Genomic DNA, 56,388 nt, shown 5'->3' on the forward strand with positions numbered 1-56,388 from the left:
CCTCCGCGAGGTGGACCTGCAGATCGAGGAGGGCGAACTCTGCCTGGTCGTCGGCCGTACCGGGGCGGGCAAGTCCACCCTGCTGGGCGCCGTCAACGGGCTGGTCCCGCACTTCACCGGAGGCACCCTGGCCGGTCGGGTGACCGTCGCGGGCCTGGACACCGCACACCACCCGCCGCGTGAACTCGCCGAGGTGGTCGGGGTGGTCGGCCAGGACCCGTCGGCCGGCTTTGTCACCGACACCGTCGAGGAGGAACTGGCCTACGGCATGGAGCAGTTGGCGGTCCCGGCCGAGGTGATGCGCAAGCGGGTCGAGGAGACCCTGGACCTGCTCGGACTCGCCGACCTGCGGTACCGCGCCCTGCATGAGCTCTCCGGCGGCCAGCAGCAGCGCGTCGCCATCGGCTCGGTGCTCACCTCCCACCCCCGGGTCCTGGTGCTGGACGAGCCCACCTCCGCGCTCGACCCGACGGCGGCCGAAGAGGTGCTGGCCGCCGTCACCCGGCTGGTACACGACCTCGGGGTCACCGTGGTGCTCGCCGAACACCGGCTGGAGCGCGTGGTGCAGTACGCCGACCGGGTGGTGCACCTCGGCGGCGACGGCACCGTCTCCGCCGGACCGCCCGCCGAGATGTTCGAGACGGCCACGGTGGCGCCGCCGGTGGTCGAGCTGGGCCGCCTGGCGGGCTGGCGCCCGCTGCCGCTCTCGGTCCGCGACGCCCGGCGTGCGGCCGGACCGCTGCGCCAACGGCTCGCCGCACAGCCGGTGCCGCCGCCCCGGCAGGCCGTCGGCCGTACCGAAACCGGCGAAGTCGCCCTCACCGCCCGCAGCGTCGTGGTGCGCCACGGCGAGGTCGTCGCCGTCCGCGAGGTCAGCCTGGACCTCCGGCGCGGCCAGGTCACGGCGCTGATGGGGCGCAATGGCTCCGGGAAGTCCTCCCTGCTCTGGGCGCTCCAGGGCTCGGGACCCCGGCAGTCCGGCACGGTCGGCGTCGCGGAACCCCGTCCGGACGGCGGAGCCCGGCCCGCCGGACGCGGCCCCGACCCCAGAAAGCTCTCAGCGGCGGCTGCCCGGCGGCTGGTGGGCCTGGTCCCGCAGACCCCCACCGACCTGCTCTACCTGGAGACCGTCGCCGCCGAACTCGCCCAGGCCGACCGGGAGTCCGCCGCCTCCGCCGCACTCCCGGCCCGGCAGATCCTCGACCGGCTGGCCCCGGGGATCGACGACGCCACCCACCCCCGCGACCTGTCGGAGGGCCAGAAGCTCTCCCTGGTGCTCGCCATCCAACTGACCGCCACCCCGCAGGTGGTGCTGCTGGACGAACCCACCCGGGGGCTCGACTACCAGGCCAAGCAGGCCCTGACCCGGATCGTGGACGAGTTGGCGGCCGAAGGGCGCAGCGTCGTCGTCTCCACCCATGACGTGGAGTTCGTGGCCGCCGCGGCGGACCGGGTGGTGGTGCTGGCGGAGGGCGAGATCGTCGCCGACGGGCCCACCGCCGAGGTCGTCGTCGCCTCCCCCGCCTTCGCCCCGCAGACCGCCAAGATCCTCGCCCCACTGGAGTATCTGACGGTCAATCAGGCAGCGGCGGCGCTCAGCACCCCGGCGGACCGGCGGTGAGCTCCACCCGGGCCGCCGTCCGGCTCCGCACCCGCGCGCTGGTCGCGGTGGTCCTCGCGGCCTTCGTCGGCCTGGTCGCCTTCCTCTGGCCGTTCGCGGTCGCGCCGGGCAGGTTCGGCACCTCCTACGCCCCGCCGCTGATCTTCGGCGTGCTGCTGGTGCTGGTCCTCGCCGTGGTCTTCGCCGAGATCGCCGACGGCGGCATCGACTCCAAGGCGCTGGCGATGCTCGGCGTGCTCTCCGCCCTCAATGCGGCACTGCGCCCGCTGGGCGCCGGCACCGCCGGGGTGGAGACGGTCTTCTTCGTCCTGGTGCTGGCGGGACGGGTCTTCGGCCCCGGATTCGGCTTCACCCTCGGCTGCACCTCGCTCTTCGCCTCCGCCCTCATCACCGGCGGCGTCGGACCGTGGATGCCGTACCAGATGTTCGGCTGCGCCTTTGTCGGCATGCTCGCCGGACTGCTGCCCCGGGCCCGGGGACGGAGCGAGATCCTGCTGCTCGCCGGGTACGGGGCGCTCTCCGGCTACCTCTTCGGATTCCTGCTCAACCTGTCCTTCTGGCCGTTCTCCCTCGACCCCGGCAGCTCGATCGCGTACCTGCCCGGACTGCCCTTCACCGAGCAGTGGCACCGCTACCTGGCCTTCGACGTGGCCACCTCGCTGGGCTGGGACACCGGCCGGGCCGTCACCAACTTCGTCTGCATCACCCTGGCCGGCCCGGCGGTGCTCACCGCGTTCCGCCGCGCCGCCCGCCGGGCCAGGTTCGACGCCGCCGTCCGCTTCGACCCCCGGACCACCGGGCCCGGGCAGGACGCCCCGCACTCCTGAGACGCCGCCGCCTAGGGTCCGCCCGGCGGCCGGAACGCCTCCAGCAGGTGCTCCGCCGCCAGGGTGGCGGTCAGCGTCCCGTCGCGGACCTGCTGCTCCAGACCGGGGGCGAGCCGGCGGACCTCGGGGTGGTCCCGCATCGCGGTCAGCAGCCGGTCGTGGACCATCGCCCAGGCCCAGTCGACCTGCTGGTCCCGCCGCTTGGCGGCGAGGCTGCCGGCGGACTCAAGGTGCCGCCGGTGCTGCTCCAGCTTCTCCCAGACCGTGTCCAGCCCGGTGTTCTCCCGGGCGCTGCACGTCAGGACCGGCGGCGTCCAGGCCGCGTCAGCGCCCTGGAGCAGCCGCAGGGCGCCGGCCAGCTCACGGGCGGCCGAACGGGCCTCGCGCTCATGCGGCCCGTCCGCCTTGTTGACGGCGACGACGTCGGCCAGCTCCAGGACGCCCTTCTTGATGCCCTGCAACTGGTCGCCGGTCCGGGCGAGGCTGAGCAGCAGGAAGGAGTCGACCATATTGGCCACCGCCGTCTCCGACTGGCCGACGCCCACCGTCTCCACCAGGACCACGTCATAGCCCGCCGCCTCCATGACGATGATGCTCTCCCGGGTCGCCTTGGCCACCCCGCCCAGCGTCCCCGCGCTGGGGGAGGGGCGGATGAACGCCGCCGGATCGGCGGCCAGCCGCTCCATCCGGGTCTTGTCCCCCAGGATGGAGCCTCCGGTCCGGGTGGAGGACGGGTCCACGGCGAGCACCGCCACCCGGTGGCCGAACGAGGTGAGCAGCGAGCCCAGCGCGTCGATAAAGGTCGACTTGCCCACGCCCGGCACCCCGCTGACACCGATCCGCCGGGCCCGCCCCGAGTGCGGCAGCAGCTCGATCAGCAACTGCTGGGCGAGCCGCCGGTGGTCCTCCCGGGTGGACTCCACCAGGGTCACGGCACGGGCGATATACGCCCGGGAGCCGTCCAGGACGCCCTTGGCGTAGTCATTGAGGTCGATGGAGGGGCGCATGGGTCACAGCTCGTGGCCGAGGGCCTCGGCGAGGGTCCTCAGCAGGTCGTGGGCGGCATCCGGGATCACCGTACCCGGCGGGAAGACGGCGGCGGCGCCCGCCTGGTGCAGCGCCTCCACGTCCTGCGGCGGGATGACCCCGCCGACGACGATGGTGATGTCCTCCCGGCCCGCCTCCGCCAACTGCTCACGCAGCGCCGGAACCAGCGTCAGATGCCCGGCGGCCAGCGAGGAGACGCCGACGATGTGCACATCGGCCTCCACCGCCTGCCGCGCCACCTCGGCCGGGGTCTGGAACAGCGGGCCCACGTCCACGTCGAAGCCCAGGTCGGCAAAGGCGGAGGCGATCACCTTCTGGCCCCGGTCATGGCCGTCCTGCCCCATCTTGGCGACCAGGATCCGGGGGCGCCGCCCCTCGGCCTTCTCGAAGGCCTCCACCAGCGCCCGGGTGCGCTCCACCGCCGGCGACGAGCCGGCCTCCTCACGGTACACACCGGAGATGGTACGGATCTGCCCGGAGTGGCGTCCGTACACCCGCTCCAGGGCGTCGGAGATCTCACCGACCGTCGCCATCGCCCGCGCCGCGTCCACCGCCAGCGCCAGCAGGTTGCCCTCCAGCCCGCCGCCGCGCTGCGGACCGGCCTCGGCGGCGGCGCTCAGCGCCCGCAGCGCGTCCTGGCAGACGGCCTCGTCGCGCTCCGCGCGCAGCCGCCGCAGCTTGGCGATCTGCTGGGTGCGCACCGAGGAGTTGTCGACCTTGAGCACGTCGATCTGCTCGTCGCTCTCCACCCGGTACTTGTTGACGCCGATCACCGGCTGCCGCCCGGAGTCGATCCGCGCCTGGGTGCGGGCCGCCGCCTCCTCCACCCGCAGCTTGGGGATGCCCGCGTCGATGGCCTTGGCCATCCCGCCGGCCGCCTCGACCTCCTGGATGTGCTGCCAGGCCCGCCGGGCCAGGTCGTGGGTCAGCCGCTCCACATAGGCGCTGCCGCCCCATGGGTCGATCACCCGGCAGGTGCCCGACTCCTGCTGGAGCAGCAGCTGGGTGTTGCGGGCGATCCGGGCGGAGAAGTCGGTGGGCAGCGCCAGCGCCTCGTCCAGCGCATTGGTGTGCAGCGACTGGGTGTGCCCCTGGGTGGCGGCCATCGCCTCCACACAGGTGCGGGTCACATTGTTGAAGACGTCCTGGGCGGTGAGCGACCACCCCGAGGTCTGCGAATGGGTGCGCAGCGAGAGCGACTTGGCGTTCTTCGGGGCGAAGCCGTTGACCAGCTTGGCCCAGAGCAGCCGCGCCGCGCGCAGCTTGGCGACCTCCATGAAGAAGTTCATGCCGATCGCCCAGAAGAAGGAGAGCCGGGGCGCGAAGGCGTCCACATCCAGCCCGGCGTCCAGCCCGGCCCGAAGGTACTCCACACCGTCCGCGAGGGTGTACGCCAGCTCCAGGTCGGCCGTCGCCCCGGCCTCCTGGATGTGGTAGCCGGAGATGGAGATGGAGTTGTACCGGGGCATCCGCTGCGAGGTGTACGCGAAGATGTCGGAGATGATCCGCATCGACGGCTGCGGCGGATAGATGTAGGTGTTGCGGACCATGAACTCCTTGAGGATGTCGTTCTGGATGGTCCCGGCCAGCTTCTCCGGCGGTACGCCCTGCTCCTCGGCGGCGACGATGTACAGCGCGAGGACCGGCAGCACGGCGCCGTTCATCGTCATCGACACGGTCATCCGGTCCAGCGGGATGCCGTCGAAGAGCTGCCGCATGTCGTAGATCGAGTCGATCGCCACGCCCGCCATGCCGACATCGCCGGTGACCCGGGGGTGGTCGCTGTCGTAGCCCCGGTGGGTGGGCAGGTCGAAGGCGACCGACAGGCCCTTCTGACCGGCCGCCAGATTGCGCCGGTAGAAGGCGTTGGACTCCTCGGCGGTGGAGAACCCGGCGTACTGGCGGATGGTCCACGGCTGGTTGACGTACATCGTCGGATAGGGCCCCCGCAGATACGGGGCGACACCGGGATAGGTGGCCAGGAAGTCCAGCCCGGCCAGGTCGTCGGCGGTGTACAGCGGCTTGACGCTGATCCCCTCGGGGGTCTCCCACACCAGGTCGTCGGCGCTCTTGCCGGTGGTCTCCGCGACCGAGTCCCGCCACTGCTCGGCGGTCACCCGGGGGGCGTCGTCCGGCTCCAGGCCGATGCCCGTGAAGTCCGGGATCGGGCCCGGCCGGTCCGTTCTGCCCTGCATCACGCCACTCCCATGCCATCGAGAACGGAGGAGAGGACGGCGACCGCGTCGCCGCCCGCGTAGACGAACGTGTCGACCCCGGCGGCCAGCCAGGCGTCGCGCTGCTCCCCGGGCCGGCCCGCGAGCAGTACGGCCCCGGCGCCCGCGGCCTTCAGCGCCGCCGCGACCCCCTCGGCCTGCTCGGCGTAGAGCCGGTCGCTGGAGCAGAGGCAGGCCACCGTGCAGCCGGAGCGGGCGAACGCCTCGCCGACCGAGTCCGCGTCGACCGACTCCGGGTCGTGGACCGGCTCGATCCCCCCGGCCTGGAGCAGATTGGCCGCGAAGGTCGCCCGCGCGGTGTGCGCCGCCGCCGGGCCCAGGGCGGCCAGGAAGACCCGGGGCCGGGCGCCGGTCGCGGCCAGCTGCGCGTCCGAGCGGGCCCGCAGCGCCTCGAATGCCTCGTCCCGGCGGACCACCGGCAGGCCGCCGCCCGGCCGGACCGGCGCCGGCTCGCGGACCACCGGGGGCTCCGCCAGGTTCGGGAACTCGCTGACCCCGGTGATCGGCTCGCGCCGGTGCGCAAGGTCCTCCGACCGCTGCCGCCACGCCGCCGACACCCGCTCCGCCACCAGGCCGGACCCCAGCGCCGCCGCCTGCCCGCCGACGCCCTCGATCTCCTGGAACCACGCCCAGGCCGCATGGGCGACCTCGTCGGTCAGCCGCTCCACGTACCAGGAGCCCCCGGCGGGGTCGACCACCCGCGCCAGATGGGACTCCTCCAGCAGGATCGCGGAGGTGTTGCGGGCGATCCGCCGCGCGAACGCGTCCGGCAGCCCCAGCGCCTCGTCGAAGGGCAGCACCGTGACCGCGTCGGCGCCGCCCACCCCGGCGCCCAGACAGGCCACGGTGGTGCGCAGCATGTTCACCCACGGGTCCCGACGGGTCATCATCACCGCCGAGGTCACCGCGTGCTGACGCTGCGCCCCGGCGGCCGGCGAGGCCCCGCACACCTGCGCCACCCGGGACCAGAGCCGCCGCGCCGCGCGCAGCTTGGCGATGGTGAGGAACTGGTCGGCGGTGGCGGCGTAGCGGAACTCCAGCTGGCCGCAGGCGGCGTCGACGGAGAGCCCGGCAGCGGTCAGCTCACGCAGATAGGCGACGGCGGTGGCCAGCGAGCAGCCCAGCTCCTGAGCGGCCGAGGCCCCGGCCTCGTGGTACGGCAGCGCGTCCACCGTGAGGGCCCGCACCCCGGGGTAGGACCGGTGGCACCGGTCGGCCAGGCCGACCGCAGCCGCCGTCTGCCCGGCGAGGTCCGGGGCGCGGCCGGTACGGGCGAGCTGCCCCAGCGGGTCCGCGCCGAGGTTGCCCAGCGCCGCATGGGGCGGTACCCCGCGTGCGTCATAGAGCCCCAGCAGCGCCTCGGCCGCCGCCTCCGTGGCGGAGCCCGCGTCCAGTACCACCGGCGCCAGATCGAGGTAGACGCCGTCCAGCGCCGTCGCCAGCCCCTCCGCCGGCAGACCCGCCTCCCCGACGGTCAGCCAGAGCGAGGTGACCCCGTTCTCCAGGTCGGCCAGCACCGCGTCATTGGCCCGGGCCGGGTCGGGGTGGGCGTGCCGCTGGCGCACATCCCACCCGGAGACCGCGCTTCCCGTGGCCCGGCCGCCGCGTACGAAGGGCGCGTGGCCCGGATAGCCCGGGTCGGCGACGCCGTCCTCCGAGGTGTACAGCGGACGGACGACCAGGCCGTCCTGGAGTCGGGTGGACAGCTTGCCCTCGGCCGCCGCGCCGGAGAAGTCTCCGACGCCCCCCTTGCGCAGCACCCCGGCCACCAGGTGCTGCCACTCTGCACGGGTCGCCTCGGGGAATTCGGCACCCAGCGAGAGCTCATCGTCACGCAGGACTGTCATAGGGCAAGGCTAGAAGAAAGGTGTCAAGTCGCAGCAGTGCGAGGCGCTGTGACCTTGCCCTCGTTGACCTGTCCGCACCACAACGCTAGCGGGCCCGCCGCCCGCTGGTGAGGCAGAATCGGGCCGTGCGGAAGATCCTGGTCATCGGCATCGGCGCGGGCGACCCCGACCACCTGACCCTCCAGGCGGTCAAGGCACTCAACCGGGCCGAGGTGTTCTTCATCCTGGACAAGGGCGAGCAGAAGGCGGACCTCGCCCGGCTCCGCCATGACATCCTCGAACGGCATGTCGAGCGCCCCTACCGGCTGGTGGCGGCGCGTGACCCGGACCGGGAGCGCGCCGAGCCCGACTACACCCCCGCCGTGGCCCGCTGGCGCAGCCGCCGCGCCGACCTCTATGAGCGCCTCATCGCGGAGCAGGTCCCGGACGACGGATGCGGCGCCTTCCTCGTCTGGGGCGACCCCGCCCTGTACGACTCCACCCTCGGCATCCTGGAGGAGATCCGCCGCCACGGCCGGGTGGAGTTCGACCACGAGGTGGTGCCGGGCATCAGCAGCGTGTCCGCGCTGGCCGCCCGGCACCGGATCGGGCTCAACCGGGTCGGGCGGCCGGTGCAGATCACCACCGGCCGCCGCCTGGCCGAGGGGCTGCCCGACGGCGTCGACGACATCGTCGTCATGCTGGACGCGCACCAGGCCTTCGCCCGCTACGCCGACGACCCGGACCTGCACCTCTACTGGGGCGCCTACCTGGGGACACCCGACGAGATCCTGGTCGCCGGGAAGGCGGCCGACGTCGCCGACCGCATCCTGGCGCTGCGCGCCGAGGCCCGCGCCCGCAAGGGCTGGATCATGGACACCTATCTGCTGCGCCGGGGCGACCCCGCCGAGGACCCGCCGGGCGACTGACCCCCGGGCGTCCCGCGCCGGCCGCGCATGGTCGGGCACCGCCTAGGATCCCCGGCAGCCGCCGCCGCTCCGGCGCGCGGGCCGGAGCGGGGAGGGCATGGATGGATACGACGGTGTTCGACGAGGCCGAGCGGCGCACCTGGGCGGGCCGCGCCGAGGCGTACGCGGCCGGTTTCGCCAAGCTCTGCGCCCACCCCGTACCGCTGCTGCTCGACGCGGCCGGAGTGCGGCAGGGAACGCGCGTCCTCGACGTCGGGACCGGCACCGGCACCGCCGCCGCAGCGGCCTGCGCACGGGGAGCGGCAGTGGCCGCCGTGGACGCCGAACCCGGCATGGTCACGCTCGCCGCCCGGACCGCCCCCGACGCCGAGGTGCGGCTCGCGGCCCTGCCCGGCCTGCCCTTCCCCGACGACGCGTTCGACGCGGTGGTGGGGAACTTCGTCCTCAACCACGTCGGGCGGCCCCGCGCGGCCCTGGCCGAACTCCACCGGGTCACCCGCCCGGGCGGACGGATCGCGCTGACCGTCTGGGCCGCCCCCGCCGCAGCCGGACAGGCCCTGCTCGGCCGCGCCGTCCAGGCCGCCGGCGCCACCCGCCCGGCCCATCTGCCCGCACTCGCCCCCGACGACGACTTCCCCCGCACCGAGCAGGGCTTCGCCGACCTGCTGCGGACCGCAGGGTTCACGGACGCCTCCTGCCGCACACTCGCCTGGGACCACCGGGCCACCCCCGAGGAGTGGTGGAGCGGCCCCGCCGCCGGGGTCGCGACGATCGGACAGACCGTGGTGAGCCAGCAGCCCGCCACCATCGCGGAGATCCGACGCCACTACGACCTGCTCAGCGCGGAGTTCACCGGACCGGACGGCATGCTGGTGCTCCCGCACACCGCCCTGCTGGCCCACGGGCGCGGCTGACCGCCGCGGGACCCGTCAGCCGACTGGTCGGGAGATTCACGACAACGGGTGCTTGTCCCTGCCCCAATGGGTGATGTACCTGCTCCGCCCGGAGGGCCGCCGCGCGGCTGCCGCGATGATCGAAACGCAGTCCCGTCCGCGTTCCGCACCGTCCAGCCCCCTGGAGGACCAGATGATTCCCGTCAAACGGCACAAGCGCTCCCTGACCCATCTGGGAGTCCTGACCGCGCTGGTCGCCGCCGCAGGCGCCACCGCGCTCGCCGGGGCGCAGCGGCCCGCCACCGCCGGGTCCCCCGCACCCCGCGCGGCCACACCCCCGCTCTCCTGTACGGGGACGGCCGACATCCAGGCCACCGACCCCGCCACCGTGCTGCTCCGGGACTCCACCGGGAGGGCCGGATACCGCGCCACCGTCACCGGCGACTGCACAGGCAATGTGCTGGTACCCAAGGTCAGGGCGGTCCTGGAGGGCGTCGCGGACGGCACCTGCGGGCAGGCCACCGGGACCGGACAGGGCACCATCACCTGGCTGGGCGCGCGGGGCGAGGAGGTCGGCACCAGCACCGTCCGGGGCACCCTGCGGTTCAGCAACGACCTCTCCGGCAAGGTGACCTTCACCGCCGAGGGCGTCCAGTTCACCAAGGGCCTCTTCGTCGGCTCGGCCGGCGCCCAGCTCAAGGTCGACACCCCCGGGATCGGCATGGACTGCTGGACGCAGGGGCGCCTGGCCGGCGGCTCCGGCACCGGCTCACTGCGGCTGACCTTCGGCTGACGGACCGGGCGGCGCCGGAGAGGACACCCTGCTCGCTTCGGCACCGCCCGGCGCCCCGGCGCGTACGGCGGCCACCGCCTGCGGGCGCCGCAGCCGGTCGGGCAGGCTCGGCAGCCACCAGTTGGCCCGGCCGAGCAGGCGCATCGTGGCCGGGACCAGCACCGCCCGGACCAGAGCGGCATCCAGCGCCACCGCGATGAAGATCCCCACGCAGATCTCCTTGACCAGGACGACCTCGCTGGTCGCGAAGACCGCCGCCACCACCAGGACGGCGGACGCCGCCGCAGTGATCACACCCCCCGAGAGCTGGAGGCCCAGCGCGATGGCCTCCTCGTTGTCGCCCAGCCGCCGGTACTGCTCACGGATGCGCAGCAGCAGAAAGAGCTCGTAGTCCATCGAGACCGCGATCAGCAGAAAGAGCATCACGATCGGGGCGAGCGCGTCCACATAGCCGGTCGGACGGACCCCGAGCAGCCCGCTGCCGTGGCCGTCCTGGAAGATCCAGGTGAGCGCGCCGAACGAGGCGCCGATCGACAGCACATTCATCAGCAGCGCCTTGACCGGCAGCACCAGCGACCGCAGCGCGACGGTGAGCAGCGCAAAGCTGCTCCCCGCCATGAAGAGCAGCACCCTGGGCAGCAGCTCCCAGAACCGGTCCATGGTGTCCAGCGCCAGCGCCGTCGCCCCGCCCACCAGTACCCGGCCGCCGCCCGGCAGCGGCTGCGCCCGGACCGCCCGCACCAGCGCCTTGGCCGAGTCGCTCTCGGCACCCCCCTCGTGCCCCAGGTAGACCACCGCGCTCTGCTGCGAGGTGCCGGCCACCAGCACGCCGTGGGCGCCGTCCAACTCCGCCAACCGCCGCGTCCAGGCGAGCAGCGCCTCATGGCCGGTACGGCCGGTCAGCGGCGCGTCGAAGGTGGCCACCGCCTGGATCGCCCCCAGACCGGAGACCGCGAAGTCGCCGCGCAGCTCCTCGGCGGCGGTACGCGCCCCGGCGCCGGGCGGCAGCATCCGCTCGTCGGGGAAGCCGATCACGGTGTGCAGGAACGGGACCGCCAGCGCCAGCAGCAGCGCCGAGACGGCGAGCGCATAGCGCAGCGGCTGCTCCATCACCGCCCGCGCCGTCCGCGCCCACCCCGTCCGCGCCCACCCCGTCCGCGCCCACCCCGTCCCGCGCCCCCCGCCGACCGGGCCCGCGCACCATGGGCGAGGCAGCGCCCAGGCGTTCACCCGGTGCCCCAGACAGGCCAGCAGGGCCGGGAGCACGGTCACCGTCACCAGCGAGCCCGCCAGCAGGCCGACGGTCGCCCCGATCCCGAAGGAGCGGACGAAGCCCAGCGGGAAGAAGGTCAGCCCCACCGCGATCACACTCGTGATCGTCCCGGACAGCAGGACCGTGCGCCCCGCCGTGTCGACGGTGACCACCACCGCGTCCGGCACCTCCCGGCCCGCCCGCAGCTCCTCCCGGAACCGGCTGACGATCAGCAGTCCGGCATCGACCCCGGCGGCCAGCCCGATCGCCACCACCAGGTTGACCGTCACAAACGGGACCTCCACGAACCCGGCGACCGAGGAGAGCGCCGTCAGTGACGCCGCCGTCGCCAGCACCCCCGTGACCAGCGGCAGCAGCGCCGCCACCACCCCCCGGAAGACCACCACCAGGAGCAGCGCCATCAGCGGCAGCGCCAGCAGCTCGGTGCGGAGCAGATCGTGCCGGGACCGCTCCACGATCTCGGTGATCACCGCAGTGGGACCGGTCCAGCCCACCTCGAAGCCGTCCGCCCGGACATCCCGGCGCAGCGCCAGATAGCTCCGGGTACGCGCGGGCTCGTCGTCCCCGCCGAGCAGGACCGCCGCCACCGTGGCGTGCCCGTCCAGCGAGACCAGCATCGGGATACCGGTCGACCAGTAGGTAGTGGCCCGCGCCACCGAACCGGCCGGGGCGCCGCGCAGCGCCGCCTCGACGCCGTGCCGGAAGGCGGGATCGGACACCGGCAGCGTCCTGCTGCGGAAGGTGACCAGCACATCCGCGCCGCCCTCGCCGATCTGCGTGCGGATGGCCTCCGCCGCCCGGCTCGCCTCGGCGTCCGGCGCGATGAAGCCGCCGTAGCTCAGCCGGTCCTGCAACCCGGAGCAGGCCCACCCCGCCACCGCCAGGACGACGGCCGCCCCGGCCAGCACCCAGGCCCTGCGCACCACGTCGAACCGCCCGAGCTGGGTGAACACCAGTGCCTCCGTCGCGCCGCCCGGCCCGGACCCCCCACCGGTGGGGCCCGGTTCCCGCCGCAGGCACAACGACCGCCCCGACGCCCGGTCACGGGCGCCGGGACGGCTCAGGGCCTGTAGACCTTCCCCGGCTCCCTGCGCGGGCGGACGCGTGCCACCAGGTGTGACAGGCTTGGGCTGCATACCCCCGAAACCAGGAGGTCCCCATGACTGCCGAGTCCCCGTCGCACGAAGGCTTCGAGCCGGTGGTTCCCGAGGGCGGTGACCAGGCGGCGGACGGCGGCTCCGGCGACGATCTGAAGCGCAAGTTCCGGGAGGCCCTGGTACGCAAGCAGGGCACCCGGACGGATGGCGCTTCGGGAGGCCCGGGCGCCGACCAGTCGAAGATCCACGGCGCCCACGGGCCCGCCTCAAGCCAGCGTTCGTTCCGCCGCAAGAGCGGCGGCTGAGCCGCACAGTACGGCCGACAGGCCCTGCCGGGCGGGGTCGCCCCCCGCCCGGCCGGGCCCGGACCGGGTACCACCACCGGGGAGCGAGCCGGGCCCGGGCGCCCTACCCTCGGGGTACGGGCCGCTCGACCGACGGTCCCGCACCTCCGTGGACGGAGGCAGCACCCATGGCACCTCCACCGACGTTGCGCCGCTCCCTCCTGGTCCTCGCCCTCACCGCCGCACTCATGCCCGCAGCGGGCCCGCTCGCGGGGGCGGCGACCCCGACGATCCGCCTCGACGACCTCTCGCAGCGCCCCTCCGTCCGTCCGGCGACCTTCCAGGTGACGACCACGGTCGCCCTCGGCGGACTGCACTGGTCGCACTGGGGAGCACCGACGGCGACCGGCAGCGGGACGCTGCGGATCAACACCTGCCGGCCGAACTGCGCCACGGGCCGCATCCGGGTGCTGCACGGCGCGCTGCTCCAGGTGCGCGGTGTGCGGATCGACCGGGACCAGCGCTACTACCGGCAGTACCGGATCCTCGATCGGGCCTTCACCCCCTCGGAGCGTGCCACCTACACGCGCTGGACCGACGCCTACGTCCCCAGCGACTTCCGCTAGCGCCTGGGAGCCGCATGGGATCGCCATGGAGCACATCCGAGAGTGAACGGAGGACGGCATGACGTCGCCTTGTCCCCGCTACATCGTGCTGCTGAAGCCCCAGATCGCCGACTCGGAGGGCCACCCCGAACACGGGGCCGCGCTGCGCTCCGCGACGGTCGAGGCCACCGGGGTGGAGGGTGTGAGCGGCTTCCCGCGCTATGAGGGGGACGGCGTCCAGGCGGACATCGACCCGGAGACGCGCACGGTGGAAGCGGTGACCATCGACGGGGACGAGCTGCCCTACGGATGGGTGGTGGAGGTCGCCGAGGCGCCGCACGACGCCTGACGGCCAGGCGCGTCGGCCGCTCAGCGGGAGGGGCTCTCGCCGGGGGAGCCGCCCATCATCCGCAGCATCGCGGACCCTCCGGTGCGCAGGAACCGCGCCAGCAGCGCGCCTGTGAGGAGCAGGAACGCGAGGTTCAGCCAGGTCGTGTAGTCCCAGGTGACGCCCCCGGCGGGGATCCGCGCCGCCGCCTGGTCGGGGATGAGGCCGAGGCCGCCGAAGAGGAGCTCCACCGTGTATCCGGCGACGGCCATGGCGGCATAGAAGGTGACCAGCAGGAAGAGCGCGGTCCTGCCGCCGTAGTACTTCCGGTAGATGTGCAGGATCGGCAGGATCAGCAGGTCGGCGAAGATGAAGGCGACCACACCGCCGAAGCTGATCCCGCCCTTCCACAGCACCACGGCCAGCGGCACATTGCCGATGGAGCAGACGAACGAGACGATCGCGACCAGCGGACCGATCAGCGGCCCCCACACCTTGGCGGCCAGCGGGTGGCCGACGAAGAAGAACGAGCGCCAGAACGAGTCCGGGACCCAGGCGGCGACGGCCCCCGCGATCAGCAGGCCGATGACCAGGTCCCGCAGGATCGCGGCCCACTCCATGACGAAGACATGGGACACGGCGGTGAACCCCTCGCCGGAGAGCAGCCTCCGGGTGAAGGAGCCGGACCGCCGTACGGACATGTCCATCGCCGCATGGCCCTCCATGGAGCCGGCCAGCCCCCGGTCGGCCTGTCTGCGCGCCTCGGCCAGCAGCCGCCGGCTCAGGAAGAGACGGAACAGCACCGCCAGCACCGTGATCATCACCGGGCCGCCGATGAACTCCGCCACGGTGAACTGCCAGCCCATCAGCAGCGCCAGGATCACCCCCAGCTCGACCACGAGGTTGGTGGAGGCGATCTCGAACGCCATGGCGGCGGTGAAGTCCGCCCCCTTGCGGAAGAGCGAACGGGCCAGCGCGACCGCCGCATAGGAGCAGGACGACGACGCCATGCCCAGCGCAGAGGCCACCACCAGGGTCCGGGGGCGGTCGTCGCCGAGCAGCCGGACGACGGTGGACTTGCGCACCACCGCCTGGACGACCGCCGAGAGCGCGAAGCCCAGGATCAGCGCCCAGCCGATCTCCCAGGCCATCGCGCCGGTGATCGACAAGGCGTGCAGGACCGCATGCATGGCATCCGCCCTTCCGGTGGGGTTCTGCGGCTTCCCGTCCGGCCATGCGTACCCCGGCAGATCACCTGCGCACCGGCGGACTGCCGGGGCTCCGCCCGGCGGCGGGCCCCCGCCCGCTCATCTGCAACCGATCACGATGCCCGCCGTGCCGAACAGGGCGAGCTGGAAGGTACCGGCGATGCGGCAGCCCACCGCGTACAGCGGTGCGGCGCTGATCACGGCGACGGCGGTGAGGATCCACATGGTCTGCCACGCCACATCCGGCGCCGCCGGGTTGTGGAAGGAGCCTGCCTCCGCCCAGGGCCCCATACCGGCGGTGAACCCCAGACAGCCGACGATCAGCAGATTGAGGGGGAGCAGACCTGCGGCGATCAGGCCGTCGGTGCCCCACGACGACGGGGACCCGTTCACCGCGCCTCCCGCCGGTGGTGCAGGGGACGGCGGGAGGGGAACGCGGGGCGCAGCGGTCTGATGGTGCGGAACATATCGATAACGATGGCGTCGGCAGGTCTCTTGGTTGCGTCCGCCGACCGGATGGGTCCATTCCTCGGCCGTCGCACGGCGACGGGTCACCAGGGCACGGGCCCGTGGTCGTCGAAGAACCCTGCCGTCGGTCCGTCGCTGTCCAGGGTCGCCAGCTCCACGGCGATCCGGGCACCCTGCGCCGCCGTGCGGTCCCCCTTGTGGTCGTTGATGTCCGTGGCGCACAGCCCCGGCGCGCACACATTGACCTTGATCGGGGTGTCCCGCAGCTCCCGGGCGTAGTGCACCGTGACCGCGTTCAGCGCCGACTTGGAGCTGTTGTAGGCCAGAAAGAGCGGCAGCGTCGAATCCGGCGCCAGCAATCTCTCCAGCGACCCCAGACCGCTGGAGAGATTGACGATCCGGCCGGCCGGAGAGCGCCTGAGCAGCGGCAGCATCGCCCGGGTCACGGTGACGACCCCGAAGACATTGGTCTCATAGACGGTCCGCATCGCGTCCGTGGTCGTCGTACTCGGCGTGGTGCTGCGGTCGACGGTGATACCGGCATTGTTCACCAGCACATCCAGGCGGCCGAACTCGTCGGAGATCCGCCGCGCGGCGGCGGCCACCGACTGCTCGTCGGTGACGTCCAGCCGCAGGGGGCGGACATCCAGCCCCTCGGCGGCCAGCTCGGCCACGGCCCGTTCGCCGCGCTGCTCATCGCGGGAGGAGGCCAGCACCGTGAGGCCCAGCTGCGCCAGCCCCCGGGCGATCTCCCGGCCGATGCCCTTGTTGGCTCCGGTGACCAGGGCCACCGCTGAATTCGTCATGGGGGGAAGTGCACCACCCCGGGCACACTCCGGGTCGAGCGGCACGCCCAGCGGGGTCCCCTCATGCCGCACTCGGGCGAACTGCGGGGCGCCGGTCGGCGCGGGCGACGCGACGGCGCTGCCGCGATCCGACCGGCGGAGGAGCCGGAGAACGGCCGCTGCCGTGCCGCCGGCCACCCCATGCCAGGCCCTACCGCTTCACGCCCACCCCGCCGTACAGGGAGATCACCTCCGAGCCCTTGGGCACCTCGCCGTCCGGCCGCCACCACGGCGCCTGCACCAGACCCGGCTCCACCGGTTCCGTCCCGGCGAAGAACGCCTCCACCGCCTGCCGGTCGCGGGGCAGGAACGGCGCCGTCGCGCGGTTGTACACGTCCTTGCCCATCGCGACCGCCTCCCGTGACGCATAGTCCGAGGTCGCATGGGTCAGGATCAGGGCGGACCCGGACGGCAGCGGGTCCAGCAGCGCCCGCACAATCTCCGCCGGCTCCTCCTCGTCCCGTACGAAGTGCAGAATCGCGACCAGCATCAGCGCCACCGGCCGGTCGAAGTCCAGCAGCTTCCGCGCCTCGGCCGTGATCGCCGCCGGGTCGCGCAGGTCCCCCAGCATGACCTGGGTGCGCTGCCCCTCGTCCGCGTGCGCCAGCAGCGCACGGGCATGGCTCAGCACGATCGGGTCGTTGTCGACGTAGAGCACCCGCGCGTCCGGCGCCACCTCGTGGGCCACCTCATTGGTGTTGCCCTGGGTCGGAATGCCGGTGCCCACGTCCAGGAACTGCCGGATCCCCAACTCGCCCGCCACATGGCGGACCGCGCGCCCCAGGAAGGCCCGGTTCGCCAACGCCGTGACCCGGGAGGCCGGATAGGCCTGGATGACCGCCTCCGCCGCCTCCCGGTCCGCCGGGAAGTTGTCCTTCCCGCCCAGGTAGTAGTCGTACATGCGGGCGGGGTGCGCCACATCGGTCCGCAGATCCCCGGGCACCCTACCCTCCCACTCCTGCCAGTCCTGCTCGGCCATCGCCAAGTCCCCTCCTTCTGCACGGGTTTCCGGATTCGGCGAGCCTACCGGCCAGGGGCGTCGCTCCGCTGGACATGATCGCGAATGGGCCTTCGCCCCGGGTACGGAGGCGCACCGCACGGCCGTCCCGCAGGGGTGCGCCGCCGCGCGGGCACGGAGATGATGGATGGCGACCGACCACCGAGGCCCGGGACGGAGGGCCGGATGCGCCCGCACAGGCACGCCGCCGACGCCCTGCTGGCGCTGGTCAGCCGCGACTGGGCGGGGCTGCCCGTCGCCCTGCTGCTCGCGGCGGTCGGCGGGTGGTGCGCCGCCCTGGGCCCGACCTGGACGACGGTGCTCGGCGGCGTGCTGCTCGGCCTGGCCGTGCTGACGGGGGCAGGGTCCCTGCGCCATCTCCGCCACGTCGCCCGGGTGCTGGCGAGATACCCCGCGCCGGGCCGCCTGGTGGACGTGGGCGGCCACCGTATGCACGTCCTGGCCGAAGGCCGCGCCGGGGGCAGGCCGACGGTGGTGTGGATGCCCGGCGGCCACTCGCCCGGTCATGAACTGCACCACCTGCACGCGGCGCTGCGGGAGGAGACCCGCTCGGTCCTGGTCGACCGGCCGGGCTCGGGATGGAGCGACATCGGCCCCTTCCCCCGGACGACGGCGACCGAGGCGGACGAACTGCTCACCGCCCTGGAGAAGGCCGGTGAGCGAGGGCCCTTTGTGCTGGTCGGCCACTCCCTCGGCGGCCTGCTGGTCGCCAACGCCGCCAGACGCCGCCCGGACCTCGTGGCCGCACTGGTCCTGCTCGACCCCACACCCCCCGATGTCATCACCTATGGGCCGTCCACTCCACTGCTGGCGCGGAGCCGCAGCGACTCGCTGCGGAGCGCGCTGCGCTGCCTCTTCGGCATCCACGGCGCGGGCCGGAAGAGCCCGTCAGGCGAGCCGGGCGAGCCGGACGAGGTGCTGCGGGCGCTGGCGTCCAGGGCCCGATCCGGCTGCGCCACCGCGTCGATCTACCGGGAGCTGTCGCCCACCGGGATGGCCGAGGTCGGCTGGCAGACCATGGTGTACGACGGCGACCTCGGCGACCTGCCGGTGGTCCTGGTCACCCCGGGGGACCTGACGGGAGGCGAGGAGGCGCTGAACGGCGGTCATGACGCCACGGAGGCCGAGCGGCTGCGCCGGTTCTACCTCGCCACCAGGAGCCGGTTCCTGGCGACCTCGACCGCCGCCCGACGGATCTGCACGCCTGCGGGCACCGGCCACAACTTCCCTCATGAGGCGCCCGAGTTCGTTGTCGGGGTGGTGCGGACGGTGCTGGGTGAGCTCCATAAGGAGCAGCCGGAAGCAGGGGCCGGGTAAAGCGGACCGGTCAATCGGTGATTGTTGCGTATGTCAGCTTCCATGGGTGCAGTAGCAGGGTGCCGGAGCATGGAATCGGAGTTGCGGCCGCGGTCGGTCATTCCGGGCCGACAGCGCTGGGGCGTCGGAATTCTCCTTGGCAGCCCCCGTATCGCGGAACTCCTCGCGGCTGTGCTCCGGAGAACACCGGGTATCACAACGGTGCGGGCGAATCCGGTCACCGGGCGGGTGCTCATCCTGTATGACACCGCGCTGAGCCCGCCCTGCTCGGGGGCGGCGGGCTGCTGCGGCGCCCCTGGGGTGAGCCCGGGGGCGGTGGCAGCGGCGACGGCGGTCGTCACCGGACCGCCGCACCGGCCGCGACGCCGTCGGCTCCCCGGCTACCTCTCCATGCTCAATCCCAAGCCGAAGTGACGGACGGCAGCCCGCCGGGGCCGCTCTGCCCCGGCGGGCGTGGTGTGGCGTCTGCCTAGTCGGGCAGCACCGGAAGCGCCGAAGGCGCCGGAGGCACCGAGAGCGCCGGGAGCAGTCGCGGCGCCCGCGCCGGGATGGCGCCGCTGCCACCGCAGAGGGCCTCGTCGGCCAGGGCGTTGAGCGCGCTGTTCAGCGCCCGGCCGTCCCCGTTGGTCGGCGGGTTGTACGACAGCGCGAGCCGGCGGCGGCCGTCGGCGGTGCCGATCACCAGCGAGCCGTACCCGGGAATGCTCCCGGGATGCCCCCAGGCCGTGCCGCACCGCGTGGTGTAGCGCATCAGACCCAGCCCGTAGCCGGAGCCGCCGCCGAGGTCGACCGTGGTGGTCATCTCGCGCAGCGCGGCCGGTCGGAGCAGCCGCCCGCTCAGCAGGGCGGCGTTGAAGCGGGCCAGGTCGGTGGTGGTGGAGATCACCTCTCCGGCGGCCCCGGCGACGGACGGGTTCATCAGGGTGGTGTCGACCGGCTCGCCGTCCACGTCCAGGTAGCCGTGGGCGTGCGGGCCCGGGATCGACCGCGAGGTGCCGGGCAGCGTGGTGTGCCGCAGCCCGAGCGGACGCAGGATGCGCCGGGTGATCTCCGAGGCGTACGACCGGCCGGTGACCTTCTCGATCAGCATCCCGGCCAGGATGTAGCCGGTGTTGGAGTAGTGCCAGCCGGTCCCGGGCCGGAAGTACGGCCGGTGGCCTGCGGCCAGCGCGGCGATCCGCTGCGGTGTCCAGGTCTGCCAGCGGCCCCGGGCCAGCCAGGCGCGGGTGGCCGCCGGGTCGGTGATGTCGGGGAGCACCCGGGTGTCCTCGGTGTAGTTGTAGATCCCGGCGGTGTGGTTGAGGACCTGGCGGACGGTGGGGGACCCGGCCCCGGGGAGGACGCCGGGCAGATAGCGGGCGAGCGGGTCGTCCAGCCGGATCCGGCCCTCCTGCACCAGTTGGAGCACCACCGTCGCGGTGAAGGTCTTGGTGATGCTCCCGATCCGGAACCGCCCGTCGGCCCGGGCCGGGGCGCCGGTGGCCAGGTCGGCGGTGCCGGCCGCACCGCTCCAGCGGCCCGTACCCTCCCTCACCTCGGCCAGTACCGCCGTGGAGCCCGCCGCCACCATGGCGTCGAGTCGCCGTTGCAGGGCCACCGCGCGCGGCGGCGAGGCCACCGCGGCCCGGGTGGCCGCCGCCCTCGGGGCGGCGTACGCGGTCGTGGCGGGCAGCAGCAGCGGCAGCGCGGTGGCGGTGGCGGCCAGCAGGCCGACGGCGACCCGGACGGTATGGCGGGCGGCGCGGCGGTCGGGCGCGGGCGCGGGCGTGGGCGGTCGGACGGTCATATATCCCCCTCGGTGGGCCGGATGAAGACGGCTCACCCCTAGCCTGGGGCACGGCACGGCTCCTCCGGTATCGCCCTGGAGTGTCGGACACCGCCTGGTACCCGGGGTTGACGACCGCCGCGCCGGTCGTCAGCCTCGGCCGCGCGGACCGTTTCTGACGGACCGTAGGATGACGAACTTGGGATTGCTCGCGACGATCTCGCAGTTGCCGAAGAGCCGCCGCAGCTTGATGTGGTACCCGAGGTGGCGGTTGCCGACGACCCAGAGCTCGCCGCCGGGGCGGAGTGCGTCGCGCGACCCGGTGAACATGCGCCAGGCCGTTGCGTCGGTCGTCGCCTGGTGGGTGTGGAAGGGCGGATTGTTCAGTACCAGGTCCACCGTCCCGGCCGGTACGCCTGCCAGGCCGTCGCCCACCAGGAACTCCGCCCTGCCGTCCGACTCGACGTTCGCCCGGAAGGTGGCCTCCGCCGACGCCACCGCCTGGTAGGACTCGTCGGCGAAGAGCACCCGGGCCTCGGGGTTGGCCAGCGCCGCCGCCGTGCCGACCACGCCATTGCCGCAGCCCAGGTCGGCGATGCGCTCGGGGCCGCGATGCTGCGGCAGATGCTGGAGGAAGAACCGGGTGCCGATGTCGAGGCGTTCGGCGCAGAAGACGCCCGCGTGGTTGGTGACGGTCCGGCCCGACATCGCCCCGATGCCGCTGGGTAGCGCATGGCTGCGCGGCCATGGGCTGCCGACCCGGGCGAGCCCGGGGTCCGGGGTGCAGAAGATGAGCCGTGCCTTCTTCGCCGCCAGGGAGGTCCGGGTCGGCCCGAGGATCTGCTCGAAGAGCTTCAAGGTCGAGGTGTGGATCTCGGTGACCATCCCGGTGCCCACGACGACGGTGTCCGGGTGGACACCGGGGGCCAGGCGGTGCAGCTGGTCCTCCAGGAGGGCCAGGCTCTTGGGGACCCGGATCAGCAGCACGTCGATGCGGTCCGGGGGCGTGTCCCTGGTCGACAGCAGCCGCACCCCGCCCGGGTCGACCCCGCTGCGCGCCAGATTGGCCCGGGTCGCCTGCCGGGTGAGGAACGAGTCGGTGATCTGGGTGGGGCGGTGGTCGGCCAGCGAGGTCACCAGGGCGCCCCACCGGTCGCCCACCACGACGACGCTGCCCGAGAGGTCCACCGGCTCGGCGTCGATCCCCTGGAGGTGGCGCAGCAGATACTCGTCGGCGGCGTCCCAGGCGCGGAGCCTGTCGCGCGGGTCCTCGGGGAAGCGGGTGAGGTCGAAGGCACCCCATGACGTGGTCAGACGGTTCATTGTGCCTTCAGGCTAGCCGAGTCCCCGGAGTGCCCCAGACGTCCTGCGCCGTGTCCGGCCTCGGCTGTGGGGATTGCGGAACCCCGCAGCCGAGGCCGTGCGGGGTCAGCCGGAGGTCACCAGCCTCAGCCCGTAGCGGGAGAGGATCTCGTTGACCGGCTGGAACCAGGTCTGCCCGCCGCTGGAGCAGTTGCCCCAGCCGCCGGAGGTGACGCCCTGGGCCTGGTCACCGGTGATGAACGAGCCGCCGGAGTCGCCCGGTTCGGCGCAGACGCTGGTGCCGGTCAGCCCGTAGACCGCGCCCTGGCTGTAGTTGACCGTCTCGTTCTTGGTCAGCACGGTGCCGCAGTGCCAGTGGGTGGTGGACCCGGAGCGGCAGACGGACGAGCCGATCGGCGCCTCCCATGAACCGCGCACCAGCGCGTCGCTGACCGTTCCCCAGCCGAGCACGACCGGTACGGTCCACCAGCCGTTGCCGATGGTGATGTAGGAGTAGTCGCGGCCCGGGAAGGTGGAGCCGGCGAAGGTGCCCATCCAGGAGCCGTCCCAGCCGGCCACGGAGCTGCCCGGCGTGCCGCAGTGTCCGGCGCTGACGAAGCCGCCCACGACGGCGAACCCGATGGAGCAGCGGGTGTTGCCGTTGATGTAGTACGGGTCGCCGCCGACGACGCCCGCGGAGTACGTCCGGGGCTCCGGGGTGCTCTCCTCGTGCACCGTGAGCAGGCCGGCGGACCGCGCCGAGGCGAGGAAGGCCGCCACATCCGGGCGGTCGGCGGCACCCGCCTGGACCTCGGCGACCACGCGGTTGGTGCGTGGGTCGACGCGCCAGCTGCGGATGGCGGACGGAGCACCGGATGCCGTACCGGCCCGCTTGTCGAGTGCGGCCTTGGCCCCGTCGAGCGTGGCGAGGGTGTGGGTGACGCGGACGGGGGTGGCGCCGGTGGTCCGTACCGCGTTGGCGGCGCCCGGGTCGGTGACGGCGACCACGAGGGTGCCCTGCTCGGCGTCGAACCAGGAGCCGCCGTAGGCGGCGCCCGCCGCTCGCTGGGCCCTCGGGGCGAGGGTGGAGGCAGCGGCCTCGTCGCGCAGTCGCGCGGTCGCCTCGGCGGCGGTGCCGCCCAGGTCCCGTTGGACTGCGGCGACCAGGGCGGACGGCAGCTGCGGGGCGGCGGTTCCGGCGGCGGGCACGGCGGAGGCCGGCGCCAGGCCCAGCGTCCCGGTGCCAAGGGCCAGCAGGGCGGCCAGGCCCCACCGCAGACGGGTGGTGCGTCGCATGGATGCACTCCTTTGCTTCTCATGGTGGAGGGCGGTCGGCGGCGGCGGAGCGTTCGGTCACGGATGAGGGTGGGTAAGGGGACGCGACCGGTTGGGAGCGCTCTCAGAGGGGAGTTGCCGTCGCCGAGGCAGCCTGAGAGGTGCCAAGTGGTATGGACCTCTCAGGCTCCCGAGTCTCCATTCATATCATGCTCATGTCAATCACTGAGACCCGAAGAAGGCCGGGCTGACGCTCAGTTGCCGGATCCCGATTCCCCGTCGGCGAGCCGCGCACGACTTTCGTCATCCTGGAAGCGATGGGCCCACCGCCGGCCGTCGAGCAGGCTCAGGGCCGGCAGATGCCGGACCTCCAGGGCGAACAGGGCCAGGGCGGTGCCCAGGACTGCCAGCGCGACCCTGCCCTGTCCCGCAGCCGCGCCGATGCCGGCGGCGGCGAAGATCGCCGCGGCGGTGGTGACGCCGTGCACCACTTCTCCGGAGGCCCTGGACTGACGGAAGGTCAGACCGCCTCCGATGAAGCCGATGCCCGTGATGACCCCCGCCAGTGCGTTGGGGGCGTGGTCCAGGGCCAGGATCGCCACCAGCGCCGCCCCCACCCCGATCAGGGAGAAGGTCCGGTCCCCGGCCGCAGAGCCACGCAGGTTCCGTTCGAAGCCGAGCGCATAGGTGAGGGCGAAGGCCAGCAGCAGGTGGCCGAGGGTGGGCAGGTCGTGGGTCACGCTCCATTGAAGCGCAGCGGAGCCCGGAACCGGCTCTGTGCCGGACCGGTTCGCGCCCGTCCGCGCCCGGAAGTCAGGCGTTCAGGTTGTCCTGGGCGGCACCGAGGGCGGCGTGCAGCAGCAGACGGCCGGGAAGTCCGACCCCGCTTGCCTCGGCTGCGGCGATCAGCGCGGGGGCGGCCAGGGGGAGCAGGCTGCGCAGCAGCTCCCGGCTCGGGGTGGTGAGGCTGAAGCGGGGGAGGGTGATGACGAGGTTGAGGGACACGCTGGGCTCCGGGTGGGGGCGGGACCGCCTGGCAGTGCGGTGCCTGGCATCGTCGGGGGACGGTACCAGGAAAGGCGGGCGCGGGGGAGCGGCGGTGTCCGCTGGGCGTCTCCTCGGTGAACTCCGGGGGAATGCGGGGCGGTCGTCCAGGCTGCGGTCGGCCAAGCGGCGGTCGTCCAGGCGGCGTCGGCCTGGCGGCGGTCGGCCAAGCGGGCGTCGGTCAGGCGGCGGTCGGCCAAGCGGGCGTCGGTCAGGCGGCGGTCGGCCAAGCGGGCGTCGGTCAGGCGGGGGCGGTACCGGGCCCGGACCGGGAGAGCAGGCGCGGGGCGACGGCCGCGGCCAGCGTGGCGGTGGTGGAGCAGACGCCGACCGTGGTCCAGGCGAGCGGCCCGAGCGGCGTGCAGCCGAAGAAGTGGCTGAGGCCGGGGGTCTCCACGATGCCGATCAGGGCGGCGGCGGACAGCGAACTGGTGGCCAGGACCAGCGGGCTGTGCCAGTCCGTGATGAGGGTCTGGCCGAGCTGGGTGGCGACCAGGGCGGCCAGGCCCATGGTCCCGGCCCGCCGGCTCAGCCCGGTCACCCGGCCGATCTGCCAGGCGCTCGCCGCACCCAGCGTGGTGGCGGTGCCCCGTACGGTCAGGATGCGGGCCAGGTCGCGCCCCAGCAGCGACGGCGACGGCCCGTCGGCGAGCGGGTCCTCGTCGGCGCGGCGCCTCCGGGCCGGTGCCAAGGCGACCGCGAGCGCGGGCAGCATGTCGGTCAGCAGGTTGACCAGCAGCAGTTGGCGGGTGCCCAGCGGCGCGCGACCGGCCAGCGCGGTGCCGAGCACGGTGAAGGCGACCTCTCCGGCGTTGCCGCCGACCAGGATCGCCACCGCGTCGCGGACGCTGCGCCACAGGGTGCGGCCTTCCAGCAGCGCATCGAGGATGCGGGTGGGGTCGGGCTCGGTGAGGACCAGGTCCGAGGCGGCCCGGGCGGACGTCGAGCCGTGCGCGGAGAGGCCGATGCCGACGTCCGCGAGGCGGATCGCGGCGGCGTCGTTGACACCGTCGCCGGTCATGGCGACCACGTGTCCGGCCTGCTGGAGCGCGCGGACGATACGGACCTTGTGCTCGGGGGAGACCCGGGCGAAGACGGTGGTCCGGGCGATCCGCTCGCTGCGCTCACCGTCGGGCAGGGTGTCCATGTCGCTGCCGGTGAGGACGGTCTCGGCCTGCGGGATGCCCAGCTCGCGGGCGACGGCGGAGGCCGTGGTGGGATGGTCGCCGGTGATCATGGCGACCCGTACCCCGGCGTCCGAGAGGCGTTTCACCGTCTCGGCGGCACCCGGGCGGGTGGTGTCGGCGATGGCGAGGAAGCCGAGCAGCGTCAGATCGCTGACCAGCAGGGGCTCACCGTCGGCGGGCGCGGCGGCCGGGGCGGGCCGGGCCTCGGCGACCGCGAGCACCCGCAGCCCGTCGGAGGCCAGCCGCTGCACCAGGTCATGGGCCGAGCGCCGCCCGGTCGCGTCCAGCGGGACGGGGTCGCCGCCGTACCCGAGGCGGGCGCCGAGCGAGGTGGTGCACCGGGCGAGTACGGTCTCCGGTGCGCCCTTGACGGCCAGGCAGGGCTGCCCCGACTCGATGCCCAGCGAGGCGGCATAGCCCCGACTGGCCTCGAACGGCAGCTCGGTCACCGGCTGCCATGCCTGGTCCTGGCCGCACTGGGCGACCGCGGCGTCCACCACCGCCTGGTCGGTGGCGTGCGCGAGGACCTGGCCCGGCCGGGCCTGGGGACAGGCCCTGGCCGCGATGCGCAGCAGATGGTGTCCGGCGGGGCTGTCCAGCAGCAGGTCGTGGTCGAGCCCGGTGACCCGGGTCACCGCCGGGCGTCCCTCGGTCAGGGTGCCGGTCTTGTCGAAGCAGACCACATCGACGCGGCCGAGCGCTTCCAGGACGCGGGCCGAGCGGGTCAGCACCCCGCGCTGGGAGAGCCGGCGGGCGGCTGCTGACTGGGCGACGGTGGCGACCAGCGGGAGCCCTTCGGGCACGGCGGCCACGGCGATGGCCACACCCGAGGCGAGCGCTTCGCGTACCGGTACTCCGCGCAGCAGCCCCAGCAGGGTGACCACGGCGCCGCCGACCCCGACGGCTGGCAGGGCGGCCTTGGTGAGCGCGGCGAGGTGGCCTTCGACGCCGATCGGGACGGTGGCGCGGCCAGCCAGGTCGGCGGCGCGGCCGGCCTCGCTCTGCGCCCGGTCGGCGACGACCACGGCATAGCCGGTCCCGGCCAGTACGGTGCACCCCTGGTAGACCATGCAGGACCGCTCGGCCAGGTCGGCGCCCGGGGTGGCCCGGGGGTCCTTGGCGACCGGTCCGGACTCGCCGGTCAGCACCGCCTCGTCGAGTTCCAGACGGTCGCTGACCAGCAGCCGGGCGTCGGCGGGGACGACATCGGAGGGCCGCAGTGCGATGATGTCCCCCACCCGCAGGTCCTCGGCGGTGGCGAGCCGCGCGGGGGCGGCCTCCAGCCCGGCCGGGAGCAGCGTGCGGTCCGCCGCCGTGCGGGCGGGCGGCGCCCAGTCGACCCGCCGGGCGGTCACCCGCTCGCCCAGGATCAGGCCGCTCAGCGCGCGTTCGGCGCGCAGCCGCTGTGCTCCGCTGACCACGGCGTTGCCCACCATCACGCCGCCCACCAGGGCGGAGTCGACGCTGGACCCCACGGCGGCGGAGGCGGCAGCGCCCAGCGCCAGCACGGGGGTGAGCGGGTCGCGCAGCTCCTCGCGCACTGCGGCCAGCAGCGACGCCGCGCCGAGGGCCGTGGTGCCGAGCAGGGGGAGGCCGACCAGGGTGCGCAGGGCCTCCTGGAGGGTGCCGTACAGCGGATGCCGGGGCGCCGAGGGCTGCTCGGCGGAGCGCCGACTGGGCTGGGCGCCGGGCTCGCCGCCGGATTGGCCGCCGGACTGGCTGTCGTGCAGGGCCTGGAGGGTGTCGAGGGTCTCCAGGGGGCCCAGGGCGTGCCAGTCGCCGCGCACCCGGACCGGGGGCAGCGGCTGGCGGGCGACCCGGCGGGCGGCGCTCATGCCGCCGAGCACGGCCAGGAAAGCGGCCCCGTACACCGGTGACGTGGTGAGCCCGGCCACCCTGCGACGGGTGCCGGCGGCGGCGAGGAGCGCTCCGAGCGCGGATCCGCCCATCGAGAGATGGGCGGATCTGCTGCTGACCCGGTCGGCCTCGTCCAGGGCGGTGAGGATGCGCCAGGGCTGCGCCAGACCGGGGCCGCAGATGAGGTCCGCCGACCAGCAGACCGCGCCGGTGGCGGCCCCGGGGCGGGGGAGTACGGCGACACCGAGGTCGGCGGCGGCCAGTGCGTGGTCCTGACCGGCCGAGATCAGCAGGACCCCCTGGCCCTCGCCCTGGAGCCGCCGTACCTGTTCATGCAGCGGCTCCGGGCCGAGCGGCAGGGCGTGGTCGGCCCAGGGCAGCAGTTCGGCGGCGCTGGCGTGCTCGGTGAGCAGCAGGCGGCGGGTGCCGGACCGGGCCGCTCCCAGCAGCGCGTCGGCCAGCGGGTCGAGTTCGCAGCCGACCAGGATGCGGGCCTGGTGCCGCCCGTCGGTGTCGTACAGGTCCAGCGGGAGCGCCGAGGGGTCGTCCGGGCGCCGCTGCGGCGCGTCGGCGGGGCGCTCCAGCCGCCAGCGGCCGTGTGTCCAGGGGCCCTCGCCGCATAGCTCGGGCAGCGGGCGGCCGGTCAGCACCGACTGCGCGGCGCTCCACAGCCCGGCCTCGTCGAGGTCGCCGGTGGCGGTCACCGAGAGCAGCCGGAGGCGGGCGGTGCAGAGCGCGGCCGAGTCGATCAGGACGGTCGAGATGCGGTCCAGCAGCCGCAGGGCGCCGCCGTCCATGGGGACCACGCCGTCCCGGGCCAGGTCGCCCGCCAGCCGGGAGGCGAACGCCTCCCGGCCCATGCCCGCGGCCTTGGGCACGGTCGCCAGGATGGCCTCCGCCGCCTGTTCGGGGCTGTGGGTCCAGGCCAGCAGGCCGCCGGCTCCCAGCAGTGCGGCCAGCGAGGTCCGGTCCCCGCAGGTCTCCACCGGTCCGGCGGGCAGCGGCACCGGCCGGGCCGACGGGTCGGGCGCCTCGCGCGGCAGCTTGTCGCCGGTCCGTACCAGCTCGGCTTCGCGGAGCTGCCACACGGCCTGGCGGCTGCGGATCTCGGAGAGCTGGAGCAGGCGCTGCACCGCGTCCAGGGCGAGCGGGGCCACGCCCATGGTCAGCGAGTGGACCGCCGCGTTGGAGACCCCCAGCAGCATGTCGGCGTGCGCCCGGCCGAGCCGGGCCTCCAGCAGTCGGCGTACGCGCGGCTGGGCGTCCGCCACCACCACCGGCACCCGGAGCATGGGCGGCAGTGCGGGCAGCGGGGTCACCTGTCGGACCGCGGCCACCGCCAGGCCCAGGCAGTCGGCGGCCAGCGATGTCTTGGCCAGGGTGGCCGGGGCCGATTCAAACGGGGGGTACGGGCGGGTGCCGGCGAATGGCTCCGTGCTGGTCCCGTGCTCCAGCTCGACCCGCTCCACCAGCTCCAGCAGCTGGTCGAGGTCGACGCCGTCCTCCTCGACGTCGACCACCACCTGGCCCAGCACCGCGTTGACCGCCGCCCAGCGGACCCCCTCGGTCTCGCGCAGCACGGTGGTCAGCCCGCGTACCAGCCGCTGGTGCCGGTCCCCGTGCCCGGTGAGCCCGCGTACCTCGATATGCGCCCTGCCCGGGCGCGACCACACCCGCCGTCGCGTCCGGTGCTTCCCGACGTCGACCAGGACGGCGGCGGCCTCGGCGATATCGGCGGGCAGGCCGACCAGCGCCTCATGGACCGCATGCTGCCCCCAGCGGGCCGCAGAGGCCAGGGCAGCCCCCGCAGCCTCCCCCGCAGCCGTGGCCAGGGACACCGGCCAGGCGATGAGGGCGGGCAGGGGCGGCAGAACCTGAATCCTGGGCGCCACGGCAACTCCTGACTGTGTCGGGTACGGGCGTGCGCTGGGCGGGGCACCCCGAGGCCGGGACGCCATTCGGCGGCATCTGCCCCCAGCCGATGGCACCACGAACCGCAGAAAGCATCACAATTACCTAATAGACGATTGGATTCGTAAAACCGACAGAGCCGTCAGAGGGAAACCGTGTCCACTCCCACCGCACGCACCAACCGCACCCGGTCCGGCACCGCCAGGACGCCGCGCCGCCCGACACCCGCAGAGACCGCAGCCGCACGGGCCACAGCCGCAGAGGCCAAGGCCGCACAGGCCGACGCCCAGCAGGCCGAAGCCGAGCAGACCGCAGAGGGCCACGATCGGCACACCATCACCGTCACCATCCCCCTGGACCGCGCAGCCCGCGCGGCGGGCAAGGTCGCCGCACTGCCGCTCACGGCGGCGCGGCGCATCCTGCCGGCCAAGGGCGGACTGCCGCTCTACCTCGGCCTCGGGGTACTGGGCGCCGTCGGCATCCTGGAGTGGCCGGTGGTCGCCGGAATCGGCATCGGATACGCCATCCTGCGGCGCGGCGGTCCGCTGTCCCCCGCCGCCGCCCGCCAGGAGCCCGCGTCCGACCCGCAGGCACCCACCGCATAGCCGGACCACCGCACAGCCGCACCGCTGCACAGCCGGAGCACCGCATAGCCGGACCACCGCACAGCCGCACCGCTGCACAGCCGGAGCACCGCACAGCCGGACCGCTGCCGAAGCGGCGCCCCCGGGAGCCGGGGGCGCCGCTTCCACCGGGCGGATGCCCCGAGCGGCCTACCGGAGTGCGACCAGGACGCAGCTGTCGCCGAACTGCCACACCGGCCCGGCGTGGGAGAACCCCGCGCCGCGCAGCAGTGCGACATGGCGGGAGTAGCTCAGACCGTTGTCCTTTCCCTCGCCCAGGTCCCGCATGACCTGCCGCCGCTCGGCGAGCAGGTCGGCGAACTCCGGTTCCTCCGCCACCCCCGCCCACCAGGACTCCCAGTCCTCCTGGTCGAAGACGCACTGCCGCTCGGCCCGCCGCCGTCCGACCCGGGTGGCGAGCTCGGAGAGCCCGGCGCAGTCCTGGAAGAGGTGGTCGGCATTGACCAGGACGCCACCGGGGCGCAGCACTGCCGCGAGCTGCCGGTAGACCCGTCGCAGGGCGTCCTCGGGGAGGTAGTGCAGCGCGGTGGTCGAGGCGGCGGCGTCCAGGGGGCGGCGCAGCCCCAGCGCCTCGACCCACCCGGCTCCGCCTATCGTCGCCCGGACGTAGCGGGCCGCGCGCCCATGGTGGGTCCGGCCGAGCTCCAGCAGCAGCGGGTCCGCGTCGACGGCCACGACCTCGGCGTTCGGCAGCCGCCGGGCGAGCCGGACCGCCAGCGACCCCGGCCCGCAGCCGAGATCGACCACCAGTGGCCGGTCCTGCCCGGCCGTCACATGCTCGACCACATCGGCGATGACGGTGAACCGCTCCTCGCGGTCGACCGCATAGCGCTCCTGCTGGCGCTCCCAGCGCTCCACCCACAGCCCGGCCGTCGCGATGCTCAGCCCCATCCGGTCGTGCCACCTCAGCCGTCGTGCCGATCTCCGCCGAAATGCCTCGAACCTACCGGTTGGGTCGGCCCCGGCGGCCATCGGCGGCGCCGGTTTCAGGCCAGGTCGGCCAGGACGGAGAGCAGCCGGTCGATCTCCGCCGGGGTGTTGTACACATGCAGGCTGACCCGTACGGAACTCTCCTTCTCCCCGGCGCCGGCCTGGCAGTGGCCGTCGGTCCGCACCATGAAGCCGTGGCTGAAGAGGATGAAGCCGAGGTCGGCGGCGCCGATGCCGCGATGCCGGAAGGTCACGATGCCGTGGCGCTGCTGGACCTGGGAGTCCGCAGCCAGGCTGAGCGGGCAGCCCAGCACCTCATAGGCGTCCAGGTGGCGCAGCCCGTCGGTCAGCCGGGCCCCGAGGGCGACGGTCCAGCGTTCGATCCGGTCCGTACCCGCGCGGTCCAGCCAGTCCAGGGCCGCCTCCAGACTGGCGACACCGGTGGTGTTGGGGCTCCCCTCCCACCCGCCGGGCCGGAAGCGCGGCCCCCGCGCACAGCGGGCCCAGACGGCCCCGGAGCCGGGCAGGGCCAGGGCCTTGTGTCCGGAGAAGACCACAAAGTCCACATCGGTCTCGGCCACCGACAGCGGCAGATGCCCGACGCTCTGCGCGGCGTCCAGGCAGATCGGCACCTCGGGCCCGACCACCTGCCGGATCCGCTGCACATTCATGTTCCCGCCGTAGACATGGTGCACATGGGTGGCGGCGACAAAGCGGGTCCGTGGGCCGACCAGTTCGGCCAGCGCCCCCTGGTCGTAGTCGCCGGACCCCGGCTGGTAGGGCATCTCCCGGACGGCGACCCGGACCCCCTGCCGGGCCAGCAGCCGCTGCGCCTCCAGCCACGGCGAGAGGTTCGCCTGGTGGTCGGCGAAGGGGACCACGATCTCGTCCCCGTCGGTGAGGACGTCGGTGAGCCAGTCGCGGGCGACGGTGCGCAGCCCCTCGCTGGCCCCGCCGACGAAGTGCACGGCCGACCGCTCCGGCTCCGGGTCGTGCAGGAACTCCTTGATCCGCTGCCGGGTCCGGTCCACCAGCGCGGTCGCCTGGTTGGCCCAGGGGTAGCTGCCCCGCCCGGCGTTGGCATTGGCGCTGGTCAGATAGGACTGCACGGCGTCCAGGACGGCCTGCGGCTTCTGTGTGGTGGCCGCGCTGTCCAGGTAGGCCAGCTCCGGATGGGCGGTGATGATCGGGAACTGGGCGCGCAGCGCGCTCTGCCAGGCGCGCAGCCGGTCGGGAAAGGCCCCGGAGCGGTCGGTGGCGGTCATGGGCGTGTCACTCCCGTACCAGCGGTGCGCCCGCGTCGCGCCAGGCGATGATGCCGCCGGCCAGGCTGCGCGCATCGGGGTGCCCCAGGCGGGTGAGCAGCGCGGCGTACCGGGCGGACTTCTCCCCGACCGGACAGGCGAGCAGCACCGGCTGGGCCTTGCTGAAGGGGAGGCCGCCCTGCACCAGTTCCTCGAACAGCTCGTCCACGATGTTGATCGACCCCTCGATATGCAGCGCGGCATAGGCCGAGGGGCCGCGCAGGTCGACCACCAGCGGCCGTTCCTGGGCCAGCCACTTCTGGGCGTTCTCCGGGTCGACGGCCGTGACCGCCAGCACCTCCTGGTCGGTGACCCCGGCCACCGAGTTCTTCCGGGGCGGTCGGCCCAGCAGGTCGGGGCGCCGCTGCCGGATGTAGCTCATATAGCTCTCGATGCGGTCGCAGACGATGAAGACCGCGCTCTTACGGTCCGTCAGTTCGGCATCCACCGTGCGTAGATGGCGCACCGCCCCGAAGTAGGCGGCTCCGCCGGTGGGCCCGGCCAGCATGCCGCAGCGCCGGACCAGGGTCAGCATCCCTTCCAGGGCCTCGTCGGCGGTCACCGACGCGATGGTGTCGAAGGTGGCGGGGTCGAAGAGGCCGACCTCATGCACCTCGTCGATATTGCGGATGCCGGGGATGAAGTCCGACTTGTGCGCCACCAGCCCCACGACCTTCAGCTGCGGGTCGTGCGCGCGCAGCACCCTCGCCACCCCGCTGGAGGAGCCGGCGGTGCCGACGCAGGCGATGAACCAGTCCGGGGCCCGGCCGTCCAGGTCGGCGAGGATCTCCGGGCCGGTGGAGGCGGCGTGCGCATCGGCGTTGCGCGGGTTGTAGTACTGGTCGGTGTGCAGATAGGTGGATCCCGACTCGGAGAGCATCCGGTGGATCACGGTCAGCGGGTCCTCCGGGTTGGTCGGGTCCAGGCACTCGGTCTGCCCCGGCAGCTCCTGGATCTCCGCGCCCAGCAGCAGCAGCAGGTCCTTGACCTCCGGAACCCGCATCCGGTTGCTGATGCTCTTGAACGGCACCCCGTGCATCGCCGCGATGACCGCCAGCGCCTTCGCGGTGTTGCCGCTGGACAGCTCCACGATCGAGGCGCCGCGCTCCACCGCGGCGGCCAGACCGGGCCGGGCCATGTTCCACGCCGCCCGGTCCTTGACCGAGCCGAAGGGGTTGAGCATCTCCAACTTCGCGTACAGGTCGATGTTCCGGAGTCCGTGCACGGCCGGGTCGATCCGCACCAGGGGGGTGTTCCCGATGGCCTCGATGATGCTGTCGTACCTCATGCCTGTCCTCCGGGACGTGTGATCGGCCAGTACTCCTCATCGAGGCACCAGCGCCAGGAACCGGCCTGCTGCCAGGCGGCGACCTTGCGGGCGACGGGCTGCTGCTGGGCGTGGTCCGCGCGGAAGTCCATGCAGTAGCCGGCGGTGTTGGCGAAGCCCATGAGGTCGCCCGGCCTCGGCAGCCGGGGTAGGAAGACCATCCTCCGGGTGATCAGGTCGGCCTCCAGGCAGAGGTTTCCGGCCAGGTAGACCCCGACCGCTTCGGCCCCGGCCCGTTCCGGTTCGGCTGCTGCCGGGCCACCGCCGCGCGGCACGGCGACCGGATCCATCAGGACGCCGTGCTCCTCCAGGCTGACGTCGCCGGCGTTCATCCCGAGCCGCACCAGCCAGTCCCCGGCGTCCGTACGGCGCACCTCCAGCACCCGCGCCAGGGTGAGCCCGCACTGGTCCACCAGCGCCCGCCCGGGTTCGGCCCAGAGGTCGTAGAGGTGCTCCAGCAGCAGTGTGGCCAGCGGGCGCCCCAGGGTCGGCGCGGGAAGGGAGAGCAGCTGGTCGAGGTATCTCTCCCCGGCGTCCGGACGGTGGGACGGGTAGAGCCCGAGCGCCCCCCGGAGCGTGCCGGACTCGCTGCGCAGCCCGTACCCGTGCCGCCGCCAGGTCATGGCTGGGCGGTGGCCCAGGACCGCGTCGGCGAGTGCGGTGGTGTACCGCTCCCACTGGGCGCGGTCGGCGAGGTAGTTGACACCGAACCCGCCGCCGATGTCGATCACCCGTGGCTGAAGCCCCCGGTTGCGGCACTCGTCCATGACCGTGACGCAGCTCTCCAGCGCCACCGCCTTCTCGGCCAGGCCGACCGTGTCCAGGTGGTAGGCGACGCCGATCAACTCGACGGCGTCCCGGTGCCGTTCGACCGCCGCCAGCAGGCCGTCCACCTCCCGTACGGGCGAGCCGAAGCGGCTCCGCCGGGTCAGCACCTGGACGCCGGTGCCCTGGAACCCGGCCCCCTGGGACCCGGCCCCTTGGAACTCCGACAGCCGCAGCAGAATCCGGACCCGGGGCAGTCCGTGCCGCCGCACCAGCGCGGCGAGGTCGTCCAGTTCGGCACGGCCGTCGACATTCACGGTGGCCCCGGTGCGGGCGGCCAGCCACAGGAACTCCGGGTTCTTCGGGCCGGTCGCCAGCACCCGGTCCGGGGTGAACCCGGCGCCGAGGACATGCTGGAGTTCGCCCAGCGACGCCGCGTCGACCGCCGCGTCCGTGGCGGCGAACCGCCGTACCAGGGCGCTCGACCGGTTGGCCTTGTGCGCGAAGAAGACCTCCCCGCCGAGGTGGTGTCTGCGGTAGACGGAGCGGAAGCGCTCCAGGTTGTCGCTGATCTGCTCGGGCAGGACCACATTGAGCGGCGACCCCAGCGCGTCGACGAGCCCGTGCAGGAACTCCGCCGACCCCAGCAGCGACGACAGCCGCGCGTCCAGCCGGGGCGCCAGATACAGCGGTTCCGGGACGCCCATCCGAGAATCCCTCCCCCCGCCCGCTGTGCGCGTCTATCTCTTTCCAGCAAGGGAAGCCTTTACGCCCGCCATCGAGAGCATCAGTTTACGGGTAAAACACCTGCTAATCTTGTTCCCATGGTGAAGCTCGGCAGCGCCCTCAGCCTCAGACGGCCACTCGACATCTGGTACAAGCCCGGACTCAGCGCGGTCGTGGCCGCCGCCGTCCCCCAGCTGATCCTGCTGCTCGCCTTCGACCGGCTCGACCTGGCGGCCTTCACCACCGCCGGCGCCATGTGCGCCCTCTACGCCCACGGCCTGCCCTATGCCGCGCGCGCCCGGACCATGTCCTGGGTCGGCGCGGGCATGATCGCCGGGGCCGGGCTCGGGCTGGTGGCCGGTGCGCTGATCCACTCGGCGGCCGCGCTGATCCTGGTCATCTCGCTGATCGCCGCCATCCAGAAGCTGGTGTGCGACGCCACCCGGATCGGGCCGCCCGGCAATGTGGTCTTCACCTTCATCACGGCGGGCTTCGCCTTCCAGGCGGTGCCGCTCGGTGCGGTCCCGTTCCACTGCGGGCTGGTCGTCCTGGGCGCGGCCCTCGCCTGGGTGGTCACCATGGCCCCGGCCGTGGTCCGGCCCCGTGGCCCGCAGCGCATCGCCGTGGCCCGCGCGCTGGAGGCCGGCGCCCGGCACCTCGCCGCCCGGCCCGAGGAGCGCGCCCGGACCCGGCATGCCACCGCCTCCGCGATCAACGACGCCTGGCACACCCTGTTCCTGGTCCCGGACCGCGACCCCGCCAAGGAGGCATCCCGGGCCCACCTGGAGCAGCTTCTGGTGCACGCCGAGTCCGTACTCGCCCACACACCGGCATCCGCCGACTCGGCCCCCGACCCGCGCGGCCTGCGCCGCCTCGCCCGAGCGCTGCGGCGCAACCGCCCGCTGCCCGAGCTGCCGCCCGGCCCGGCCGGGCGCCGGGAGCTGGCCGGGATCGCGGCCGAGCGGGCGACCCAGCGGTACCCCGGGCCCGGCACCCGGCGCGGTCTGCGGCTGGTCGTGGACGCCTTCCGGCCCGGCTCCCCGCTGCTGCCGATCGGCGCCCGGCTGCTGATCGGCGCGACCGCCGCCGGCTGGATCTGCCTCGCCCTGGGCATCGGCCACCCGTACTGGGCCGTGGTGACCGCCGCCTCCGTCTTCCAGGCGAACCTGTCCCTCTCCTGGAGCCGCGCCCTCCAGCGCGCGGTCGGCAACTTCCTGGGCCTGGCCTGCTTCACCGTGCTGCTGCCCGTCACCCGCTCCGGCGACTTCGGGCTGCTCGCCGTCCTCTGGCTGTGCGTGATCGGCGCCGAGGCGCTGGTCAGCCGGAACTACTGGGCCGGGACGGTCTGTGTGACACAGCAGGCGCTGCTGCTCACCGAGTTCGGCGGGTACCGGCCGGCCCTGCCGATGATCACCGACCGCTGGATCTGCACCTGCATCGGCGTGGTGGTGGGCGTGGCCGTCACCATGGCCGTCGGCAACTGGCGGGCCGCCGGCCGGATGGAGGCCGCACTGCGCCAGGTGCAGCAGGCACAGGCGGCGGCGGAGCACGCGCTGCGGACCCCGGCGCTCCTCGGCGGCGGGCTGCCGGAGGCGTCCTGGGCCCGGGACCGCCTCTCCGACGCGCTGGTCGAACTGCGAGACGCCACCGAGGTCGCCTCGGGCGAGTGGTGGCAGCGCGCGCTGCCCTCGGAGCGGATCACCGAGGCGGAGCGGAGCGGCCACCAGGCGCTCGCCTCCCTCGTCCGGCGACTGGCGGCGGCGCGGCCTGCCGTCGCCGCATAGGATCGGGCGGGCCGCACCGGGGCCGTACCGGGCCGTGCAAGGCGGCACCGAGGAAGGGGCGCAGGCACGTGGACGACATCGTCACCGGGGTGATGCGCCAGTGGCAGCTCGTCCGTCCGGACCTGGACACCGCACCGATGGCCGTGATCGGCCGCCTCAACCGGTGCACCGTGCTGTTGCAGCAGGCCGCCGAGGCGCCGCTGGCCCGGGCCGGTCTGACCCGGGCCGAGTTCGACATCCTGGGCACCCTGCGGCGGGTCGACCATGAGCTCACCCCGGGCCAGCTGGCCCGCGAGACCTTCGCCTCCGGCGCGGCCGTCACCAAGCGGCTGCGGTCGCTGGCGGAGCGCGGCCTGGTCGTCCGCCGCACCGATGTACGGGACCGCCGGGTCGCCCATGTCTCCCTCACCGACGAGGGCCTGGAGATCATCGACCGGCTCATGCCCGAGCAGCTCGGCTATGAGTCCGCGCTGCTGGCCGGCATGGGTGAGGAGAACCAGGAGGACCTGGCCGACCTGCTCGGTCGGCTCCTCATCCACCTCGAAGGCCGTCTGGGCAGCCGACTGCCGGTGTGAGCCCGTGGACCGGCCCTCGGCGGCGGGGCCGGGCTCAGAAGTGCCAGATGTTGACGTTGAGGCCCTTGTCGGCGGCGCGGGTGTAGGGGTTCCAGACGTGGGTGCCGACCCGGGTGGGGCCGACCCAGTTGGAGTCGACGACCTTGAACTTGTGGCTGCCGAGGTTGGCCACCACGATCGCGGTGTGCATGCCGCTGCCGAAGCTGTCGGGGGCTCCGGGCACATTGAGCTGGATGACGTCGCCCTTGGCGGCCTTCTTGGCGCTGACGCGGTGGGCGCCGGCGCGCTGGAAGTCGGAGTAGTAGCCGCCGCCGAGCAGGACCCGGCCGCTGGACGCCTCGCGCACGATGTCGTTGACGAACTGCTTGCACTGCCCGCCGTAGCTGCCGGCCTGGGCCAGCGCCCGGTCGGCGATGGCGCCGTTGCCGCCGGCGAAGCGGACGCTGGCGGCACTGGCGGCGGGGGCGGCGTAGGCGGTGGCGGGGACGGCCAGCGCGGCGACGCAGAGACCGGCGACGGCACTGGTGCGGGAGAGCAGAGAAGGCATGGGCATTCCCGGGGGTGCTGGGGACAGAAGGAAGCCCTGGGCTGCGTCCGACCAGCCCCCGCAGGGGTGAGGTGGGGCACACGGCCGACGGTGCGCAGGGCCCTCCCGGGCGGCGGGCGACGATCGCGGCTGTGGGGGGCCGCAAAAAAAGCGGATTCGGAGGTGTCGATCGCCCGACGCGCCGAAAGTCCCGTCATCCTGAGCGGATCGGCGCCGCCCCGGCAACGAGCGCCGCTACTACGCCACTCCGTGGTCGGCAGCCATCCCCCGCACCCACCCCGCAGCCCCCCACCCCCCGCCCAAACCCCCGCCAACCGCCCCCGGCCATACCCCGCACACCCCAGCTGAGCTGCGACAACCCCCCATCCCATAGCGCAGCCCCACAACGGTCACCGACACCCCCGACCACCGACCCGCCCCGCGCCCTCCATCCACGAAGGCGGCTCGTAGGCCCGCCCCGGGCAGTGACCCACTTCACGCCCAGAGCACCCCAAAGGCCCCCGCAGAGGTAGCGGAAGGCCGGTTCCTCCGGCACCCCAGGAGGCTCGGAGGCCCCCGAGCGGCGCCATGGAAGAGGCTTACCGCCGGATCTCCTCATGGGGCTCGGCGGCGGCGGAGGCGGTCGGCGCCGACGGAAGGTGCCACTCCAGCGGCCGGCGGCCGCTGCCGCCGGTCACCCGCTGGGCGGCCGGGTCGGAGAGATCGATCCGGTAGTGGTCCGGGCGCCCGGCGCGCACCCAGCGGCCGTGGACGTCCTCCACCTCGGCCCAGAGGTCGCGGGGACCGGTGTACTCCACCGTCCAGCAGCCGCCGTCGGGGCGGACCACGGCGCTGGAGCGCTCGCCCGGGGCGTGCACGGCCACCTCGCCGCCGACCGCACCGTCGGCCAGGACCAGCCCGGGCACCAGATGCTCTGCCGCGAGCCAGAAGCCGCCCTCGGTCCGGGCGGGCGGCGAAACGGTGCTCCTGCGGACCGCGACCGGCCCGGTCGGCAGCTGCGGGGGAGCGGTGGCCCGGTCCGGCCCCCGGAGCGGCCGATGGCCGGAACCGACCGGCCGGAGCACGGCGGACAGCCCGCCCCGGGAGCGGACGACGGTGGCCCGGGCAGGACGGCCCGGCGCCCCGGTGGTGAGCGGGGCCAGCAGCAAACCGCCGTCGGCGAGCTGCTCCAGCAGCGCCGGGGGCAGGCAGCGGACCGCGAAGGAGAGCACGATCCGGTCGAAGCGGGCGCCGGGGCAGCCGCCCGCCCCGTCGCCGTGCACGATCCGAGGCCGGTACCCGAGGGCCGCCAGGCGCGCGCGGGCCGCCTCGGCCACCTGGGGATCGGCCTCCACGGTGGTGACGGCCCCACCGCCGACGAGCTCGCAGAGCGCGGCCGTGACCACGCCGGGGCCGGTGCCCAGCTCCAGTACCCGGTCACCGGCCGCCGGCGAGAGGGCTTGCAGCACCTCGACGGTGGCGGCCACAGCGGCGGACCGCACGGTGAAACCGCCGCCGGTGACGACCTGCCCGCGCTCGGCGGCGTCAAGCGGCTCCCCGCCCTGCCGGACCGGGACGGCGCCGCCGTCATGGATCCGTACCAGCCACTCGGCCTGGTCGCGCGGGTCGGCACCGTCCAGGAGCTGCCACGCCTTCGGTCGGCCGGGGGCGGTGGGGCGGCGGACATAGCAGCGGGGGAGCAGCACCTCGCGGGGGACCGCGAGCAGCGCCCGGCGTACGGCAGGGTCGGTCAGGACGCCCTCGTCCTCCAGCCGCTCGACCATCGCCGCCCGCGCCTCGGCGGCCCGCGCCCGCAGCGACGGCGCGACCGGCGCGGCGACCGGCACGCCCTGCTCAAGGTGGACGATGCCGCCCGAGGCAAGCGCCGCGAGACCCGCCGCCACCCGGGCGGCCAGGCGGGCGGGCAGCCGCACCGCGGCCTCCTTGCGGTCCATCCAGTACGCGGCCCGGACCTCCCCGTCGACAAAGACCAGATCCTCGGCCTGCGCGGCCGTGAGCGGCGGAGCCGCGAAGACCAGGCAGAGCTGCGCCCGGCCGTGCCGGGTCGCCGACGCCGGTGAGGTGTCCACCGCCAGCAGTCGGCCGACCGGGACGGCCAGGCCCAGCTCCTCCGCCAGCTCCCGGGCGGCGGCCTGCCCGGGGGACTCCTGCGCCTCGACCATCCCGCCCGGCAGCTCAAGGTGCCGCTTGTCGCGGGGGTCGAGGACCAATACCCGTCCGGCCGTGTCGGTGAGCAGGACGGTGGCCGCCACCATCGGCGCGGGCAGCAGTGCATAGTGGTCCCGCCTGCGCACCGGCAGCCGGTGGCCGTCCCGCAGCACGGCCGTGTACGAGCCCCGCTCGGCGGCGAGCGCGGCGGACAGGCGGCGGCTGACCGGTTCCGGCAGCAGCGCCAGCGCCTCCTCCTCGGGGAAGAAACCGGCTGCCCGGATCTCGCTGTCCTGGAGGGTCAGCGCGGAGGCGGCGGGCTCGCCATGGGCGTGGCCGGCGTACAGAAAGGCCAGGACCGTGCGCCCGTAGACGGCGGCGGGGAGCGTGTCCACGGCCAGCAGTCGGCCGACCTCGATGGCCAGGCCCAGCTCCTCGTCCACCTCGCGGGCGAGCGCGCGGACCGGCTCCTCGTCCTCCAGCATGCCGCCGGGCAGGTCCCAGCCCTCCTTGTACGTCGGGTCGACCAGCAGGATCCGGCCCTGGCCGTCGCGGATCAGGGCGTCGGCGCAGGCGGCGGGCGCGGCGTGCTGGGCGAGGTAGTGCGCGAGCTCCGGGTCGACGGCGGGGGAGCTGTCGTCGGTGGGGGGTGCGGTCATGGGAAACCTCCGGGAGCTGGGCGGGTACCGGGCTCAACTCCGGCCGTGGGAAGGCCGTTACGCCGTACTTCGGACAACACTTCGGATAACACTTCGGACAACACTTCGGACAGCGCGGCCGGACCTGCCGGATCCTGCCCGGCGGCGCGCAAACCCGCTGGAGGCGGGGTGCGGGCGCCGCTACGGTCGGGCACCATGCGCATTCTGGTACTTGGCGGCACCTCGTTTGTGGGCCGGGCGATCGTGGACGACGCTCTGCGGACCGGCGCCGAGGTGACCCTGTTCGGTCGGGGCAGGACCGGCACCGACCTCTTCCCGGGCGTGCCCAGGCGTATCGGCGACCGGGACACCGGTGACTACGCGGCGCTGCGCGACGGCAGTTGGGACGCGGTGGTCGATGTCAGCGGATATGTGCCGCGCCATGTCGGGCAGGCCATGGAGGTGCTCGGCGACCGGGTCGGCCGGTATCTCTTCCTCTCCAGCCAGGCGGTGTACGAGCGGACCGGAGTGGGGCCGGGCTCGGACGAGGACACACCGCCCCGGCCGCCGGTGCGCGACACCGAGGAACTGAACGAGGACACCTACGGCCCGCTCAAGGCGGCCTGCGAGGACGATGTGCTGGCCCGCTACGGCTCACGGGCGACGATTGTGCGGCCGGGGAAGGTCGCCGGGCCGTACGACGTGCAGTCCGGGCTCACCTACTGGGTGCGGCGGGCCGCCCGCGGCGGCCGGGTGGCTCTGCCGGGCAGCCCCGAGCAGCCGGTGCAGGTGGTCGACTCGCGCGACCTGGCCCGGCTGGTGGTGCGGCTGCTGGCGGACGACCGGCCCGGCGCGTTCCACGCCGTCGGCCCGGCCGAGCCGACCACCATGGCCGAGCTGATCACCACCTGCGCCCGGGTGGCGGGCAGCCGGGTCGAGGTCGTCCCGGTGCCGCCCGAAGCGGTGCCGCCGTTCTTCCCGCTGACGCGCCCCCGGTCCAGGTGGTCGACGCAGCAGCGCAGCCCGGCGCGTGCCCGAGCCGCCGGTATGCCCGCGACCCCGCTGGCGGTGACCGCCGCCGATGTGCTGGCCTGGGACCGCGAGCGCGGCGAACCGCCGCTGGAGTACGGGTTGTCCCCGGCCGAGGAGGCACAACTGCTCGCCGGAGCCTGACAGGTGGATCCAGGCCACCTGGTGGTCGGCGCAGGTGACAGCACCCATGCGGCGATGGCCGAACGAGCGAGCCAAAGCATCTCTCTTGACAGGGTGTGACCGCACGGCATCATTGGGTGCGGCCCCGCGATGGTCGGTCCTCCGGTTCGGAGTGACCCCCCCGCCTCCGGGTCCGGTACCGAGCGGACACGCCGGATCGTGCGTGGACGTCCCCCGCCCTCGGCCCTCGGCCGGGGGCGCACCGGCGCGAATCGTTCGCCGGCCCTCCCCACGCGAGGTTCCCGCGCTGCATGGAGCCGCTGTACGGAGCCCCGGCACGGCCGCGCCGGGGCGCTGACCGCTGCCCGGCAGGCGCCGCACCGCCTTGCCACCATCCTGTCCACGGAGGACGTCGTGATCACCCCGCGCACCACGCCACGGTCGCTGCTCACAGCGCTGCTCGCTGCCCTGGCCCTTGTGACGGCCGTCTGCACCACCGCTTCGACTTCGGCGAGCGCTGCGGTCTCGGCGTCGTACACCGGGAACGCCACCTACTTCGACGCCCTGGGCTCGCCGTACGGCGGCTGCGGCGTCCCGCAGGCGAACCTGGACTCGCAGAACTTCGTGGCCCTGAACGTCTTCAACACCCCCGGTTCCAGCTCGTACAACACCCGGCCGGTCCCGGCGCAGGACGCCGCCAAGATGGGCGCCTTCGCCAACGGCCTGAACTGCGGGCGCTGGGTGCAGGTGACCATCGGCGACTACTGCACCGGCATCAACGACGGGGACATCAACCAGCCGTTCTGCCGCAACGGCTCCTGGACCCAGGACAAGTACAACGGCGCCACCCTGAACATGCTGGTCGCCGACAGCTGCGCGGACCCCAACGGCTGGTGCCGCAACGACCCCAACCACCTGGACCTGGCCAAGGACTCGCTGAACCGGTTCGCCAAGGACGGCACGCCGGTCGGGGACATGTACCCCAACCACTGGGGAAACCGGCACATCACCTGGTCGTATGTGCCGGCGCCCGGCTACACCGGTGACATCTCCATCGGGTTCATGGCGAACGCCAAGCCCTACTGGCCCGCCATCGCCATCACCCACCTCGCCAACGGCATCCACGGCGTGGAGTACTTCGACGGCAGCGCCTGGCAGCCGGCGCAGCGTCAGACCGACATGGGCCAGGCGTTTGTCATCGCGCCGACCGCCACGAACGGCACCAGCTACCGCATCCGCGTCCGGGACGCGGACGACGCCCTCGTCCAGGGCGGCCGCACCTACAGCTTCACCATGCCGAGCTCCTGCTCCAACGGCTGCTCAAGCCCGTTCACCGGGGTCTCGTACACGACGGACGGCGGCACCGGTGGCACAACGGCCGGCACGACCAGCGGCACAACGGCCGGCACGACCAGCGGCGGGACCGGCGGGGACACCACCCCGCCGACCGCGCCCGGGCAGCCCTCGGTGACCGGTACCACCAGCACCACCGTCTCGCTGACCTGGGGCGCCGCCACCGACAATGTGGGCGTCACCGGCTACAACGTCTACCGCGACGGCCTGCTGGTGGCCTCGCCGGTCGGCACCAGCTACACCGACACCGGGCTGACCCCCTCCACCGCGTACTCCTACAGCATCAAGGCCCGCGACGCGGCGGGCAATCTCTCGGCTGCCTCCGGCACCGTCACCGCCACCACCTCGGCCACCAGCGGCGGGGGAGGCCAGAACAGCGGCTGCGCCGCTTCCTGGCACCTGGACAGCCAGTGGAACGCGGGCTTCGGCGCCACGGTGACCGTCTCCAACACCGGTACCGCCGCCACCCGCAGCTGGAAGGTCACCTGGACCTGGCCGGGCGGGCAGACCGCCACCGACCACTGGAACGCCGACCTCACCCAGACCGGCACCGGGGTCACCGCCACCAGCCTCGGCTACAACGGCTCGCTGGCCCCCAAGGGCACCACCACCTTCGGCTTCAACGCCACCGGCACCGCGCCCACCACCGCCCCCGCCCTCTCCTGCACCGCCACCTGATCCCACCCCGCTCCCTCGGTTCCCTCGGTCCGGCCGGGCTGCCCCGCAGCCCGGCCGGACCCGGCCGTGCACCAGGAGGCCGGGTCGTGCCACTGTCGTCCGGCCGGGCGGAGCGGAAAAATGCCCCCATGGACGACGAGACGGCACCAAGCCGCGCAGACCAGCTCCGCCTGTACCTGGAATCGCTGCGGATCCGGATGGACCCCGACCAGTTCCGGGTGCTGGGCCGCATGATCACGGGCCCGCTGAAGCTGATCGAGTCCGGGGCGGACACCGTCGACGCGGACATCCCCGACGAGGACGAGCGGTTCCTCACCCGGGAGGTGCGGGACGAGTTCCTGGTCGTCATGGGCATCCTGGCCACCGGCCGGATGGACCAGCAGGTCGTGGACCTGGGCAGCGGCATCACCACCGTGGTGAGCGCCGAGGTCGCCGAGGACCCGGTCAGGCTCCAGGAGCTGCGGGACTGGGCCGCCGCCCGCCGCCGCCAGCAGGAGGAGACCGACGCGGTGCTGCGCGGGATCGAGCAGGCCTCGCAGGACGACACCGTGGAGTGACCGCCCAGGCGAGGGCGGCAGCGATCCGGCCGGAGCGGAGCCGCAGGGGCCCGCCCCGGCCGGAGCCGGGTCAGAGCTGGGTCACGAGCCGGGTCAGGAAGCCGTGGCCGGCAGGCCGTCCCGGACCTCGCGGGCCGCCGCGACCAGGTTCTCCAGCGAGGCCCGGACCTCGGGCCAGCCGCGCGTCTTCAGACCGCAGTCGGGGTTGACCCAGAGCCGTTCGGCGGGAATGGCCTCAAGTCCCTTGCGCAGCAGGGCCGCCGCCTCGTCCGCGCCGGGGACACGCGGGGAGTGGATGTCGTAGACGCCCGGGCCGACCTCGCGGGGGTAGCCGGCGGTGGCGAGTTCATCGGCGACCCGCATATGGGAGCGGGCCGCCTCCAGGCTGATCACATCGGCGTCCAGGTCGTCGATGGCCTGGAGGATGTCACCGAACTCCGCGTAGCACATATGGGTGTGGACCTGGGTGTCCGGGCGGACCCCGCTGGTGGTGAGGCGGAACGCCTCGGTCGCCCAGGCCAGGTACCCGGCCCGGTCGGCACCGCGCAGCGGCAGCGTCTCGCGCAGGGCGGGCTCGTCCACCTGGATCACCGATGTACCGGCCGCCTCCAGGTCGTTCACCTCGTCGCGCAGCGCGAGCGCGACCTGCCGGGCGGTCTCGCCGAGCGGCTGGTCGTCGCGGACGAAGGACCAGGCGAGCATGGTGACCGGACCGGTGAGCATGCCCTTGACCGGGCGGTCGGTGAGCGACTGGGCGTAGGTCGTCCAGCGGACCGTCATCGGCTCGGGGCGGGAGATGTCCCCGGCCAGGATCGGCGGCCGGACATAGCGGGTGCCGTACGACTGGACCCAGCCGTGCTGGGTGGCGAGGTAGCCCGTCAACTGCTCGGCGAAGTACTGCACCATGTCGTTGCGCTCGGGCTCGCCGTGCACCAGGACGTCGATACCGGCCTTCTCCTGGAAGGCGAGGACGTCGCGGATCTCCGCCTTGATGCGCTCCTCGTACGCCGAGGCGTCGATCCGCCCGGTGCGCAGCTCGGCGCGGGCGGTGCGCAGGTCGGCCGTCTGCGGGAAGGAGCCGATGGTCGTGGTCGGCAGCAGCGGCAGCCCGAGGCGGGCGTGCTGCGCGGCGGCCCGCTCCGGGTACGGGTGCGAGCGGCGGGCGTCCTGGTCGGTGACGGCCGCGCTGCGGGCGCGGACCGCCGGGTCGTGGGTGAGTACGGAACCGGCTCGGGAGGCCAGGTCGGCGCGGTTGGCGGCGAGTTCGGCGGCGATGAGGTCGGTGCCCTGGGCGAGCCCTCGGGCCAGGGTGACGATCTCGGCGGTCTTCTGGCGGGCGAAGGCCAGCCAGCGGGCGATCTGCGGGTCGATGTCACGCTCGGCCGAGGCGTCCAGCGGGACGTGCAGCAGGGAGCAGGAGGACGCCACATCGACCCGGTCGGCGAGTCCCAGGAGCGTGCCCAGGGTGGCCAGGGACTTCTCGAAGTCGTTGATCCAGACATTGCGGCCGTTGACGACTCCGGCGAGCAGGCGCTTGCCGGGCAGCCCGCCGACGGCCGCGAGGTCGCCGAGGTTGGCGGCGGCGGCGCCGGTGAAGTCCAGGGCCAGCCCCTCGACGGGGGCCTTGGCCAGGACCGGAAGGGCCTCGCCCAGCCGGTCGAAGTAGGAGGCGACCAGCAGCTTCGGCCGGTCGGTGAGACCGCCCAGCTCACGGTAGGCGCGGGCGGCGGCGTTCAGCTCGGCCGGGGTGCGGTCCTGCACCAGGGCCGGTTCGTCCAGCTGCACCCACTCGGCACCGGCGGAACGCAGGTCGGCGAGCGCCTCGGCGTACACCGGCAGCAGCCGGTCCAGCAGGGCCAGCGGCTCGAAGTCCGCCGCGACGCCGGGGGCGGGCTTCGCCAGCAGGAGGTAGGTGACCGGGCCGATCAGCACCGGGCGCGCGGTGAGGCCGAGCGCCAGCGCCTCCGTGAGCTCGGCGACCTGCTTGGCGGTGTCGGCGCTGAACGCGGTGTCGGGGCCCAGCTCCGGGACCAGGTAGTGGTAGTTGGTGTCGAACCACTTGGTCATCTCCAGCGGCGCCACATCCTGGGTGCCGCGCGCCATCGCGAAGTAGCCGTCCAGGGCGTCCGCCTCGACGGCGGCGCGGTGCCGGGCGGGGATCGCGCCGACCATCACGCTGGTGTCCAGGACGTGGTCATAGAGCGAGAAGTCGCCGGTCGGCACCTCGTGGATGCCGGCGTCGGCGAGCAGCCGCCAGTTGGCGCGGCGCAGTTCGGCGGCCGTGTCCCGGAGGGCGCCGGCGGTGACGCGGCCCTGCCAGTACCCCTCGATGGCCTTCTTCAGTTCCCGGTTCCGGCCCGGGCGTGGGTAGCCGTACACGGTTCCCCGTGCTGCCGCGGCTGCGGACGTGCTGGTCACAAGACTCTCCTTCGCGAGCATGTCTCCGACGACCCCGGGACGGGTCGTAGGCGCGAAGGGTGGCAAGACCGGGCGGACCGCGACGATCTGCCGTCGCATGTCTCCGCCTGATATGTACGCCGACCCGCCCACGAGGTCACCGGGATCTCCGCGCGCGTCGGTTGCGCACGGGCAGTGGCAGGTCTTCGGACTCGTGGGCACGTCTGCCGGGGCAGACACCTACTGGCCGTCGCTTCCCAGGCCCGTACCGGGCCCAGTGCATATGACGGCGGTCGTTCCCGCTCACCGCTGCGGGGCAGTCCCGGATTCCCACCGGGTTCCCTCTTGCGACGCGTCTGCCTGGCGGGCAGGGCGAACCAGCTGCGCCGGTCAGCCTAGGCGCTGGGGCGGGTCCGGGACAGCACCGTTCACATGTCGGATGGTGAGATGAGACACGGGCGGACCTGCGGCAGGGGGGCTCTGGACTTACTAGGACGCCCAACTATATGTTCATGGACAAGGCCCGCGGTGCAGGGAAGCCGGTGCGAATCCGGCGCGGTCCCGCCACTGTGACCGGGGAGTGCGTCGCTGAGACACGCCACTGACGTGCAGGACGTCGGGAAGGCAGACGGGGCGCGTTGATCCGGGAGTCAGGATACATGGTCGCCTGGATGATCGACCGCTACGGCGACCAGGCCCAGCGCGCCCGCTGGCTGCCCGCCCTCTGGCATCGTCATGACCCGCACCGGCGGAGAGGGGGCGGACGGCGTCTCCGCGTCTGTCGTCGACCGCGACGATCCGCAGGCAGCCCAGCTCTGCGCCGTGGCCAAGCGGTTCGCCACCGACACCGGCTACTCCGTGGCCGACCGCGCCCGGCAACTGCACGGCGGCTACGGCTATCTGACCGACTATGGCATCGAGAAGATCGTCCGTGACCTTCGGGTCCACCGCATCCTGGAAGGAACCAACGAGATCATGAGCCTGATCGTGGCCCGTGGACTGACCGGGGCCGCCCGATGACCGACGACGACTCCGTCCTGGTGCGCACCGAGGGCCGCGCGGCCTACCTCACCCTCAACCGGCCCCGGGCCCTCAACGCGCTCAACCACGCCATGGTGCTCCGCCTCGGGGCGGCCCTCACCGCAGCGGAGCGTGACCCCGCCGTGCAGACCGTGGTGATCAGCGGCGCGGGGGAGCGCGGCCTCTGCGCGGGCGGCGACATCCGCTCCATTTACCAGGACGTACGCTCCGGCGGCGGCGCGGCCTCGGCGGCGTTCTGGCGCGACGAGTACCGGCTCAATGCCCGCATCGCCCACTACCCCAAGCCCTATGTCGCCCTGATGGACGGCATCGTGATGGGCGGCGGCGTCGGCGTCTCGGCCCACGGCAGCGTACGGATCGTCACCGAGCGGTCCAGAGTCGCCATGCCCGAGACCGGCATCGGCTTCGTACCGGACGTCGGCGGCACCCATCTGCTCTCCCTCGCCCCTGGAGAGCTGGGCACCCACCTGGCGCTCACCGGGACGCCGGTGGGCGCCGGGGACGCCCTGCTGTGCGGGCTCGCCGACCACTTCGTCCCGGCGGGCCGGCTGCCCGGACTGCTCGCCGACCTCGCCGATGCCCCTGTGCCGGAGGTGCTGCCCCGGTACGTCGGCGAGGCACCGGCGGGCGAGCTGGCCGCCCACCGGGAGTGGATCGACCACTGCTACGCGGCCGACAGCGTCGAGGAGATCCTGGACCGGCTGCTCGGCAGCGGCGCAGCGGCCGCGAAGGAAGCCGCAGCGACCATCCTCACCCGATCCCCCACCTCGCTCAAGGTCACCCTGGCGGCGCTGCGCCGCGCCCGGCACCTCGGCCCGCTGGAGCGGGTCCTGGAGCAGGAGTACCGCATCTCCTGCGCCACCCTGTCCGCACCGGACCTGGTGGAGGGCATCCGCGCCCAGGTGATCGACAAGGACCGCGACCCGCACTGGTCCCCGGCCACCCTCGCCGAGGTCACCGAGTCGGACGTGGCCCGCTTCTTCGCCCCGCTCGGCGCGCAGGAGCTCTCCTTCGCCGCCGACCCCGCCGACCCCGCCGACCCTGCCGACCCCGTGCAGGAGGTGCCCTGGTGAGCGCCGTCATCGGCTTCATCGGACTCGGCCATATGGGCGGCCCGATGGCCGCCAACCTCGTCAAGGCCGGCCACCGGGTGCGCGGCTGCGACCTGTGGCCGAGTCCCTGGCGGGGCGGCTGCCGACTCCGGCGTCGAGCCCGCCTCCTCCCGCCTCGCGAGCCGCGAGCCGCGGGGCGGGAGGAGCATCGAATCAGACATAAGGCGCAGACCGGGATGCTTACCCCCGCGATACGAGGGAATGAGCGGCGTGGAGGCTACTCATCCGGGAGATCGGAGGACCCCGTGATCGCCCTCGGAATCATCCTCCTCATCATCGGCTTCATCTTCCACATCGCCATCCTCTGGACCATCGGGATCATCCTGGCCGTCATCGGGGCCATCCTGTGGATCCTGGGGTCGTTGGGACACGCGATCGGCGGTCGACGCCACTACTGGTAGGACCGTCCGGAAGTGGATCGAGATGCCAGAGGACCCTGGCCCGCTGAACCCGATCACCATCGCCTGGAACACGGTGTCCAGCTACGCCACGTACGAGGAGGCGCAGGCTGCGGTCGACCGGCTGTCCGACGAGCACTTCCCGGTCGAACAGCTCGACATCATCGGTACCGACCTGCGCCTGGTGGAACGGGTCACCGGCCGGCTCACCAAGGGACGCGCGGCAGCCGCAGGCGCCGCCAGTGGAGCCTGGTTCGGACTCTTCATCGCCCTGCTGGTCGGTCTCTTCACCGCCGGTCCGGTGTGGCTGGGCCTGATCGTCGGCGGCATCCTCATCGGAGCGGTGTGGGGAGCCCTCTTCGGCTTCGTCGGGCACGCCGCCACCCGGGGCCGCCGTGACTTCTCCTCCACGAAGTCCCTGGTGGCGTCCCGCTACGACCTGATCGCCCGGGGCGGCCACGCCGATCAGGCCCGCGCCGCCCTGGAGCGTGCCGGGCTCGGCAGCGGCACCGCCGCGCCGCCGCCCCAGCCGAGCCGCTGACCCGTCCCGCCTGCGCCTGCCGGCAGGCGCAGGCGGGTCAACCTGCGGTGAGCCGCGCGTGCCGTCGGCGCCGGCTGCGCCCGCGACGGGCAGCGTGGAGGCATGCACCGGTTTCCGCTCTCCGCGATCCTCTGTACCGCCTGCGCCGTCTCCATGGCCTGGACGGCACCGGGTTACTCGGGCCCGGCGTGGGCGACCACGGTCGTCGGCGCGGGCAATGGCGCCTTCGACAACGCCTGTACGACCGTGAGCGCCCCCGCAGCCCAGACGCAGACCGACGCGGGCGGCGGGCTGATCGGCACCGCCGTCTCCCTGCCCGGGGGCGCACCGACCAACCAGTGCGGCAACCTCGGCATCGGCGACACACCGGACGGCCGCACCGACGGCCCGGTGGGCCAGACCCTCCACGGCCTGATCCAGGCGGTCAAGGGCGAGAAGTAGCGGGCCGCCACTCGTCCAACAAGGGCGCGCGCCGACAGGCGGCGTGGAAAGCCGGTCGTGCACCGCGTCGACCTGGGTGAGGCCACCGCACCGAAGCCGGCCCGGCATGCCTTGGTCCGAAGATCATCGTCCAGTCATGGGCGTCGTCGCCGGCGGCGGCAGCCAGCGGTTGGGCAGCAGCGCAGCGAATTGCTCCCAGAGCGTCACCCTGCTGCCGGGGCTCCCCACGCCGCCTGTCTGCGCGAGCTCTAAGGTACAAGCCGGACGGCGTGACGACCGCCGCGCGCCTGGATCCAGCAGCTGGCCGGCCCGCTCCCCACCAGCTAGCGCCTCGCCCGCCGACGCGGCAGACGGGCGTGCCAGGGCACCACCCGACCCGGGAGCCGGGCACGCGATGGTCTGCGCGGCCCGGCTCCCATTGCCCGCCCCCTGGTGGTCAGCGGCCCTGTGGTCAGCGGCCCTGCGGTGGGCTGCCGTGGCGGGCTGCGGCGAGCCGGGCGACCGGTTGCGGTGCCGGGTCCGGTACGTCCGGTGGGCCGAGCGCGAAGGCTTCGCGGAGCGCGGCCACGGCCAGCTGCCGGGCCTGGGCGGCACGCGGGGAGACGGCGTCGAGGTGGAGCGCGGGGTGGATCACGCCGAGGCAGCGGGTGGCCCGGACCGGTACTCCGGCCGCCGCCAGCCGCTCGGCGTACGCCTCGCCCTCGTCGCGCAGCGGGTCGTACTCCATGGTCAGCACGGTGGCCGGTGGAAGCCCCGCCAGGTCGGGGGCGCGCATCGGGACGGCCTGCCAGGGGGCGTCGGGGAACGCCTCCTCGGGCATCGCCAGATAGGTCTGCCAGCAGAGCCGCATCACGGCCCGGGTGCAGCCGTAGCCGTCCCCGAGAGTGCGGTAGGAGCCGGAGTCCATGGCGGTGTCGAGGGCCGGGCAGATGAGGAGTTGGTGGGCGATCGGTGGCCCGCCCGCGTCGCGGGCGAGCATGGCCACCACGGTGGCGAGGTTGGCACCGGCGCTGTCCCCCGCCACCGCCAGCCGGGCGGGGTCGCCGCCGAAGGACGCGGCGTTGGCGGCGGCCCAGGCGGTGACCGCCCAGGCGTCGTCCAGCGCCGCCGGGAAGGGGTGCTCGGGGGCGAGCCGGTAGCCGACGTTGAGGACGACGGACTCCGCCTCCGAGGCCAGCGCGCGGCAGACCGGGTCCATATGGTCGATGGAGCCGGTCATCCAGCCTCCGCCGTGGAGGTAGACGACGACCGGCAGCGCGGACCCGGGGCGCGGGTGGTAGAGCCGGACCGGGACGGGGCCGCCCGGGCCGGGCACCGCGAGGTCCCGGACCTGCGCCACCGGGGCGGTGGGCGCGCAGTACGCCACCATGCTCTCGATGACGGCGCGGAACTCGGCGAGCGGCAGATCCTGGATGGCGGGCCCGGTCGTGTGGGCGTCCAGGAAGGCCGCGATCCGGGGGTCGAGCGCCATCTCAGCGGGCCCCGGCCCGGTGCCCGGTGGGGCCGGGCAGCGGCAGCAGGTTGCCCTTGACCCGGGGGACGCAGCGGTCGAGGCTCGCGCCGCGCCCGGCGAGGACCCGGAAGCCGGTGGGGCGGAGGCGCAGTTCCAGCGCCCGCACCCGGTCGAGGTTGCCGAGGGTGGAGAGCCGTTCGCGCAGGGCGGCGCTGTCGAAGAGGCTCTGGGGGCGGACGAAGCGGTCGCTCTCCGGCTCCAGGCCGTCCAGGTCGATGAACGCCACCCGGTCGGGGCAGTACACCCGGTCGGCGGCCAGCCAGTCCAGGCCCAGCCCGTCGAAGAGCCCGGGCACGTCGCCGAAGCGCATCGGCTGGACCACGGGGTTGAGGTAGGCGTCCGCGTCGAACACGTCCTGCTCGGCCTGGCTCAGCGCCGTCCCGGTCCAGCCGGCCGGGAAGCCGTACTCGGCGAGCGGCAGGCTGAGCCCCAGCAGCCGCACCGTCTCCAGGCCGGCGGCCGGGTCGTCGGCCGGGGCCAGCAGCTGGACCAGCTCCCGGTCCAGCATCCTGCCGTGCTCGCCGAGCGCGTGGTAGAGCCACAGGTGCAGCAGTCCGTCGTCGCCGAGGTGCTCGGTCAGCCACCGCAGCCCGGCCCGGGGGTCGGGCAGGTGGTGCAGTACGCCGAAGCAGACGACCAGGTCGAAGCGGGTCGCCAGGTCGAGCTGCGGCATGGTGCCGTGGACGAAGTCCACATTGCCGACGCCGTGCCGTTCGGCCAGGCCACGGGCGATGTCAAGGGAGCGCCGGCAGGCGTCCACCCCGGTGAACCGGGCCTCCGGGTGCCGCCGGGCCAGCGCCACCAGTGTGTGCCCGGTGCCGCAGCCGGCGTCGAGCACCTGGAGGCCGTCCAGCGCGGTGTCGCCCAGTACGAGCGGCAGCTCGTCCGCGACGACGTCGATCAGCCCGGAATCCGGTTCCGGGGAGGGAAAGGGAAAGTCCTCGTAGAGTCGTGCGACCTCGATTGCCATCGGGAGAAGACCCCTGTTCGTCGGCGAGGGATGCGGAAGAAGTCCGCAGATGGACAGCCTTCGGGGTAATTCTGAAAAATCCTAGGCCGCGCCCTTCCGGTGAACAACCCGGGTGCGCCGTTCGGGTGTCCTCCGGCCCGGGACGGGTTGATCGCAAACAGTTTCGAGTCGCGGTTCCCCGGGGTGGAGCCTAGATTGGGCGGCGACCGGCCGTAAGGAGATGCAGATGAAAGGGCAGCCGTGCCCGCCGGAGGAATTCCCGGACCTGTACGACGCCATCGCCGACGCCTATGACCGGCTGGACGACTGGATCGTCCGCGAATGGGGGGAGAAGCCCCGACCGGAGCGGGCGGATTTCCTGGAGAGGTTCTGGGCGGACCGCCCCGACGCGGTCCGCAGCGTCCTGGAGGTCTGCTGCGGCACCGGTCTGATGCTGGAGCAGCTGGCCCTCCGGGGGTTCGAGGTCACCGGACTGGACCGGTCGGCGGCGATGCTGGACCACGCCCGGAAGCGCCTGGGCGACGAGGTGCCGCTGCTGCACGCGGAACTTCCCTCGATCCCCGTGGACCGGCGGTTCGACGCGGTGATCAGCCCCGGAGCGGCATTCAACTACCTGCCCGGCGAGGACGACCTGGCCGCGACCTTCCGAGCGGTGGCGGAGGTGCTGCGCCCCGGCGGGTCATTTGTCTTCGACATCCTTTCCCGGACCATGATGGACGGCCATGCCGGCCGCAGTGTCTGGGCTGCCGACCTCGGCGACCTGGCATTCATCTGGGAATTCAGCAATTCCCCTTCCGGTGGTTACTGCGATGCCACCTACACCCAGTTCCTCCGCCATGAGGCAGAACTCGAAGGCCCCTACACCAGGACCCGGGAACTGCACCGCCTGTACCCCCTGGACCCGGAGATGATCCGCCGAGTCGCCCGCGACTGCGGATTCACCGACCCGGCCGTCCACGACAACTACACGCCCGAGCCGGCCCATGACGCCACGCTCTATGAGACGTGGACGTTCACCCGCGCATAGCCGAGTCGGCACACGTCACCGCACAAGGAGTGGAAATGAAGGGACAGCCGTGCCTGTCCGCCGGATACCCGGAGCCGTACGCGGCCACGGCGGACACCTACGACCGGCTCGTCGGCTGGGCGATCGACCAGTGGGGCGAGAGCCCGCGCCCGCAGATGGCAGCCTTCCTGCAGAGCCTCTGGTCGGACCGCGCCCGCCCGGTCCGCGAGGTCCTGGAGGTCTGCTGCGGCACCGGCCTGATGCTGGAGCAGCTGGTTCGCCTGGGGTACTCGGTCACCGGGCTGGACCGCTCGGAGGCCATGCTGGGCGAAGCGCGGGCCCGGCTGGGCGCGCAGGTGCCGCTGGTCCACGCCGAACTCCCGGAGATCCCGGTGCGGCAGGAGTACGACGCGGTGGTGTGCGCCGCGGCGGCGCTCAACTACCTGCCCGACCACGACACCGTCGTCAAGACGTTCCACGCGGTGGCGGGCGTCGTCCGCAAGGGCGGCTCATTCGTCTTCGACCTGCTCTCCCAGCAGCGGCTGCGGAATGACTTCGGCACCCAGGTGTGGGCCGGTGACCTGGACGACCTGGCGTTCATCTGGAAGTTCGAGCACCACCCGACGGGCGGCTTCTCCGACCTGACGTACACCCAGTTCCGCAGGGCCGGAGGCCCGGGGTCGGACTCCTACACCGCCGCCAGGGAGCTGCACCGGCTCTATGCGCTGGACCACGACACCGTCCGGGACGCCGCCCGGGACGCCGGATTCACCGACATCGCGGTCTTCGACAACTACTCGTCGCGGCCGGTCGACGACTCCACCAACTACGAGACGTGGACGCTCACGCGCGCCTGACCGCCGCAACCGGACGACGTACCCGGTCCGAGGACCGGCCACCGGGAAGGACCTGGCAGTGCTCCTCTGCGGACTCAAACTGACCCATGACGGCGGAATCGCCGTACTCGACGGCAGCGACCTGCTGTTCAGCATCGAGATGGAGAAGCTGGACGGCAGCCCGCGCTACCAACCGCTGGACCGGCTGGAGCTCGTGGAGGAGGTGCTGCTGCGCGAGGGGGTGCACCCGGACGAGATCGACACCTTTGTGGTGGACGGCTGGTTCGCAGCAGCGGGCGAGTCCCGCCCGCTGCTGCGGGTGACCCGCGAGGGGCGCCCGGCGACGGTGGAGGTGGCGCCCTACAGCGAGGTGGAGGCCGGACCGGGGACCGACCCGCTGCGCCGGTACACCTTCGACGGACTGCCGCTGGGGTCGCGCACCGTCGGCTACGCCAGCTACCACCACGCCACCCAGCACCTGCTCGGTTCCTACTGCACCAGCCCGTTCGCCGCCCGGGGGGAACCGGCCCTGGTCCTGGTGTGGGACGGCGGCATGGTGCCCACGCTCTACCGGGTGGACCCGGGGCCGCCGCTGCGGGTGCGGAGCCTGGGCGGGCTCTTCCCGGTCTACGGCAGCGCCTTCGCGGACTTCGCCGCGCAGTTCGACCCCTTCCGCCAGGCGGGCGCCCCGGAACCGGCCTTCGACGAGCACACCATGCCGCGCAACCTCGATGTGGCCGGCAAGGCCATGGCGTACGCGGCGCTGGGCCGGGACGAACCGGACTTCCACCCGGTCCTCGGTGCCGAACTCGCCCGCCTCCCGCTCACCTTCGACACCGGGGTCGAGCTGGGCCAACGGGTCGGCCGGGACCGCGAACGGCTCTGGCCGGGCGCCTCCGACGCCGACCTGATCGCCTCCTTCCAGGGCTACCTCGGAGTCCGGCTGCTGACCGCCCTGCGCGACCGGCTGGCCGAGCTCGCCGGGACCGCCGAGGCGGACGGGAGCGCCGCAGGGCCGCCCAACCTCTGCCTGGCCGGCGGCTGCGCCCTCAACATCAAGTGGAACAGCGCCATCCGCTCCAGCGGCCTGGTCCGCGAGATCTGGATCCCGCCCTTCCCCAACGACTCCGGCGCCGCCCTGGGCACCGCCACCGCCGAGCTGGTGCACCGCGGCGGCACCCGGCTGGACTGGTCCGTGCACCGGGGACCGGTCGTCATCCCGGCAGGGGCGGAGCTGCCGGGCTGGCAGTCCCAGCCCTGCGACACCTCGGCGCTGGCGAAGGTGCTGCACGAGACCGGCGAACCGGTGGTGGTGCTGCACGGGCGTGCCGAGCTGGGGCCCCGGGCACTGGGCGGGCGCAGCATCCTGGCGACGGCCACCGACGCCAAGACCAAGAACGTCCTCAATGACATCAAGGAGCGGGAGGACTACCGGCCGGTCGCCCCCGTCTGCCTGGAGGACCGCGCCCCGGAGATCTTCTCCCCGGGCTGCCCCGACCCCTACATGCTCTTCGACCATGCGATGCGGCCGGGCTGGGCCGAGCGGATCCCCGCCGTGGTGCATCTGGACGGCACCGCCCGCCTCCAGACCGTCAATACGCGGCAGGACCCCTTCCTGGCCGATGTGCTCGCCGCGTACGAACGGCTCAGCGGCATCCCCGTGCTGTGCAACACCAGCGCCAACCGCAAGGGCCGGGGCTTCTTCCCCTCCCCCGAGGCGGCGGCGCAGTGGGGCCGTACCAGCCTCATCTGGTGCGAGGGGCTCCTGTACACGCGCCGTCCGTGACCGGGGCGGCCCGCCCTGCACCGGCGGGCCGCCCCCCACACGTCCGGACCGAGCAGGAAGGGACAACCGCGCATGTCCGACCAGGACCGCGCCGGGCAGCCCGCCCGCGCAGCCGCACCGAAATCCCGCACCACCGGGCCGGCCGTCCGCCGCGCCTGCCCCGCCGACGCCGACACGGCGGTGGCGATCCTCGCCCAGGCGTTCCAGGACGACGCCGTCACCGCCTGGGTCTTCCCCGATGCCCGCCGCCGCCGCGCACTGCTGC

Annotated in this window: 47 protein-coding genes, 2 pseudogenes and 2 riboswitches (2 of these 51 cut by a window edge); of the genes and pseudogenes, 26 read left to right on the forward strand and 23 right to left on the reverse strand. The window is 73.5% G+C overall.

Features of this window, described 5'->3' with window-relative positions; genetic code table 11:
• Nucleotides 1–1,621, forward strand: the 3' portion of a protein-coding gene (locus C7M71_RS29275) for an ABC transporter ATP-binding protein (protein WP_111490729.1). The gene continues 53 nt to the left of window position 1, outside the view; the window shows 1,621 of its 1,674 coding nt (coding positions 54–1,674); its start codon lies off the left edge, out of view; it ends in the stop codon at nucleotides 1,619–1,621.
• A complete protein-coding gene (locus C7M71_RS29280) occupies nucleotides 1,618–2,448 on the forward strand; it encodes an ECF transporter S component (RefSeq protein WP_111490730.1) in 831 nt (276 codons plus the stop codon). Before C7M71_RS29275 ends, C7M71_RS29280 begins: the two co-directional genes overlap by 4 nt.
• Before the next feature lie 11 nt (nucleotides 2,449–2,459).
• Here the strand turns inward: C7M71_RS29280 and meaB are convergent, their stop codons facing one another.
• The 3 genes from meaB to mutA are packed head-to-tail and all read right to left on the reverse strand — an operon-like array spanning nucleotide 2,460 to nucleotide 7,576.
• Nucleotides 2,460–3,455: a methylmalonyl Co-A mutase-associated GTPase MeaB gene (meaB, locus tag C7M71_RS29285; RefSeq protein ID WP_111490731.1), complete on the reverse strand. Its 996-nt coding sequence runs from the start codon at nucleotides 3,453–3,455 to the stop codon at nucleotides 2,460–2,462.
• Between the two features lie 3 nt (nucleotides 3,456–3,458).
• Complete coding sequence (gene scpA, locus C7M71_RS29290) at nucleotides 3,459–5,690, reverse strand: methylmalonyl-CoA mutase (RefSeq protein WP_111490732.1); 2,232 nt, start codon at nucleotides 5,688–5,690, stop codon at nucleotides 3,459–3,461.
• Nucleotides 5,690–7,576, reverse strand: coding sequence for a methylmalonyl-CoA mutase small subunit (mutA, locus tag C7M71_RS29295; protein ID WP_111490733.1), 1,887 nt, complete (start codon nucleotides 7,574–7,576; stop codon nucleotides 5,690–5,692). Before mutA ends, scpA begins: the two co-directional genes overlap by 1 nt.
• 125 nt (nucleotides 7,577–7,701) lie before the next feature.
• Between mutA and cobF the strand changes: the two genes are divergently transcribed.
• From cobF to C7M71_RS29310, 3 genes are all read left to right on the forward strand, one after another.
• Nucleotides 7,702–8,484, forward strand: coding sequence for a precorrin-6A synthase (deacetylating) (gene cobF / locus C7M71_RS29300; protein WP_111490734.1), 783 nt, complete (start codon nucleotides 7,702–7,704; stop codon nucleotides 8,482–8,484).
• A 101-nt stretch (nucleotides 8,485–8,585) separates the two neighbouring features.
• Entirely contained in the window at nucleotides 8,586–9,398 is an 813-nt protein-coding gene (locus tag C7M71_RS29305) for a class I SAM-dependent methyltransferase (RefSeq protein WP_111490735.1), read from the forward strand.
• A 172-nt stretch (nucleotides 9,399–9,570) separates the two neighbouring features.
• Nucleotides 9,571–10,170, forward strand: coding sequence for a hypothetical protein (locus C7M71_RS29310; RefSeq protein WP_162824459.1), 600 nt, complete (start codon nucleotides 9,571–9,573; stop codon nucleotides 10,168–10,170).
• Here C7M71_RS29310 and C7M71_RS29315 read toward each other — a convergent pair.
• Nucleotides 10,147–12,396 (reverse strand): MMPL family transporter, encoded by a 2,250-nt coding sequence (locus C7M71_RS29315; RefSeq protein ID WP_162824462.1) that lies wholly within the window; start codon nucleotides 12,394–12,396, stop codon nucleotides 10,147–10,149. The two genes, C7M71_RS29310 and C7M71_RS29315, sit on opposite strands and share 24 nt — an antisense overlap.
• Before the next feature lie 206 nt (nucleotides 12,397–12,602).
• Between C7M71_RS29315 and C7M71_RS29320 the strand changes: the two genes are divergently transcribed.
• The 3 genes from C7M71_RS29320 (at nucleotide 12,603) to C7M71_RS29330 (ending at nucleotide 13,778) form a co-directional block, all read left to right on the forward strand.
• Nucleotides 12,603–12,845, forward strand: coding sequence for a DUF5302 domain-containing protein (locus C7M71_RS29320; RefSeq protein ID WP_111490738.1), 243 nt, complete (start codon nucleotides 12,603–12,605; stop codon nucleotides 12,843–12,845).
• 167 nt (nucleotides 12,846–13,012) lie between these two features.
• Nucleotides 13,013–13,450, forward strand: a complete 438-nt coding sequence (locus tag C7M71_RS29325; protein WP_162824464.1) for a hypothetical protein — start codon at nucleotides 13,013–13,015, stop codon at nucleotides 13,448–13,450.
• Between the two features lie 58 nt (nucleotides 13,451–13,508).
• Nucleotides 13,509–13,778, forward strand: a complete 270-nt coding sequence (locus C7M71_RS29330) for a hypothetical protein (RefSeq protein ID WP_111490740.1) — start codon at nucleotides 13,509–13,511, stop codon at nucleotides 13,776–13,778.
• A gap of 20 nt (nucleotides 13,779–13,798) precedes the next feature.
• On the opposite strand, the gene C7M71_RS29335 is transcribed toward C7M71_RS29330, so the two are convergent.
• The 4 genes from C7M71_RS29335 to C7M71_RS29350 all read right to left on the reverse strand — a co-directional run bounded on the left by C7M71_RS29335 (nucleotide 13,799) and on the right by C7M71_RS29350 (nucleotide 17,257).
• A complete protein-coding gene (locus tag C7M71_RS29335; protein WP_111490741.1) occupies nucleotides 13,799–14,947 on the reverse strand; it encodes a permease in 1,149 nt (382 codons plus the stop codon).
• A 117-nt stretch (nucleotides 14,948–15,064) separates the two neighbouring features.
• Nucleotides 15,065–15,358 (reverse strand): hypothetical protein, encoded by a 294-nt coding sequence (locus tag C7M71_RS29340; RefSeq protein WP_111490742.1) that lies wholly within the window; start codon nucleotides 15,356–15,358, stop codon nucleotides 15,065–15,067.
• A 158-nt stretch (nucleotides 15,359–15,516) separates the two neighbouring features.
• Nucleotides 15,517–16,239, reverse strand: a complete 723-nt coding sequence (locus C7M71_RS29345) for an SDR family oxidoreductase (RefSeq protein WP_111490743.1) — start codon at nucleotides 16,237–16,239, stop codon at nucleotides 15,517–15,519.
• Between the two features lie 190 nt (nucleotides 16,240–16,429).
• Entirely contained in the window at nucleotides 16,430–17,257 is an 828-nt protein-coding gene (locus C7M71_RS29350) for an SAM-dependent methyltransferase (RefSeq protein ID WP_111490744.1), read from the reverse strand.
• A 204-nt stretch (nucleotides 17,258–17,461) separates the two neighbouring features.
• Between C7M71_RS29350 and C7M71_RS29355 the strand changes: the two genes are divergently transcribed.
• Complete coding sequence (locus C7M71_RS29355; protein WP_162824466.1) at nucleotides 17,462–18,613, forward strand: alpha/beta fold hydrolase; 1,152 nt, start codon at nucleotides 17,462–17,464, stop codon at nucleotides 18,611–18,613.
• Nucleotides 18,614–18,682: 69 nt separating this feature from the next.
• Nucleotides 18,683–19,027, forward strand: a complete 345-nt coding sequence (locus tag C7M71_RS33305) for an HMA2 domain-containing protein (RefSeq protein WP_407675959.1) — start codon at nucleotides 18,683–18,685, stop codon at nucleotides 19,025–19,027.
• Nucleotides 19,028–19,082: 55 nt separating this feature from the next.
• Here C7M71_RS33305 and C7M71_RS29360 read toward each other — a convergent pair whose 3' ends face one another.
• The 6 genes from C7M71_RS29360 to C7M71_RS32810 form a co-directional block, all read right to left on the reverse strand.
• On the reverse strand, nucleotides 19,083–20,399 hold the full coding sequence (locus tag C7M71_RS29360) for a serine hydrolase domain-containing protein (RefSeq protein ID WP_114914633.1): 1,317 nt from the start codon (nucleotides 20,397–20,399) through the stop codon (nucleotides 19,083–19,085).
• 129 nt (nucleotides 20,400–20,528) lie between these two features.
• On the reverse strand, nucleotides 20,529–21,701 hold the full coding sequence (locus C7M71_RS29365; RefSeq protein ID WP_175607760.1) for a methyltransferase: 1,173 nt from the start codon (nucleotides 21,699–21,701) through the stop codon (nucleotides 20,529–20,531).
• 105 nt (nucleotides 21,702–21,806) lie between these two features.
• Nucleotides 21,807–22,976 carry a S1 family peptidase gene (locus C7M71_RS29370; RefSeq protein ID WP_111492123.1) on the reverse strand — a complete coding sequence of 390 codons (1,170 nt, stop codon included), beginning with the start codon at nucleotides 22,974–22,976 and terminating at the stop codon, nucleotides 21,807–21,809.
• A 233-nt stretch (nucleotides 22,977–23,209) separates the two neighbouring features.
• Nucleotides 23,210–23,695: an MgtC/SapB family protein gene (locus tag C7M71_RS29375; protein ID WP_111492124.1), complete on the reverse strand. Its 486-nt coding sequence runs from the start codon at nucleotides 23,693–23,695 to the stop codon at nucleotides 23,210–23,212.
• A gap of 73 nt (nucleotides 23,696–23,768) precedes the next feature.
• Complete coding sequence (locus C7M71_RS29380; RefSeq protein WP_111492125.1) at nucleotides 23,769–23,960, reverse strand: hypothetical protein; 192 nt, start codon at nucleotides 23,958–23,960, stop codon at nucleotides 23,769–23,771.
• 280 nt (nucleotides 23,961–24,240) lie between these two features.
• Entirely contained in the window at nucleotides 24,241–28,935 is a 4,695-nt protein-coding gene (locus tag C7M71_RS32810; RefSeq protein ID WP_265737681.1) for a cation-translocating P-type ATPase, read from the reverse strand.
• Between the two features lie 174 nt (nucleotides 28,936–29,109).
• On the opposite strand from C7M71_RS32810, the gene C7M71_RS29390 reads away from it, so the two are divergent.
• A complete protein-coding gene (locus tag C7M71_RS29390; RefSeq protein ID WP_111492127.1) occupies nucleotides 29,110–29,559 on the forward strand; it encodes a hypothetical protein in 450 nt (149 codons plus the stop codon).
• Between the two features lie 168 nt (nucleotides 29,560–29,727).
• On the opposite strand, the gene C7M71_RS29395 is transcribed toward C7M71_RS29390, so the two are convergent.
• From C7M71_RS29395 to C7M71_RS29410, 4 genes are all read right to left on the reverse strand, one after another.
• Nucleotides 29,728–30,489 carry a class I SAM-dependent methyltransferase gene (locus C7M71_RS29395; RefSeq protein ID WP_111492128.1) on the reverse strand — a complete coding sequence of 254 codons (762 nt, stop codon included), beginning with the start codon at nucleotides 30,487–30,489 and terminating at the stop codon, nucleotides 29,728–29,730.
• A 95-nt stretch (nucleotides 30,490–30,584) separates the two neighbouring features.
• On the reverse strand, nucleotides 30,585–31,793 hold the full coding sequence (locus C7M71_RS29400) for an aminotransferase class V-fold PLP-dependent enzyme (RefSeq protein WP_111492129.1): 1,209 nt from the start codon (nucleotides 31,791–31,793) through the stop codon (nucleotides 30,585–30,587).
• 7 nt (nucleotides 31,794–31,800) lie between these two features.
• The gene (locus tag C7M71_RS29405) at nucleotides 31,801–33,120 is read right to left on the reverse strand and encodes a pyridoxal-phosphate dependent enzyme (protein WP_111492130.1); all 1,320 of its coding nucleotides are present in this window, start codon (nucleotides 33,118–33,120) and stop codon (nucleotides 31,801–31,803) included.
• The gene (locus tag C7M71_RS29410; RefSeq protein WP_111492131.1) at nucleotides 33,117–34,631 is read right to left on the reverse strand and encodes a type III PLP-dependent enzyme domain-containing protein; all 1,515 of its coding nucleotides are present in this window, start codon (nucleotides 34,629–34,631) and stop codon (nucleotides 33,117–33,119) included. Before C7M71_RS29410 ends, C7M71_RS29405 begins: the two co-directional genes overlap by 4 nt.
• 117 nt (nucleotides 34,632–34,748) lie before the next feature.
• On the opposite strand from C7M71_RS29410, the gene C7M71_RS32815 reads away from it, so the two are divergent.
• Both C7M71_RS32815 and C7M71_RS29420 read left to right on the forward strand, forming a co-directional pair.
• Nucleotides 34,749–36,434: an FUSC family protein gene (locus C7M71_RS32815; protein WP_114914634.1), complete on the forward strand. Its 1,686-nt coding sequence runs from the start codon at nucleotides 34,749–34,751 to the stop codon at nucleotides 36,432–36,434.
• 92 nt (nucleotides 36,435–36,526) lie between these two features.
• Nucleotides 36,527–37,009 (forward strand): MarR family winged helix-turn-helix transcriptional regulator, encoded by a 483-nt coding sequence (locus C7M71_RS29420; protein ID WP_111495466.1) that lies wholly within the window; start codon nucleotides 36,527–36,529, stop codon nucleotides 37,007–37,009.
• Nucleotides 37,010–37,043: 34 nt separating this feature from the next.
• Here the strand turns inward: C7M71_RS29420 and C7M71_RS29425 are convergent, their stop codons facing one another.
• Nucleotides 37,044–37,556: a CHAP domain-containing protein gene (locus tag C7M71_RS29425; protein WP_111495464.1), complete on the reverse strand. Its 513-nt coding sequence runs from the start codon at nucleotides 37,554–37,556 to the stop codon at nucleotides 37,044–37,046.
• A 578-nt stretch (nucleotides 37,557–38,134) separates the two neighbouring features.
• Nucleotides 38,135–40,363 (reverse strand): NUDIX domain-containing protein, encoded by a 2,229-nt coding sequence (locus C7M71_RS29430; RefSeq protein WP_111490685.1) that lies wholly within the window; start codon nucleotides 40,361–40,363, stop codon nucleotides 38,135–38,137.
• Nucleotides 40,364–40,558: 195 nt separating this feature from the next.
• Here C7M71_RS29430 and C7M71_RS29435 point away from each other — a divergent pair, with 195 nt between their 5' ends.
• The 3 genes from C7M71_RS29435 to C7M71_RS29445 all read left to right on the forward strand — a co-directional run bounded on the left by C7M71_RS29435 (nucleotide 40,559) and on the right by C7M71_RS29445 (nucleotide 44,082).
• A complete protein-coding gene (locus C7M71_RS29435; protein ID WP_111490686.1) occupies nucleotides 40,559–41,515 on the forward strand; it encodes an NAD-dependent epimerase/dehydratase family protein in 957 nt (318 codons plus the stop codon).
• A 393-nt stretch (nucleotides 41,516–41,908) separates the two neighbouring features.
• Nucleotides 41,909–43,525 (forward strand): cellulose binding domain-containing protein, encoded by a 1,617-nt coding sequence (locus C7M71_RS29440; protein ID WP_229758997.1) that lies wholly within the window; start codon nucleotides 41,909–41,911, stop codon nucleotides 43,523–43,525.
• 128 nt (nucleotides 43,526–43,653) lie between these two features.
• Nucleotides 43,654–44,082 carry a hypothetical protein gene (locus C7M71_RS29445; RefSeq protein ID WP_111490687.1) on the forward strand — a complete coding sequence of 143 codons (429 nt, stop codon included), beginning with the start codon at nucleotides 43,654–43,656 and terminating at the stop codon, nucleotides 44,080–44,082.
• Between the two features lie 93 nt (nucleotides 44,083–44,175).
• Here C7M71_RS29445 and metE read toward each other — a convergent pair whose 3' ends face one another.
• Complete coding sequence (metE, locus tag C7M71_RS29450) at nucleotides 44,176–46,500, reverse strand: 5-methyltetrahydropteroyltriglutamate--homocysteine S-methyltransferase (protein WP_111490688.1); 2,325 nt, start codon at nucleotides 46,498–46,500, stop codon at nucleotides 44,176–44,178.
• Nucleotides 46,501–46,659: 159 nt separating this feature from the next.
• A riboswitch (cobalamin riboswitch) is annotated at nucleotides 46,660–46,877 on the reverse strand.
• Between the two features lie 136 nt (nucleotides 46,878–47,013).
• Nucleotides 47,014–47,138, forward strand: a riboswitch (cobalamin riboswitch).
• Nucleotides 47,139–47,265: 127 nt separating this feature from the next.
• Between metE and C7M71_RS29455 the strand changes: the two are divergent.
• The 6 genes and pseudogenes from C7M71_RS29455 to C7M71_RS29475 form a co-directional block, all read left to right on the forward strand.
• Nucleotides 47,266–47,499: pseudogene (locus C7M71_RS29455) on the forward strand (acyl-CoA dehydrogenase family protein); the annotation flags it as partial.
• Complete coding sequence (locus tag C7M71_RS29460) at nucleotides 47,496–48,593, forward strand: enoyl-CoA hydratase/isomerase family protein (RefSeq protein ID WP_111490689.1); 1,098 nt, start codon at nucleotides 47,496–47,498, stop codon at nucleotides 48,591–48,593. The pseudogene C7M71_RS29455 and the gene C7M71_RS29460, both read left to right, overlap by 4 nt.
• Nucleotides 48,590–48,676 (forward strand): annotated as a pseudogene (locus C7M71_RS33310) (NAD(P)-binding domain-containing protein); the annotation flags it as partial. The gene C7M71_RS29460 and the pseudogene C7M71_RS33310, both read left to right, overlap by 4 nt.
• 201 nt (nucleotides 48,677–48,877) lie before the next feature.
• Entirely contained in the window at nucleotides 48,878–49,033 is a 156-nt protein-coding gene (locus C7M71_RS32385; protein ID WP_229758998.1) for a DUF6131 family protein, read from the forward strand.
• A gap of 22 nt (nucleotides 49,034–49,055) precedes the next feature.
• Nucleotides 49,056–49,571: a general stress protein gene (locus C7M71_RS29470; RefSeq protein ID WP_111490691.1), complete on the forward strand. Its 516-nt coding sequence runs from the start codon at nucleotides 49,056–49,058 to the stop codon at nucleotides 49,569–49,571.
• Nucleotides 49,572–49,673: 102 nt separating this feature from the next.
• Nucleotides 49,674–50,012, forward strand: a complete 339-nt coding sequence (locus C7M71_RS29475) for a hypothetical protein (RefSeq protein WP_111490692.1) — start codon at nucleotides 49,674–49,676, stop codon at nucleotides 50,010–50,012.
• Nucleotides 50,013–50,463: 451 nt separating this feature from the next.
• On the opposite strand, the gene C7M71_RS29480 is transcribed toward C7M71_RS29475, so the two are convergent.
• On the reverse strand, nucleotides 50,464–51,483 hold the full coding sequence (locus C7M71_RS29480; protein ID WP_111490693.1) for an alpha/beta hydrolase: 1,020 nt from the start codon (nucleotides 51,481–51,483) through the stop codon (nucleotides 50,464–50,466).
• A gap of 1 nt (nucleotide 51,484) precedes the next feature.
• Nucleotides 51,485–52,495 (reverse strand): class I SAM-dependent methyltransferase, encoded by a 1,011-nt coding sequence (locus C7M71_RS29485; protein ID WP_111490694.1) that lies wholly within the window; start codon nucleotides 52,493–52,495, stop codon nucleotides 51,485–51,487.
• Nucleotides 52,496–52,721: 226 nt separating this feature from the next.
• Between C7M71_RS29485 and C7M71_RS29490 the strand changes: the two genes are divergently transcribed.
• The 4 genes from C7M71_RS29490 to C7M71_RS29505 form a co-directional block, all read left to right on the forward strand.
• Complete coding sequence (locus C7M71_RS29490) at nucleotides 52,722–53,522, forward strand: class I SAM-dependent methyltransferase (protein WP_111490695.1); 801 nt, start codon at nucleotides 52,722–52,724, stop codon at nucleotides 53,520–53,522.
• Between the two features lie 35 nt (nucleotides 53,523–53,557).
• The gene (locus C7M71_RS29495; RefSeq protein ID WP_111490696.1) at nucleotides 53,558–54,358 is read left to right on the forward strand and encodes a class I SAM-dependent DNA methyltransferase; all 801 of its coding nucleotides are present in this window, start codon (nucleotides 53,558–53,560) and stop codon (nucleotides 54,356–54,358) included.
• Nucleotides 54,359–54,416: 58 nt separating this feature from the next.
• Nucleotides 54,417–56,123, forward strand: a complete 1,707-nt coding sequence (locus C7M71_RS29500; protein ID WP_111490697.1) for a carbamoyltransferase N-terminal domain-containing protein — start codon at nucleotides 54,417–54,419, stop codon at nucleotides 56,121–56,123.
• 72 nt (nucleotides 56,124–56,195) lie between these two features.
• Nucleotides 56,196–56,388: the start of a GNAT family N-acetyltransferase gene (locus C7M71_RS29505; protein WP_111490698.1), read on the forward strand. The gene runs 551 nt beyond the window's last position; only the first 193 of its 744 coding nucleotides appear in the window; its start codon is at nucleotides 56,196–56,198; its stop codon lies off the right edge, out of view.

Source organism: Peterkaempfera bronchialis (genome assembly GCF_003258605.2).
Taxonomy (GTDB): domain Bacteria; phylum Actinomycetota; class Actinomycetes; order Streptomycetales; family Streptomycetaceae; genus Peterkaempfera; species Peterkaempfera bronchialis.

What these genes read in the sequence shown, in the direction of transcription:
- C7M71_RS29460 (WP_111490689.1), top strand. Translation starts at nt 47,496, where the DNA reads ATGACCGACGACGACTCCGTCCTGGTGCGCACCGAGGGCCGCGCGGCC.
- C7M71_RS33305 (WP_407675959.1), top strand. Translation starts at nt 18,683, where the DNA reads ATGGAATCGGAGTTGCGGCCGCGGTCGGTCATTCCGGGCCGACAGCGC.
- C7M71_RS29430 (WP_111490685.1), bottom strand. Translation starts at nt 40,363, where the DNA reads ATGACCGCACCCCCCACCGACGACAGCTCCCCCGCCGTCGACCCGGAG.
- C7M71_RS29445 (WP_111490687.1), top strand. Translation starts at nt 43,654, where the DNA reads ATGGACGACGAGACGGCACCAAGCCGCGCAGACCAGCTCCGCCTGTAC.
- scpA (WP_111490732.1), bottom strand. Translation starts at nt 5,690, where the DNA reads ATGCAGGGCAGAACGGACCGGCCGGGCCCGATCCCGGACTTCACGGGC.
- mutA (WP_111490733.1), bottom strand. Translation starts at nt 7,576, where the DNA reads ATGACAGTCCTGCGTGACGATGAGCTCTCGCTGGGTGCCGAATTCCCC.
- C7M71_RS29370 (WP_111492123.1), bottom strand. Translation starts at nt 22,976, where the DNA reads ATGCGACGCACCACCCGTCTGCGGTGGGGCCTGGCCGCCCTGCTGGCC.
- C7M71_RS29495 (WP_111490696.1), top strand. Translation starts at nt 53,558, where the DNA reads ATGAAGGGACAGCCGTGCCTGTCCGCCGGATACCCGGAGCCGTACGCG.
- C7M71_RS29490 (WP_111490695.1), top strand. Translation starts at nt 52,722, where the DNA reads ATGAAAGGGCAGCCGTGCCCGCCGGAGGAATTCCCGGACCTGTACGAC.
- C7M71_RS29435 (WP_111490686.1), top strand. Translation starts at nt 40,559, where the DNA reads ATGCGCATTCTGGTACTTGGCGGCACCTCGTTTGTGGGCCGGGCGATC.
- C7M71_RS29335 (WP_111490741.1), bottom strand. Translation starts at nt 14,947, where the DNA reads ATGCATGCGGTCCTGCACGCCTTGTCGATCACCGGCGCGATGGCCTGG.
- C7M71_RS29305 (WP_111490735.1), top strand. Translation starts at nt 8,586, where the DNA reads ATGGATACGACGGTGTTCGACGAGGCCGAGCGGCGCACCTGGGCGGGC.
- meaB (WP_111490731.1), bottom strand. Translation starts at nt 3,455, where the DNA reads ATGCGCCCCTCCATCGACCTCAATGACTACGCCAAGGGCGTCCTGGAC.
- C7M71_RS29425 (WP_111495464.1), bottom strand. Translation starts at nt 37,556, where the DNA reads ATGCCTTCTCTGCTCTCCCGCACCAGTGCCGTCGCCGGTCTCTGCGTC.
- C7M71_RS29350 (WP_111490744.1), bottom strand. Translation starts at nt 17,257, where the DNA reads ATGGCCGAGCAGGACTGGCAGGAGTGGGAGGGTAGGGTGCCCGGGGAT.
- C7M71_RS32815 (WP_114914634.1), top strand. Translation starts at nt 34,749, where the DNA reads ATGGTGAAGCTCGGCAGCGCCCTCAGCCTCAGACGGCCACTCGACATC.
- C7M71_RS29360 (WP_114914633.1), bottom strand. Translation starts at nt 20,399, where the DNA reads ATGACCGTCCGACCGCCCACGCCCGCGCCCGCGCCCGACCGCCGCGCC.
- C7M71_RS29470 (WP_111490691.1), top strand. Translation starts at nt 49,056, where the DNA reads ATGCCAGAGGACCCTGGCCCGCTGAACCCGATCACCATCGCCTGGAAC.
- C7M71_RS29365 (WP_175607760.1), bottom strand. Translation starts at nt 21,701, where the DNA reads ATGAACCGTCTGACCACGTCATGGGGTGCCTTCGACCTCACCCGCTTC.
- C7M71_RS29395 (WP_111492128.1), bottom strand. Translation starts at nt 30,489, where the DNA reads ATGGGGCTGAGCATCGCGACGGCCGGGCTGTGGGTGGAGCGCTGGGAG.
- C7M71_RS29480 (WP_111490693.1), bottom strand. Translation starts at nt 51,483, where the DNA reads ATGGCGCTCGACCCCCGGATCGCGGCCTTCCTGGACGCCCACACGACC.
- C7M71_RS29310 (WP_162824459.1), top strand. Translation starts at nt 9,571, where the DNA reads ATGATTCCCGTCAAACGGCACAAGCGCTCCCTGACCCATCTGGGAGTC.
- C7M71_RS29475 (WP_111490692.1), top strand. Translation starts at nt 49,674, where the DNA reads ATGCACCGGTTTCCGCTCTCCGCGATCCTCTGTACCGCCTGCGCCGTC.
- C7M71_RS29485 (WP_111490694.1), bottom strand. Translation starts at nt 52,495, where the DNA reads ATGGCAATCGAGGTCGCACGACTCTACGAGGACTTTCCCTTTCCCTCC.
- C7M71_RS29405 (WP_111492130.1), bottom strand. Translation starts at nt 33,120, where the DNA reads ATGAGGTACGACAGCATCATCGAGGCCATCGGGAACACCCCCCTGGTG.
- C7M71_RS29330 (WP_111490740.1), top strand. Translation starts at nt 13,509, where the DNA reads ATGACGTCGCCTTGTCCCCGCTACATCGTGCTGCTGAAGCCCCAGATC.
- C7M71_RS29410 (WP_111492131.1), bottom strand. Translation starts at nt 34,631, where the DNA reads ATGGGCGTCCCGGAACCGCTGTATCTGGCGCCCCGGCTGGACGCGCGG.
- C7M71_RS29420 (WP_111495466.1), top strand. Translation starts at nt 36,527, where the DNA reads ATGCGCCAGTGGCAGCTCGTCCGTCCGGACCTGGACACCGCACCGATG.
- C7M71_RS29325 (WP_162824464.1), top strand. Translation starts at nt 13,013, where the DNA reads ATGGCACCTCCACCGACGTTGCGCCGCTCCCTCCTGGTCCTCGCCCTC.
- C7M71_RS29345 (WP_111490743.1), bottom strand. Translation starts at nt 16,239, where the DNA reads ATGACGAATTCAGCGGTGGCCCTGGTCACCGGAGCCAACAAGGGCATC.
- C7M71_RS29355 (WP_162824466.1), top strand. Translation starts at nt 17,462, where the DNA reads ATGCGCCCGCACAGGCACGCCGCCGACGCCCTGCTGGCGCTGGTCAGC.
- C7M71_RS29400 (WP_111492129.1), bottom strand. Translation starts at nt 31,793, where the DNA reads ATGACCGCCACCGACCGCTCCGGGGCCTTTCCCGACCGGCTGCGCGCC.
- C7M71_RS29320 (WP_111490738.1), top strand. Translation starts at nt 12,603, where the DNA reads ATGACTGCCGAGTCCCCGTCGCACGAAGGCTTCGAGCCGGTGGTTCCC.